The sequence below is a fragment of the Christensenella minuta genome, assembly GCF_003628755.1.
Lineage (GTDB): Bacteria > Bacillota > Clostridia > Christensenellales > Christensenellaceae > Christensenella > Christensenella minuta.
On the sequence record NZ_CP029256.1, the window covers coordinates 575,929 to 633,599 of the forward strand.

The following is a 57,671-nucleotide window of genomic DNA, read 5'->3' on the forward strand; positions in this document are numbered from 1 at the left end:
GGAGTGGGGGGAAACGCTCCGCTTTATATTGAAGAAGGAGCCTGAGCATATTTCGGCCTATGCGCTGAAAATTGAACCGGAAACGCCGCTTTTTCATGCCGTGAGCGCGGGGGCGGCCGTGCCGGCGGACGAGGATATGGATCTCGCGATGTATCATATGGCCCAGGAGATTCTGGCGGAGCGGGGCTTTGTCAATTATGAGATATCAAACTTTGCAAAAGAGGGATTTGAATGTATGCACAACCTGAAATATTGGAATGTGCACGATTATCTCGGACTTGGGGCGGCGGCACACTCCTGCATGGACCAGATGCGTTTTTCCAATACGGAGGACGTAGAAGAATATATTTCCGATATGCAAGAGGGAAGGCTGCGGTATGCCTCGTCCGTGCTCGTGCCGGAAAAGGAACGTAAGATGGAGTATATTATGCTAAAGTTGCGGCTCAAAAAAGGCTTTTCTTTTTTCGATTACAAGAACAGGTTTGATGAAGATTTCCGAGAGGCATTTTCCAGAGAGATGGAAAAGGTGGTTTCACTGGGCCTTGCAAAAACAGACGGACGAGGCCTATATCCTACAAGGCGCGGATTCGATCTTCAAAATCAACTGGTTTCCCTGCTGGTCTGCAACCTGTAATCGCAGGGAGACGAGCTTGGCAAAGATCGCAAATTACGGCGTTTGTTCATAAAATATTCATCTGGAACATTTATTATTTTAACAAACCGTATTGACAACCACCCGGCGCGGTGGTATCTTTATATCAAGGAATTAGCACTCGACAATGAAGAGTGCTAACAAATCGGTTTTAAACCGGTTTTTTGTGTATATAAAGATACTGCAGGTGGAAAGGAGGGCGCGCGGCATGGAATTGTCAGACAGAAAATTGAGAATATTAAAAGCGATCATCGACGATTACATTGATACCGGAATTCCGGTTGGGTCGCGTACGCTTTCCAAAAAACCGGATCTTGATTACAGTCCGGCGACAATCCGAAACGAGATGGCAGACCTTGAAGAAATGGGGCTGCTTGAGCAACCGCACACCTCAGCGGGGAGAACGCCGAGTGACAAGGCCTACCGCTTATATGTGGACCGGCTGATGCACATCGACCGCATTACCAAAGACGAGGCGATGTTCATCCGCAATTATTTCGATACGCGCGTCGACGAGATCGGCGAGGTGTTGACCTCAGCGGCTAAAGCGCTGTCGGATGCCACCAAGCATATTTCGATGGTGACGGCGCCGAACCTTGAAAGCGTAAAGCTGAAACGCATCCAGATTGTAAAGATTACCGAAGCAAAAGCACTTTTGATTTTTGTAACGGACAATGGGCTGGTGCAGGACAAAATGATTAACGTACCGCTTGCGATGGATGTGCACCAACTTGAGGCACTTTCCAACATGCTGACGGAGCAGGTCCAGAATACGTCGCTGAAAGAAGCTGAAGAGATCATCAAAAGTTCGTGTATGGACAGCCTGAAAGAGCAAAAGATGATTATGAGCGAGGTACTTGACGCCATCAACCTTAATCGTGAGAAAAAAGAGCTTGTGTTTGGCGGGGCGCAAAATATATTCAATTATCCGGAATATAAAGATGTGAGCAAAGCGCAGCATTTCCTGCAGCTTCTGGAGACCAAAGACGTGCTCTATAAGGTGATGTCCGCAGCGACCGACCTTGAATTTTCAATCAGGATTGGAAAAGAGAATCCTTATGATGATTTTAAGGATATGAGTATCGTGACGGCAACCTATAAGATAGGCGGCGAGAAAATCGGATCGTTTGGTGTGATTGGGCCGACACGCATGGATTACGCGCGCGTACTTTCCGTGCTGAATTACGTAGGCATGAGTTTGAGCGACATTCTTTCATGTTTGCTGCAAACAGAGAATAAAAAATAAGGCAGGTAAGAAAATTGGCGGAAAAACAGGAGAAGCAGCAGGTGGAGCAAGAACGGGCTGCGGAAGAAGTAAAAGAACAGGTTGTGGAAGAGCGGGCGGAGGAGACGAAGCCTGAGGAAAAAGAGGAAAAAAAGACGGCGAAGCATAAAGCTGCCGCCAAAAAGGACAAGGCGCAGGAAAAGCTGAAGATTCTGGAAGCGGAAAAAGAGGAATATTTAAACGCGCTGCAAAGGGAACGGGCGGATTTTGAGAATTATAAGAAGCGCAATGCGACCCTCGCCGCATCGTCATTTCAAAACGGCGTAGCGGATACCGTCATGGTGATATTGCCGATCCTCGACAACTTTGAACGCGCGCTGGCCGCAGAATGCGGAGACAAAGCGTTCTTTGAAGGAATGACGATGATTATGCGGCAAATGCAGGACGCGCTCCGGAACTTGGGTGTGGAAGAAATCGGCGCAGACGGACAGTTCGACCCGGAAGTGCATAATGCGGTGATGCAGGTGGAAGAAGAAGGGTTTGAGACCAATCAGATTGTCGAAGTGCTGCAAAAAGGATATAGCCTGAACGGAAAGGTGCTGCGGCACTCGATGGTAAAGGTTGCAAAGTAAAAATAAGGCGGAACGCCTTATCTATAATCAAAAATAAAGAATTGAAAAACAATTTTACAGGAGGTTTTCATAAATGGGTAAAGTAATCGGAATTGACCTTGGAACAACAAATTCATGCGTAGCAGTCATGGAAGGCGGCGAGGCCGTCGTAATCCCAAACGCGGAGGGCGCGCGGACGACACCGTCCGTCGTGGCTTTTTCAAATAATGGCGAAAGATTGATCGGCCAAGTTGCAAAGCGCCAGGCGGTCACTAATCCGGACCATACCGTTATGTCGATCAAGCGCGACATGGGAACGGACAGGAAGATAGACATTGACGGCAAGACCTATTCGCCGCAGGAAATTTCTGCGATGATCCTTCAGAAGCTGAAGTCTGATGCGGAAGCTTATCTTGGAGAAACGGTTACGCAGGCGGTTATTACGGTGCCGGCGTACTTCTCCGATTCACAGCGGCAGGCGACGAAAGACGCGGGTAAAATCGCAGGCCTCGAAGTGTTGCGTATCGTGAACGAGCCTACGGCAGCGGCGCTGGCCTACGGGCTTGAAAAAGACAATAACCAGAAGGTTCTTGTGTATGACTTGGGCGGCGGAACATTCGACGTATCACTGCTCGAGATCGGCGACGGAGTAATTGAAGTGCTCGCTACGAGCGGAAACAACCGCCTCGGCGGCGATGATTTTGACGATAAGATTGTCGGGTGGATGGTTGACGAATTCAAAAAGAGCAATGGGATCGACCTCTCCGGCGATAAGATTGCAATGCAGCGGTTAAAGGAAGCGGCGGAAAAAGCGAAGATCGAGCTTTCCGGCGTGATGCAGACAAATATCAACCTGCCGTTCATCACGGCTGATGCTACCGGACCGAAGCATCTCGATCTCAACCTTACGCGGGCGAAATTTGACGAACTCACGGCCGACCTTGTTGCCGCAACAGAAGGGCCGACCACAAATGCAATCAAGGATGCGGGTATCAGCAGTTCGGATATCGACAAAATCCTGCTTGTAGGCGGCTCTTCCCGTATTCCGGCCGTACAGGACATGGTAAAACGGATTACGGGCAAGGAACCCTTCAAGGGCATCAATCCGGATGAATGTGTGGCAATGGGCGCGGCGATTCAGGCGGGCGTTCTTGGCGGCGAAGTCAAGGATGTACTGCTTCTTGACGTAACGCCTCTTTCCCTTGGTATTGAAACGATGGGCGGCATCTGCACAAAACTTATCGATAGGAACACGACGATCCCGGCGAAAAAAAGTCAGATTTTCTCTACCGCCGCAGATGGCCAGACCAGTGTTGAGATCCATGTACTGCAGGGCGAACGTGAAATGGCAGCCGCCAATAAAACGCTCGGCCGGTTCACGCTTACCGGCATCGCTCCGGCCCCGAGGGGCGTTCCGCAGATCGAAGTCACCTTCGATATCGACGCGAACGGTATCGTGAATGTTTCCGCAAAGGATATGGGGACTGGCAAGGAACAAAAGATTACGATTACGGCATCCACAAACCTGTCGGATGACGAGATCGACAAGGCAGTAAAAGACGCGGAGAAATTCGCGGCGGAAGATGAAAAGCGCAAGGAAGAGGTCGAAGCGCGCAATAACGCGGATTCCCTGATCTATCAGACGGAAAAAACCTTGAAAGACCTTGGCGACAAGGTGCCGAAGGACGACCAGAAAAAGATTGAGGATGAGCTGGCCGCAACCAAGGAAGCGCTGAAGACAAACAATCCGGATACGATCAAATCTGCAACTGAAAAGCTGCAAAAGGTATCCTTTGATACGTTCGGCAAAATCTATCAGCAGGCGGGCGGAGATCCAAACGCCGCGGCAGGAGGCGCACAGGGCGGCGCGGGCTTCGACCCCAATTATGATCCGAACGGCGGTACAAAGAAGGACGACAACGTGGTAGACGCGGATTATGAAGTCGTTGACGATGATAAAAAGGATGACAAGAAGGACAAATAGGGCGCAAAGCCACAGAGAACGGATCAATTTCCTCCAAAAGCCAGAGTGTCGCACTTTGGCTTTTGGAGATTTTCAAGATTCTGATGGAAGAGGTAGCGTAAATTTTGGCTAAGGACTATTACGAAACGCTTGGCGTTGGAAGAGACGCAAGCGCGGACGAAATTAAAAGTGCATACAGGAAGCTTGCCAAGAAATATCATCCCGATATGAACAAGGGAGATGAGGGTGCGGCGCAGAAGTTCAAAGAAGTAAACGAGGCGTATCAGGTGCTGAGCGACGACCAGAAACGTCAGCAATACGATACGTTCGGGACTGCGGACGGCGCGGGTGGCTTCGGCGGACAAGGCGGCTTCGGCGGCTTTGAGGGCTTTGGCGGATTTGGCGATATTTTCGATAATATTTTTGGCGGCGGGATGCGAAGCCGCCCGGCAAACGGACCTCAGCGCGGCAGCGATATCCGTGTGAATATGCGGCTTTCTTTTGAAGACGCGGCGCAGGGAATAAAGCACGATATCAGTATTACACGCCTTGAAGCATGTGACGAATGCGGCGGCACCGGGGCGGCACCGGGGACGGAGCGCAGAACATGCCCGACATGTAACGGTACAGGGCAGGAGCGCGTACAGCAGCAGACGATGTTCGGCAGTTTTGTCAATGTGCAGCCCTGCCGCACCTGTGGGGGAGAAGGAACTATTGTAGATACGCCGTGCGAAAAATGCAAGGGAAAAGGAACGGTACAGCGCCAGCGTACGATTTCCGTAAATATTCCGGCGGGCATCGACAACGGACAGGTACTGACGATGCGCGGCGAGGGCAATGTGGGCAAACGGGGCGGTCCGGCAGGCGATCTGCAGATTGTGATTTCCGTAAAACCGCATAAATTATTTGAACGGCTGGGAAATGATCTTTACCTCGATATGGATATCACGATGATGCAGGCGGCGCTTGGAGACGAGGTCGAAGTCCCCACGCTCGACGGAAAGGTGCGCTATAAAATAGAGGCTGGCACTCAACCGGGAACTGTTTTCCGCCTTAAGAACAAAGGGATCAAGTACCTGAATTCCAGCCGCATGGGAGATTTGTATGTGCGTGCCAATGTACAGATTCCAAAGAAGCTGAATGAGCGCCAGAAGAAGATACTGCGTGATTTTGAAGATAAAATCCGTTCAAAGGATAAAGAAACGACTTTTTCCAAGCCGAATGACGCTTTTTGAGCTATTTCAGGGAAGAGCAGGAAACTGCTCTTTTTTGTTGCAATGGGAAATGGTTTGTGGGTATAATAGAGTGAAGTTTGTTGCGAGGTACGGTAAATGGATTGGCTGAAAATCGGAATACGGACACAAAAAGAAGCGGAAGAAATTTTTTCCGCCTTACTTATGGAAGCGGGTGCAAAGGGGGTCTCCGTTGAGGGGGATAACGAAGCATGCGCCAAGGGCGGGCTTCCTTGGGATTATCTGGATGAAGAAGTTCTGGAAAAGGTCCCGTTTTGCGTTGCGGCCTTTTTCCCGTGCGATGGAAGCGAACGAGAGATTCTTGCGGATATAAAGGAACGTGTGCGGCGTGTAAAAGGAATGAACCTCGGCGTTCCGCTGGGCCGCCTTGAGATCAGTGCCCGGACGGTAAGGGAGGAAGATTGGGAGAATGCGTGGAAAGCATATTTCAAGCCGGTTAAAATCTCGGATTTTGTTGTTATCAAACCAACATGGGAGGATTATTCAGCTGCGCCTGAGGATGTTGTGATAGAAATTGATCCGGGGATGGCGTTCGGGACGGGAAATCACGAGACGACGCGGATGTGCGTACGGTTTTTGGAGGAATATATCGAGCCGGGTATGACAGTGGTCGATGCGGGCTGCGGAAGCGGTATTCTTTCCATCGCCGCGGCAAAGTTCGGTGCGGAAAAGGTCTATGCGCTCGATCTCGATCCTGTCGCGGTGGCGGTGACGGGGGAGAATGCACAGCGAAACGGCTGCGCGGATACGGTTGAGGTCAGGAAATCAGATTTGCTTGCGGAGGTCCCCGAGGGTACGCAGGCGGATATCGTGGTCGCCAATATTATTGCGGATGTGGTGATTGCGCTCAACGGCGTAGCGCAGGAATATATGAAGCGAAATGGCATGTACATTTGTTCGGGTATTATTGATTCCCGGTTGGATGACGTGCGAAAATCGCTTGAGGAGAAACGGTTTAAGGTGATCCAGATTCTGGAAGATGGAGAATGGCGGGCAATCGCGTGTAAGTACAGAGGATGAGACGTTTTTATTGGCCGGATATTACCGGAAAACATATTACGGTCACAGGACAGGAAGCAAAGCATATTTCCCGCGTACTGCGGATGCAGGAGGGAGATATGCTTATTCTGTTTGACGGAAGCGGCATAGATTACTATTGCACGCTTACTGGAAACGACGCGGACAGCATTTCTGTGGCGGTTGTTGAGAAAAAGGAATCCGGCAAAGAGTTGCCGGTCCAAATTACGCTTTGCCAGGCGGTCATTAAAAGCGACCATCTCGACTATGCCATACAAAAATGCACCGAGGCCGGAGTGCGGGCATTTGTTCCGTTCCTGAGCGAACGGTGCGTAAAGCGGCCGGATGCGAAATCGGCGGGGAAGCTTGTTGAGCGCGAAAGCCGTATTGCTATGGAGGCGGCGAAGCAGTGCGGACGGTCCTATGTTCCCAAGGTAGGAGACATTGTTACCCTTGAAAAAGCAGCGGAAGAGCTGCAAAATAAAAACGGTTTAAAATTGGTTGCGTATGAGAGTGAAGAGCATAGGACGATCAAAGAGGCGCTTCGGGAACAGCGGTGCCGGGAGATATTCCTGTTTGTCGGACCGGAGGGAGGTTTTACCCGGGAAGAGGTACGGTTGCTCGAGGAGGCGGGAGCGGTTTCCTGCTCTCTCGGGGAGCTGATTTTCCGGTCGGAAACGGCAGGCCTTGCCGCTGCCGCAATGATCGCTTATGAATATATGGGGAACTGACATGAGAGTTGCGGCCTATACGCTTGGATGCAAAGTAAACCAATATGATACGAACGCAATGGTGGAGCTTCTGGAACGAGCCGGCTTCGAGAGGGTGGAATTTCATGAAGAAGCTGATGTCTACTTGGTCAATACATGCACGGTAACGAATACCGCAGATAAAAAGTCGCGGAATATGATCCGCCGCCTGCATAAAAATTATCCGGAGGCGGTTATTTGCGTATGCGGCTGTCTTGCTCAACGCGACAGTGAAGGAATTCTGGAAATTGAGGGGGCCAGCGCGGTTATCGGGACAGAAGAACGAAGCAAAATCGTGCAGATCGTCAGGGAGTGCCTCACAGGGAAAAAGATCGACGGAGTATGTGAAATCGGGAACGTATTCGAGGAGATGCCGGTTTCATCGGCAGGAGAGCTTACGCGCGGGCATATCAAAATACAGGAAGGGTGCAATAATTTTTGCAGCTATTGCATCATTCCGTACGTACGCGGGCGCGTGCGCTCACGCGGCGCCGACAGCATTTTGTCGGAAGCCCGGGCGCTTGCGGCGCGCAGCGTCCGGGAGATCGTGCTCACGGGGATTCATATTTCATCCTATGGGCAAGATAACGGAGAAAGCCTTCTGAATGTACTAAGCGACCTTAATGAGATCAAAGGCATCAGTCGCATCCGCTTGGGCTCACTCGAACCGCATATTCTGACCCGGGAATTTTTGCGGGAGCTAAAGAATATGGAAAAGGTGTGCCCGCATTTCCATGTATCGCTTCAAAGCGGCAGCGACGGCATTCTGATGAGAATGAACCGGAAATATACTTCCGCGCAATTTTTGGAATACATTGCCAATATACGCGAAGCTTATGATAAGCCGGCGGTCACAACGGATATTATCGCCGGATTTCCAGGAGAAACTGAGGGAGAATTTGCGGAAACGTGCACATTTGTGAAGGAATGTAGATTCTTCAGGATTCATGTGTTCCCTTATTCGGAACGTGAAGGTACGCCTGCGGCCTCAATGGAGTGCCGGGTGCCAATGAAGGTGCGCCGCGGGCGGGCGAATCAGCTGATTGAAATTGGAGAAAGACTGGAACGCGAATATGCGGAACAGTTTCTTGGAACCGTGCAGACAGTATTGTTTGAGCAGGAAACGGACGACGGCCTTGCGGAAGGATATACCGAAAGGTATCTTCGTGTCCGTGCGGCAGGCATGCCAGGTACGCTGCAAAATGTTTTGTTAAAAAAGTATAAAAATGGTATACTGTATGGAGAAATCTTGAAGTAAGGAGTGCAAATATGGAAGATTGCTTGTTTTGTAAAATAGTAACGGGCGAAATCCCGTCCAACAAGGTATATGAAGATGCGTTTGTATATGCGTTTACGGATATCGATCCAAAGGCGCCCGTACATATTTTGCTCATACCGAAAAAGCACCTAAAAAGCATTCTTGAGGTAAAGGGTGAAGATTTTGAATATATTAACGCGATGGTGAAAGCGGCACAGAAAATTGCCGAAGAAAAAGGGATCGCGGCGGATGGGTTCCGGCTTGTGTTTAACACCGGTGAGAACGGAGGGCAGACCGTGCACCATTTGCATATGCATCTTTTGGGCGGGCGGTATATGGAATGGCCGCCCGGCTGACACAGCGGCAGGCGGCGAATGAGCTTTATTTGCGGCGGAAAACCGCTTGACAGGAAATTTTTCGGCTCCGGCGCATCGTGCGGCGGGCATGGAGATGGTCAGCAGGAATTAGCTGTTGACAGAACGCTGCGCTTTTACTATAATACAGAAGTATGAAATAGCTCCCAGTTCCTATCTTGGATGGGAACAGAGTACGGGAGGAGGGGAGATTAATGTCTGAGATACGCGTAGGCGAAAACGAAACACTGGAAAGTGCTCTGAGAAGATTCAAGCGTAAATGTGCAAGAGCAGGAGTTCTGGCTGAAATCCGGAAACGTGAGCATTATGAAAAACCCAGCGTAAAGAGAAAGAAAAAAGCAGAAGCGGCAAGAAAAAGAAAGCACTGAGCTTCCAATGTGAAAACAAAAAGCAGCAGGCCACTCGCACAATGCGGGAGGCCTGCTTTTTTGAATAGAAATAAGGTGTGGGCTTTTTGGAAAAAATATGATACTATTCATATGTGGGTATGAAAGCAGGAGGAATTTTCAAACTTGACAGAAACACAGATCGATATTTCATTCGACAGCATGGAGCAAATGGCCGGCGTGTTCGGCAATTTTGATGAGAATATCAATATTATATCAGCGGAGACGGATACGGCGATCCGCGCGACGGAAAACGGGATATGCATTACCGGTGAAGCGAAAAAGGTCCAGGCTGCGGCCGATGTGATCGAAGTCCTGAAAAAGATGTATGGAAAGAACGAGACCATTAATCAGGATTCCGTCAATTATGCAATGAACCTTGTATACGACGGACATCAGGAGCTGGTGAGCGAGATGATGTCTGACGTAGTGGCGATTACGGCAAAGGGCAAGCAGATCAAATGCAAATCCTATGGGCAAAAGGAATATATCCAGGCGATCAAGGATAATACGGTAGTCGTCTGTATCGGGCCGGCGGGAACGGGAAAAACATATCTTGCAATGGCGATGGCCGTTGTTGCGCTAAAAAATAAGCAGGTTTCACGCATCATATTGACCAGGCCAGCGGTGGAAGCGGGAGAAAACCTCGGATTTTTACCGGGAGACCTGCAAAACAAGGTCGACCCATACCTGCGTCCGCTCTATGACGCGCTTTACGACTTTATGGGCGTGGACGCATATACCCGCCTTTCGGAAAAAGGTGTGATAGAAGTGGCGCCGCTCGCCTATATGCGCGGCCGTACGCTGAATGATGCATTCATTATTCTGGACGAAGCGCAAAACTGTACGATGGAGCAGATGAAAATGTTCCTCACGCGGTTTGGAGAAAACGCCAAAGTCGTCGTTACGGGCGACATTACCCAAATAGATCTTCCGAAGGAAAGGGCATCCGGGCTTAAAAAGGTAGTTGAAATACTGAAAAACATCAAAAATATTGCAATCGTTCATCTCGATCAGAAGGATGTTGTACGGCATCCCCTGGTCAGGAATATTATAAAGGCCTTTGAGAGATATGAAAACAGGCGAAAAAATACGATCGTTTGACCGTATGTGAGGATTGAACATGGTTTTTAAAGAAACATTCCGCAAAAAAGCAATGATGAACCTCCTGATGGCGTTTGGTTCACTTGCGATTTGCGTTGCAATTGCGCTTTTCTCCCTAATGCCGCAGACATATGACATTACAAGCGGAGAGATATCGGATATTACGATCACCGCCCCGACCGACGTGATCGACGAAGCGGTGACACAGCGTGTTATTGAAGAAGAACAAGCGAAAATTGGCCCGGTTTATAACACGGATGCGAATACGACACAGCAAATTGTCAAAAAGATTTCCGAAGATTTTACCGCATTTGAAAATGCCCGCGGCGCTGCCGAGGAAATTTATAGCGCCGACCAGAAAAAGAAACAGCAGGAAGTGGAGCAGGAAATTACGGCTGTGCAGCAGGCGAATGCCGCAAACCCAGCCCAGCCCACTGCCGTTCCTACGGCCTATGCGGTCGTGCCCTTCGATCCGAAGAAAACGGAGTGGGAGACGCTTCTCACAGAAGACAACGTCAACACCCTGAAGGACCTTTTGCCCGAATATGTTACGACGGCGCAGCTTTACCAGATTGTTAGTATGACTTCAACTCAGCTTACGGACATGAAGGATTCCATCACCAACCATGTGCAGGACGTTCTTTATACGGGCGTACGGGCGGACGATATCGATTCGGCTAAAACGGATGTAATCAGCGCAGTGACGGAGCAGGGCGACATGACCGATGAAGAAAAGGAGCTAGTCTCGGCTGTCGTTACGAACGACCTGTATCCCAACATGGTGTTTGATGAAAAAGCGACCCAGCAAAAGCGGGACGAGGTCGCGGCTATGGTCACGCCCATTGAATATAAAAAAGGGCAGAATATTGTCCGCAAAGGCGAACTTGTTACGGACGACCAATATGAAGTTTTAAAAAGCCTTGGGATGTTATCGGCCGAATCCACTTCGATCAAGCCGTACGCGGCGGTGACGATCTACATTGTATTGATGTTTATAATGTACGCCGTATTCCTCGCGGTATTTAACCGTAAGCTTTTATTGGATACCAAAAAGATCGCAATTCTTGCGATCCTTACCGCGGCGGCCTATGGAATTACCTCGATCGCGCAGATTGTGGCAATTCACTTACTGCCCGTGTTCCTGTTCGTCATCTTGGGCGCCGTTTTGCTGTCGCCTAAAAATGCGATTGTATACAGCGTGTTCCTGTCGTTGCTCTTGATGAGTGTTACGACAGGCGGGCAAAACCTGTTCAGCACTACGTCGCTGATGCTTCTTTTGATTATGCTGACGGGAGGCTTTTTTGCGGTTTACATCCTGAAGGATATGCGCTACCGTTCGCGGCTTGTGCTCGCGGGGCTTGTAGCGGCAATCCCGGGAGTTGTCATTTCGCTGTTGGTGTGGATGCTGCAGGTGCCCCTGCTTTCCGATCAGGTCCACAATGTACAGCAAATGCTTTCGGCTATAGCAATGGTTGTGGGCAGCGGCGTGCTGTGCGGCATCGTGAGCATTGGCGTGCTGCCGTTGATTGAGAATGCGTTCAATCTGACGACGCCGACCAAACTGCTTGAGCTTTCCGATCCCACACATCCCCTGACGAAGCGGCTGATGATTGAAGCGCCGGGCACCTATCACCACAGTATCCTCGTTGCCAATCTTGCAGAGGCGGGATGCAATGCGGTGGGCGGGTTCTCGCTGCTTGCGCGCGTGGGCGCCTATTTCCATGATATCGGTAAGATAGAGCATCCTTTGTATTTTAAGGAAAACCAAAGAAACAATATCAACATGCACGATTCGCTTCCGCCGGAGCGAAGCGCGGAAGTTATCCGCCATCACGTACCTGCGGGCGTAGAGCTGCTGCGCAAATACAAAATGCCGCGCGAGATCATTGATATCGTGCGCAATCACCATGGCAGCGGAACGGTAGGGTATTTTTACGCGGAAGCGCTGGAAAAGGATGCGCATGTGAACAAGGAAGACTTCCAGTATGAAGGCAATCCGCCGGAGACAAAGGAACAGGCTATCGTGATGCTCGCTGACGTTGTGGAAGCGGCGGTCAGGAGCCTGGACAGCCCGTCGCGCGAGGAAATATCGGCGATGGTGCACAAATTGATTAAGGCACGCTATGATGAAGGCCAGCTTGATAATGCACCGCTCAACAGGCGGGATCTGAAACTGATCGCCGAGGCTTTTATCAATATCTTTGACGGCGTTTACCACCAGCGGATCAAATATCCGGAAATCAAGATACATGGAGCAGAAGATGACGATAACGTTCTCTGACGAACAGGATAAAATTGAAGTGACAGATAAGATTTCGGCGGCAATCTGTGCCGCGCTCGACGCTGCACAGGCGGAACTGGGCGTTCCTGCATGCCTGAATCTTCTGTTTACGGACAGCGAAGGGATACGGGAGTTAAACCGTGAATTCCGTGGGATAGACCAGGCGACGGACGTATTGTCCTTTCCGGCATATGAGCTTTCCACCCCCTTGGCGGAGTGCCTTGACGAGGTTGAAGCGGAATATGTGGAAGGAGAGCTTTTTCTCGGAGATATCGCTATTTCAATGGAGCGCGCACAGGAACAGGCGGAGGAGTACGGCCACGGGCTTGTGCGGGAGACGGCGTTTCTGGCGCTTCACGGAACGCTTCATCTGGTGGGATACGACCACATGACGCCCGAGGAAGAGAAGATCATGACACAAAAACAGGAAGCGCTCCTGCAATCTGTGAATATTGGCAGGGAAATGGATGGAATCTAACGAAAGCGGGAAAAAATACAGGCCGAAAAAATCGTTGATGAACAGCTTCAATCATGCCATCAACGGTTTTTTGCAGTCTTTTAAAATGGAACGCAATATGAAAATCCATGTTGCGCTTGCGGTTGTTGTCACGATTACTGCGCTTCTTACCCAGGTTACCCGGTTTGAGATGATTGCGCTGGTGCTTGTGATTGCATTCGTATTTTTTGCCGAGCTGTTTAATACGGCAATCGAAGCGGTAGTGGATATCGCATCCAAAGGTGAATATAACGAGCTCGCCCGTATTGCGAAGGACGTCGCGGCGGGAGGTGTCTTTGTTGCGGCAATGAGTGCGCTTGTTGTGGGCTACCTCGTTTTTTTCCGGAAGCTGTATACAATTTCTTATGCGTCGGTAAGCTACATCAACAACCTGCCCGCTTATATTACGTTTGCGGCCCTGATGCTGGTGTTTGTGGCCGTAATTGTGATGAAATCCCGTTTTATGAAAAAGGGCGGGAATTATATCCAAGGGGGGATGCCAAGCGGGCATACCGCCTTTGCTTTTGCATTATTTACCGCCATTGCCTTTGTATCCGCCGATCCGGTCGCTTCGACTTTCGCGGCGGTGCTTGCCCTGATCGTTGCGGAAAGCCGCATGGAAACAAAAGTACATACCTTTGCAGAAGTGCTGGTTGGGGCGCTTATGGGCGTTGTGATTACAGTGCTTGTGTTTGAGGTGGGAGAACTGATTATTCGCTGAGGGAGAATGGAATGGAATTTAAATCTGGCTTTATTGCACTGACGGGCAGCCCGAATGTGGGAAAGTCCACGCTGCTTAACGCACTTGTAGGAACGAAGATTGCCATTGTATCTAAAAAGCCGCAGACTACGCGTAACCGCATCACAGGAGTGCTTACACGGGAAGACTGCCAGATGATCTTTATGGATACGCCCGGCCTGCAGACCCCGAAAAACAAATTGGGGGAATTTATGCTGAAAACGGCGGAGCAGACCGCGCGGGATGTGGACGCCGTTTTATTTGTAGCGGACGCCAAGGTGGGCGTGCGGGAAAAGGACGAAGAGATTCTGACGCGTCTTGCAAACAGCGAAACACCGCTGGTAATTGCGCTGAACAAAATTGATGCGGTGGACGGCGAACGCGCGGCGGAACAGGAAACGATACTGAGGAAATACGGCAAGCCGGTTTTTCGTATTTCAGCCGCCGAGAAGCTTGGACTTGCGGAGCTGGCCGAATATTTGAAGCGGTATCTGGTGGAAGGCCCGATGTATTATCCTGCCGATATGGTTACGGATCAGCCGGAGCAGGTGATTGCGGCGGAATTTATCCGGGAAAAGGCGCTGAAAAGCATCGGAAAGGAGATACCGCACGGGATCGGTGTTGTTGTGGAGAAACTCGAGCGGGAAGAAGACAGAGACCTTACAAATATTGATGCGGTAATCTACTGCGAAAAGGATTCACATAAAGGAATTATTATTGGCGCGGGGGGCAGGATGCTGAAAAAAATTGCTTCAGCCGCGCGGGAGGATATGCAGATGCTGTTCGGTGGAAAAGTATTTTTGCAGGTATGGGTAAAGGTAAAACCGGATTGGCGGAATAAGGCCGGGGTTTTGCGGACGCTTGGCTACGACGAACGGCAATAGCTTCGCTTATGCCAAAGAAATGAAGGGAATGCTGTGGAAAAGCATTATTGTATTGTACTGCGTACGGCAGACTATAAAGATTACGATAAGATACTGACGCTTTTTTCGCGCTCGGATGGGCGCCTAGATGCTCAGGCGCGCGGCGCACGGCGGCTGAAAAGCGATATCGCTACAGCGGCGCAGCCGCTTTCATGCGGTGAGTACGAGTTTTACAAAAAAGGAGATAAGCTGTTTTTGACCGCCGCGCTTGTGAAGCAGGAATTCTATCGTGTCCAGAATGATTTTGACAAGTTTACCGCTGCCTGCGTGATGCTCGAGCTTTCCGATAAGCTGCTGCAAAACACGGATGATTACGAGGATTTGTTCCTTGCCCTTATTTATGCTCTTTTTTCGATGGAGCAGGGGACGCTTTCCCACACGCGGGCGCTCGCCTATTTCTTTGCCCGTATTGTGGAACGGATGGGTATTTTCCCGGCAATCGGCACATGTGCGGTATGCGGAAACGAAGCAGCCGGCGATCCGGCGGCTTTTTCCATGGAAGAAGGAGGGGAAATCTGTAGGGAATGCGTTTCACATGTGGCTACCGTTTCTGTGCCCCGGTCCGCACTTTTGAGCCTTGAAAAAATGGGAGAGGCCCGGCCGCAGGATATTGTGCAGTACGCAGCCGGAGAGACGGACGCAAAAAGCGTGATCGATCTTATGAGCAGATATCTGGAAAATATGATGGAATTGCGCCTGAAAACAATGAAATGTTTCCGCGAAAAATCTTTGTAAAAGTGTAATCTTTTGTTGTTTTCTTACATTTGTTCATGTATAATAGACGTGGCTCTTCATTATACGCACAATACGCAAATAAGTGAAAAAAATTTTTAATAAATATAAATTCAGGAGGAGTTTTAGATGGCGAAAAAGTATGTATACCTTTTTAAAGAAGGTGATGCTTCCATGAGAAACCTTCTTGGGGGCAAAGGCGCAAACCTGGCAGAAATGACCAACCTTGGTTTGCCGGTCCCCCAGGGTTTCACGGTTTCCACGGAGGCTTGTACAAAGTACTATGAAGACGGCAAAAAAATAGCCGACGAAGTAGTGGAACAGATTTATGACGCAATGGCAAAGACGGAAGAGATCGCGGGCAAAAAGTTCGGAGATCCGGAAAATCCGTTCCTCGTATCCGTACGCAGTGGTGCGCGCGCTTCTATGCCGGGCATGATGGACACGATTCTGAACCTTGGCCTCAATGACGTTGCTGTAGAGGGCATGGCTAAGAAATCCGGCAATCCTCGCTGGGCGTATGACAGCTACAGGAGATTTATCCAGATGTTCTCCGACGTTGTTATGTGCATCGATAAAGAAAAGTTTGAAGAACAGCTCCAGGCCGCAAAAGACGCCAAGGGCGTTAAGATGGATACGGAACTGGATGCGGACGATCTGAAAGAAGTCGTCAAGAAATATAAAGAAATTTATAAGCAGGAAATGGGCAAAGAGTTCCCGCAGGATGCAAAGGAACAGCTGCTCGAATCCGTAACGGCTGTATTCCGTTCCTGGGATAACCCGAGAGCAATCGTTTATCGCCGCATGAACGATATCCCGGCCAGCTGGGGTACGGCGGTTAACGTACAGGCCATGGTATTCGGCAACATGGGCGACGATTGCGGCACGGGCGTTGCTTTCACAAGAAACCCCTCCACAGGCGAAAAGAAGCTGTATGGCGAATATCTGATGAACGCGCAGGGCGAAGATGTTGTTGCCGGTATCAGAACGCCGCAGCCGATCTCTCACCTCGCGGACCAGATGCCCGAGGTATATGAGCAGTTCGCAAACATTGCCCAGTCCCTCGAAGACCATTACAAAGATATGCAGGATATGGAGTTTACCATTGAAGGCGGGAAACTTTACATGCTGCAAACGAGAAACGGCAAGCGGACGGCTCCGGCTGCTCTTAAGATCGCTGTTGACCTCGTAAAAGAAGGAAAACTGACGGAAGAAGAAGCGATTTTAAAGGTAGAGCCCAAGCAGCTCGACTCGCTCCTCCATCCGATGTTCAACGCGGACGCGCTGAAGAAAGCAAAACCGATCGCAAAGGGGCTGCCGGCTTCTCCTGGCGCTGCCTGCGGTAAACTGTATTTTACGGCTGATGATGCGACGGCTGCTGCGGCAAAGGGTGACAAGGTCGTTCTCGCGAGGCAGGAAACTTCGCCTGAAGATATCGAAGGTATGTACGCTTCCGAAGGCATCCTTACGGCGCGCGGCGGCATGACGTCCCATGCGGCTGTTGTTGCCCGCGGCATGGGTACGTGCTGCGTAGCAGGCTGCGGTGAGCTGAGAATCGACGAATGCGCGAAGACGATGACCACGGAAGACGGTAAAGTCTATAAAGAAGGCGACTGGATTTCTCTCGATGGTTCCACGGGCAATGTGTACGGCGAAGCGATCGAGACGCAGGAAGCCCAGGTGACGGGGGACTTCGCTACGGTTATGGGCTGGGCAGACTCCATCCGCAGGCTGAAAGTCCGCACGAATGCCGATACGCCGCACGACGCGGAGCAGGCAATGGAATTTGGCGCGGAAGGTATTGGCCTGTGCCGTACGGAGCATATGTTCTTTGCGGAAGACAGAATTGCCGCGATGCGTGAAATGATCGTTTCCAAGACGGTTGAGCAGAGAGAAAAAGCTCTGGCGAAGCTCCTTCCGATGCAAAAGGAAGACTTTAAGGGCATCTATAAGGCAATGAAGGGTAATCCGGTTACGATCCGGTTCCTCGATCCGCCGCTGCATGAGTTCCTGCCTACGGATCCCGAGGATATCGCGAACCTGGCAAAAGAAATGTCCCTTGACGTAGACGAGCTGACGGGTATCATTGAAGGGCTGCATGAATTCAACCCGATGCTTGGCCATCGTGGGGTCCGTCTTGCGGTTACCTTCCCTGAGATTGCGGTGATGCAGACGAGAGCGGTTATGGAAGCTGCGATCGAAGTGACGGAAGAAACCGAATACGATATCGTCCCTGAAATCATGATCCCGCTCGTCGGCGACCTGAAGGAACTGAAATATGTAAAAGACTTCGTTGTTGAGACAGCGGAGAAAGTTATGGAAGAAAAAGGCAAAAAGATCGACTACAAAGTTGGTACGATGATCGAAGTGCCGAGAGCTGCTGTTATGGCTGATGAAATCGCGAAGGAAGCGGAATTCTTCTCCTTCGGTACGAACGACCTCACGCAGATGACGTTCGGTTTCAGCCGTGATGATGCCGGAAAGTTCCTTGACGACTATTACACGAAGAAAATCTACGAATCTGATCCGTTTGCGAAGCTGGATCAGGATGGCGTTGGCAAACTCGTGAAGATGGCTGTAGAACTTGGCCGCCAGACCCGCCCCGACATCAAACTCGGAATCTGCGGCGAACACGGCGGCGATCCGTCTACGGTTGAATTCTGCGACAGCCTTGGACTTAACTACGTATCCTGCTCGCCGTTCCGTGTGCCGATTGCACGCCTCGCGGCAGCGCATGCGGTTGTGAAATCAAAATAAGTCCGCTGACAGAATGAAGCTTCATTGAACAATAAAACAGGCATATTCCTTCTGAGGAATATGCCTGTTTTTTATTGTTTCTTAATGTTTTGCACGTGCGCATCCGGTTAGAAATAAGATACCAATCTCAGGAGATTGTTGATATGGAATAAACAATGGGCGGAAGCTGCCGGGAAGGAGGAAAAGATTTGAATAATAAGAAAACATTAGTCGAACATGCGTGGGATGAGACGGAAGGAACGGCATGCCCGATTTGCGGAAACAAAAAATGGGATGTTGGAGAAGAGACCTATATTCTAAGCGGGACGGGCACTGGCAGCGCCGAGGTTGCCTGTGCAAAATGCACCAACTGTGGTTTTGCCGCTCTTTTTACGGAGACGTGAGCAGCGGTGAGACGGTGTGGGAAGCTATTCGCGAATGAAACGGGAGTAGCTTTCCATTATTTTAAGGACTGGCATGAAGAGCCGCAGGAATCGTCTTGGGGCCTGCTTGATAGACAGGGAAGGCAAAAGCCTTCTTTTTATTTGTAAATGTAAATGATATCCGGTATGATAAAATAAAAAACTTTTCGGGAGACGCGGGGAGAATAACGGCTATGGAAAAGAAAATACATGTAAAAGGGAAAGTGCTTACTGTTGATCTGCTTTTGTTCCTGGCAGGCAGCCTGATTTTTGCGATTGCGATCAATACTTTTATTTCGCCGAATAATATTGCTCCGGGAGGGCTTACGGGTATCGCTACAATGTTGAATTACACGTTCGGACTTCCCATTGGTACGATGGTGGCCGTAATGAACATTCCGCTTTTCATCACGGCGTTTTTTTCCTTTGGATTTGAATTTATCATCAAAACCGTTGTTGCAACGGTCATCTCCTCAGCTATGATTGACCTGACGGAGGGGCTGCTTCCAGTCTATCATGGAGACCCTTTGATTACAATCGTTTTTGGGGGAGCGCTCTATGGCGCGGGGCTTGCGCTGATCCTGATGAGGGGCGGTACGACGGGAGGCACAGACCTCGTCGCGAATTTAATCAATAAACGGTTCCCGCATATCCCCATGGCAAAAATGATCCTGCTGACCAATATTGTTGTCGTCGTATGCTCCGGCCTTGTTTACGAAAACCTGGAAAGCCCGCTTTACGCCGTGATTGTGATTTTTATCGAATCGAAAGTGATCGATGTGATTCTCTATGGTACCAGTGTGGCTACAGGGAAGATGCTGTTCATTATTTCCAAGGAGAACGACCGGATCGCGAACGAAATATTGTGCAGGCTGCGGCGCGGTGTAACGGCGCTTAAATCGCGGGGCGTCTATACCGGACGGGAAGGTGAGATGCTGGTATGCGCGGTACACCGGCCGGAGGTGACAAAGCTGTATCATTTGATCTATAAGATCGATCCCGGCGCCTTCATTATTGTTGGAGACGCGGGGCAGATTCGCGGGGCAGGTTTTATGCCGAATACAGATCCGGCGGGGAAAAATATCTGTATGCCATTGAAGAATGAAAAAGTATAGCTGCTAAAATTACCATATTAGCTCGTGGATTCAATGGGAAAGCCCGATATGGAGCGCCGGTGAAAACGGCAGGGATGTTTGAAATGAAAAGCATTTTAAGGTATAATTTAAACTGCAATGGAAACTAAAGGAGCGAAACAGCAATTGGATAGAATAGTTATGCCCATGGTGGCACTTCGGGGGCTTGTGATTTTCCCCTATATGGTATTGCATTTTGACGTGGGACGGGAAATGTCCGTCGCCGCGGTAGAAGAATGCGTGATGCAGGGGCAGGAGATTTTCCTTGTAACGCAGAAGGACTTGAAGATCGAAATGCCGGAAATCAAGGACGTATATGAGATTGGTACGATCGCGAAAGTAAAACAGGTTTTGAAGCTTCCCGGGGATACGCTTCGCGTACTTGTGGAAGGGGAACGCCGTGCCCGCATTTTGTCTTATGCCGCGCGCGAGCCTTATTTACAGGCGGAGGTGGAAGTGGTTCCGGACGAAACGCACGACGATCCCTCCAAAGAAGTGGTGAAGGAAGCGTATATGCGCCGTGTAACAGATCTGTTTGAGCGGTTTGCAGCACTTGGCGCACGGATTCCGGGAGAAACGCTTTTTACGGTCAGCGAAGTTGAGGAACCGGGCAAATTTGCCGACATGATCGCTTCCAATGTAGCGATCAAGTTGGATGATAAGCAAAAGGTCCTAAGCTGTATTGACGAACTTGAACGGCTGCAGCTTGTGATGAATATCCTCAAAAAGGAGATCGACATTCTAGAAATCGACAAAGAAATCGCCTCTTCCGTGAAACAGCAGATCGATAAATCGCAGCGGGAATATTTCCTGCGTGAACAGATGAAGGTGATCCAAAAAGAACTGGGAGAGACTGAGAACGATGCGGACGAAATCGAAGAGCTGAGGAAAAAAATAAAGGGACTGCCGCTTTCCGAGGAAGCGCGTACCAAGGCGGAAAAGGAGCTTGCGCGCATGGCGCGCATGGCGCCGGGGTCGCCGGAGATCAGCGTACTGCGAAATTATATCGATTGGATCGTAAGCCTGCCGTGGGGCAAAGAAACGACGGATAATATGGACCTTGCGCATGCGCGTAGTATCCTCGACCAGGATCATTATGGACTTGCCAAGGTGAAGGACCGCATTATTGAATTTCTGGCGGTAAGAAAACTAAAAAATGATATGCATGGGCCAATTCTTTGCCTTGCCGGACCTCCCGGTGTGGGAAAGACGTCGATTGCGCATTCGATTGCGCGTGCCCTCGATAAAAAATTCGTGCGGATGTCCCTTGGCGGCGTACATGACGAAGCGGAAATCCGCGGGCACCGCCGCACCTATATTGGAGCGATCCCGGGACGCATTATTACTTCGATTAAACAGGCGGACAGTATGAATCCGCTGTTTCTGCTTGATGAGATAGACAAGATGTCCAGCGATTTTCGCGGCGATCCTGCGTCGGCTATGCTCGAAGTGCTCGACCCGGAGATCAACAATACGTTCCGCGATCACTATCTTGACATCGATTTTGATTTATCGAAGATCATGTTTATTACGACGGCAAATGATGTGAGTACGATCCCGGGACCGCTGTATGACCGGATGGAGATTATTCATATCGACAGCTATACGGATGTCGAGAAGCTGAATATAGCGAAAAAGCACCTGATTGCCAAACAGGCGAAAGAGCACGGTTTGAAGCCGTCTTCCGTCAAAATCAGCGATGCGGCGCTAATGGACATTATTCACCGCTATACGGCGGAAAGCGGCGTGCGCAGCCTTGAGCGGGAAATTGCGGCGATTATGCGGAAGTCTGCCGCTAAAATTGTTGCGGATGGAATAGAACGGATTTCTGTATCGCAAAAAAACCTGAAGGAATTTTTGGGACTGCCAAAATGCAGCGAGACAAATGTTCTGAAGCGTGATACGGTAGGGGTTGTGACGGGCCTTGCGTGGACGGCGGTCGGCGGGCAAACCATGCCTGTTGAGGTGTCAATCATTCCGGGGACGGGAAAAATGGAACTCACGGGGCAGCTCGGCGATGTTATGAAGGAGTCAGCGAAAACGGGAATATCTGTTGTACGGGCGATGTCTGGAAAATTGAAATTCCCTAAAGATATCAATGAAAAAACAGACCTCCATATCCATGTGCCTGAAGGGGCCATCCCCAAGGACGGACCTTCGGCAGGCGTCACGATGGTGACAGCCCTTGTTTCGGCACTGACCAAACGACCGGTGCGGCATGATATCGCAATGACAGGAGAAATTACCCTGACCGGGAGGGTGCTCAAGATCGGCGGAATCAAGGAAAAGGCGCTCGCCGCATTGCGCGCCGGCATCCATACGATCATCCTGCCCAAGGATAACGAAAGCGATCTTGAAGAGCTCCCCGAGTCTGTAAGAAGCGAGCTTCATTTCATCTTTGCTTCGGAGATTGACGAGGTTCTGAAGCATGCCCTTGTGACGGAGAAAAAATAGTGGAGATCAAAAAGGCGAGCTTTCACACCAGTATGAAGAATGCCTCCGGCTATCCAAATGATGGAAAGCCGGAGATTGCTTTTGCCGGGAAATCGAACGTGGGGAAATCTTCCCTGATTAATTTTTTGACCAATAACGGAAAACTTGCCTATGTCAGCAAGCAACCGGGGAAAACACGCCTCATCAATTATTTCCTTGCAAATGATTCTTTTTACCTTGTCGACCTTCCGGGCTATGGTTTTGCGCGGGTGTCAAAATCGGAACGTGATTCGTGGGCGGAGATGATGGAATGTTATTTCGCCGCCGCTGAATATCTGCGCGCTCTTGTAATCCTAATCGACATTCGTCATAAGCCGACGGAGGACGATTTGCAGATGATTGAGTGGGCGGCACATTTTGGTGTTCCGTTTATGGTCGCGGCAACAAAGGCGGACAAAATCGCAAAGTCGAAGCGCTACCACTATGCAGTCCGGATGGCCAAACATATTGAAGCGTCTCTTGACATGGATTTGGAATTTGAAATCATTCCTGTTTCATCGACGGGGCGGATAGGAAAAGAAAAAGTGCTGGGGTATATTGAAAAAATGATAGGCCTGCAGGAGGCGGCGGAATGAATATCTATGCAATCGGGGATTTGCATCTTTCCAATGCACAGCCCAAAGCCATGGATATTTTTGGGGAACATTGGAAAAATCATTTTGAAAAGATAAGCGCTGACTGGAGGGAACGCGTTGCGGGAGAAGACGTTGTGCTGATCCCCGGCGATATCAGCTGGGCGATGAAGCTGGAGGACGCGCGGCCGGACCTCGATGCCATCTGCAGCCTGCCCGGTAAGAAGATCATGATTAAGGGAAATCATGATTATTGGTGGGGATCGCTGGCAAAAGTGAATGCCATGCTGCATAACGACACCTATATTTTGCAGAACAATTGCCTTGCAGTGGGGAAATGGGTTTTTTGCGGTACGCGCGGGTGGACTCTTCCGCAAGACAGCAGCTTCGGAGGAAACGATTTAAAAATTTACGAACGCGAAAAGATACGTCTCCAGCTTTCTCTGGAGTCCGCGAAAAAGTATCCGGATTATGAAAAAATTGTGATGATGCATTTTCCGCCTATTTACCAAAACATGAAAAATACAGAGTTTGCACAGATTCTGGAGCGGGAAGGCGCGGCGGAAGTGGTGTTCGGACACCTGCATGGCGACATTTTAAAAAATATAAATTTAACGGATGTAAAAACGGGTGGAGTGAATTACAATCTTGTCTCGGCGGACTACCTCGATTTCAAGCTGAAACGGATTCGTTAGGATAACGCATAAGCAAAAAAAGCGACAAGACAGCGAAAAAATAAGTTCGCTGTCTTTTTGTATTTCTCGCGAAAACCCTTGCATAATGGTGGCGGAAATGGTAAAATTTGATTAAAAGTGGTGTAAAGTGGTTAAAAGTGGGGAAAGGAGTATCGCGCGGAGATGTTGATCGGTGAATACACGCACAACATAGATGCCAAAGGCAGAGTGTTCATGCCGGCGAAATTTCGTGACGATTTAGGCGAGACCTTTATCGTAACGAAGGGCGTAGGCAAGTGCCTTTTTGTGTTTTCATCGGAAGAATGGGCGAATTTCTCCGGCAAACTCAAGGACCTGCCGATATCCGACGTGGCCGCCCAGAGCTTCACACGCATGCTGTTTGCGAGCGCCTGCGAGTGCGAGGGGGACAAGCAGGGGAGGATTCTCCTGCCGCAGCGTCTGCGGGACCACATCGGCGTTGTGAAGGAGACCGTTATTATCGGCGTGATGACGCGTGCGGAGATATGGTCGAAAGAAGGCTGGGAAGAATATAACGACAGCGCTTACGAGGATTACGAAGAAACGCTTGCCAAACTGGCGGAGCTTGGGATATGAGACCGCACGGGCACGTTCCGGTGCTCTACCAAGAAATGCTCGAGATGCTGAACCTTGGGGACGGAAAGATTATTGTGGATGGAACGCTTGGCGGCGGCGGACATGCGGATGGAATTCTGCAGCAGATAGGACCGAATGGAAAGCTGGTCGGCATCGACCGGGATGCGGCAGCGATCGAGCGCTGCGCACGGCGGCTCTCCGTTTATGGAAGTAAAGCAACCCTGGTTCACGATAATTTTAAAAGGATCAAGCCGATCCTGAAGGGGTTGGGGATCGAAAAAATTGACGGAGCCGTGCTGGACCTGGGCGTGTCTTCCTTTCAGCTCGACGAGGGAGAACGCGGCTTTTCCTACAATGCGGAGGCTCCGCTCGATATGCGGATGGACCGGGGCAACCCGCTTTCCGCATATGAAGTGGTCAATGGATACAGCGAAGACGAACTAAAGAGGGTCATTAGGGAATATGGGGAAGAACGCTGGGCGGCGCGCATTGCGCAATTCATTACGAAAGAACGTGAAACAAAAAAAATAGAAACAACGAAGGAATTGACAGAAATTATAAAGCAGGCGATTCCCGCAGCTGCGAGAAGAGAGGGACCGCACCCCGCGAAGCGAACGTTTCAGGCGATCCGGATCGAAGTAAACGCGGAATTGACAGGACTCAGAGAAGCACTGGAGGATTATGTTTCTGTCCTGAGAAGTGGAGGGCGGTTAGCAGTAATCACCTTCCACTCGCTCGAGGATAGGATCGTAAAACAAACCTTCAAAAGACTGTTTGATCCATGCGAATGTCCAAAGGATTTTCCAGTCTGTGTATGTGGAAAGGTTAGCCAGATTAAGATAATCACAAGAAAGCCCATACTGCCGGAAGCAGAAGAACTGGAAAAAAATCCACGCGCGAGGAGCGCAAAATTACGGGTAGCGGAAAAGAGATAGCGAAAGGAACAAGCACATGAACGCGATACCTCAGAGAGCATATGACAATTATGAAAGAATACAGCTGCCTCGCAGGATAAATGATCCGCAGCGCGGCCGTATTTCCGATATGGAAGCTTACCGCATGCAGAAAATCGCGGCAGAACGCCGCCGCCTTCAGCAGCAGGATGAAATTCGCACGGCCCGGAGGGTAGGGGTGCAGGAAGGACGCCCGGCACAGGCCCGCCAGCAGCAGGCATCCCGGCGGCAAGCGCAAGGCCAGACGAGAAGAACGCCGGAACAGGCTCAGCGCCAGCGTTATGCGGCTGCACAGCGGAATGAAGCGCAAGGCGAACGATACAGCATTCGCCAGACTGGCGTGAAGAATATTGTAGGCGGCAGAAGGCTTGCTCCCGCTTATGAAAGCGGATATGCAGCGGGGAACGATTATGCCTATGGAACGCAGCAAACGGGAAGGTCCGAAAGAAGGTATTCCGAAAGGTACGACCGACGTGGCGAATATGCACGGCCGCGTCAGGCGGCGAGCTATGGCGGATATGCTGCTCCAGCCCCGAAACGATATGTGCGCGGATATGAACGGGAACGACTTTCCGAGATAGAAAACACCGCATATAGCGGCGTAAAGCCTATCGCGGTAGAATATGAAAGCCCCAAGAAGAAAGGGGTGATATCCACGATCCTGCTGATCGCTGTCGTGTTTGCAGTTTTGACCGGGATCGTGATCCGGTATGCCTCGATCAGCGATCTGAGCTATAAGAATACACAGATTCAGACGCAAAACGAAACGCTGAAAGACGAGCTGGATAAAATTAAAATGGAAAATGCACTCAGCCAGGACCTGAACAGCATTCAGGAGAAGGCATCTACAGAACTGGGGATGTACTATCCAACCGATGAGCAGATCGTCTACTTAGAACCCGAAGCAGAAGGGGAAACTGCCGCTGCGGAAAGCAGCGTGCAGCAGGCTGCGACGGAACAGGCAGCTGTTCAGGCTCGGGAAAGTACGGATGGAGAGGCCAGCTTCCTTGAAGGCATCCAGGGCTTTTTCGGAGACCTGATGGAGGCCTTGAAAGGATGGTTTCAGGCATGAGGATAAGGAGTTAACGGTTTGGCAACCTCGCATGTCCTGATTACAAGAAAAAGACTGCTTGTCTTATTGATTATATTGATTGTACTCATTATCCTGCTCATGACGCGAGTGGGATATTGGTCTTTATGGAAAGGCGCGGACCTGAAGGCGCAGGCCGAATCGCAATGGGTCAAAGATACGGAGGTCAGCGCAAAGCGCGGTTCTATTATGGACCGGAATCAGCAAATTCTTGCACAAAGCGCGGCGGCCGATACGGTAGTGCTCCTGCCAGAAAAGATTGAGAAGGCGCAAAACGCAGGGGAGGTCGCGGATCAGCTTTCGCAGATACTCGGACTGGACCGTGAGGAAGTTTATCAGAAGGCCGCCAATACGGAGAAAAAGGAAATTTGGCTGAAAAGACAAATTTCCATGGAGCAATCAGAACAGATCGAAGCGCTCGATCTGGATGGAGTTGCTTTCCGGGACGATGTAAAACGCTTTTATCCCAATAAAGATTTTGCGGCGCAGGTGATTGGCTATACGACGCTTGACGGCGAAGGCCAGACGGGGATCGAGAGGCGCTACAACACCACGCTTTCGGGCCGTGCGGGCAGGCAGGTTGCTGAAACGGCGAAGGATGGAAGCGGTGTACCCAATGGGCAGGAAATGATGATTCAACCGCAGGACGGCTTGAATGTAGTGCTTACTATTGACGAAATCACCCAGAGCTTTTTGGAAACCGCCTGCAAAAAGCTTTATGAAACACAATCGCCGGAGAGCGTCCAAGGGCTTGTAATGGACGTAACCAACGGAGAAGTGCTCGCTATGGCGAACATTCCCGAATTTGACCTGAATTCTCCGCCGCGTGATGATGCGGAGGCGCTGTCTGCGCTTTCCGCCAATGTAATCACAGCTACCGCATACGAGCCGGGAAACATCTTTGGAATATTTACAGCAGCGGCGGCACTTGACAGCGGGACCCTAGGCGGCGAATACGCATGTACGGGTTCTCATATTGTGGATGGAGAAGTCATTACGTGCAGTAACGCTCATGGTTCGCAGGATATGGCGAATACGGTGCTGAACCATTGCAGCATAGGAGCGGCAATGCAGGCTGGCGCTATGGGGCGTGATGTGTTCTATCAATATTTGAAGGGATTTGGCTTCGGAACGAAAACAGGGATTGATTTCTCTACCGATACGGCAGGGGATCTGACCGAAAAACGTTATGCGCGGGAAGAAGATGTGGCGGTGATGGGTACGGGGACGGATCTTAAAATATCCCAAATGCAGCTTGCGGGCGCTGCGGGCTCCATAATAAACGGAGGCACCCTGTATACGCCTAAGATGGTGCTTGGCCTTTCCGATGCCGATGGCAATATGGTGGAATCCTACGAGCCGGAGGCAAAGGGACAGAGCGTTACGGCAGAAACGGCTGCGCAAATCAAAGCGGTAATGGAAAGCAGGGCACAGACGGATGGAGTTGCCGTTGCGGGCTACTCTACCGGCGCGATGTGCGGATATGCACATCAATATAAGGACGGAGCCGTCGTGCAGGGCAGAGTTGTTTCAACATATATTGCATATGCGCCGGCCGACGATCCAAAATATATGGTGATGATTACAGCTACGGGGATGCCCGCGACCGAGACCGTGGAAACGGCGTGCGCTCCATACGTGCAGGAAACACTGGAAGGGGCGCTTAAAAATGGAAATATTATGCCCAGTGAAAATATGCAGGAACAGGAGAAAGTAACTGTACCGAACGTCGTCGGAATGGAATTGCAGGAAGCGCGTGATGCGCTTGCAAATGCAGGCCTGCAGTCTTCCTATGATGGAAACGGCGTCGTAACCAGCCAGGTGCCGGCTGCGGATGAAACGGCCTATAAGAACAGCACGGTTACCCTTTCTATGGAGACTAAGGCGATGCAGCAGGAGGGAGCCGAAATGGTGACCGTCCCGGACTTCACAGGTATGGATATGGCGGCGGCCAGGGATACGGCAGTTTCTTCAGGGCTTGTATTTATTGCGAGAGGAAATGGCGTAGCACAGGGGCAATCGCCTGCGGCGGGAACGCAGGTCAGTAAGGGAAGTAATATCGTTGTTGATTTTAGACTACAAATTGCGTCTGCGGAGTAGAAGGATACAACACTTTGTGGTATAATATAATCCGGATTTCGGGAGGATGCTGAAAATGACATTGAATGAATTGTTTCGCGATATACCTTGCAAAGTATATGGGGACGGAGAAACAGAAATAAAGGATCTGAAATATGATTCCCGAAAAGTGCGCAAAGGAGATCTTTTCTTTTGTATCTCCGGATTTGCTGAAGATGGGCATAAGTATGCGCCGGATGCTGCGAAAAAAGGTGCGGCGGCGATCGTCGTAACGGAATATCAGGAAAAGCTTGACATACCGCAGGTCGTTGTAAAAAACGACAGGGAGACAATGGCGCTTGCAGCCTGCCGTTTTTTCGATTTTCCCGCCCGGCGGATGAAAATGATCGGCGTCACAGGGACGAATGGAAAGACGACAACTACGTATATGATTAAGGCCATTGCGGAACAGGCAGGACTGAAGGCAGGCCTCATTGGGACGATCCGCAATATAATAGGGGACAAAGTGATCCACACGGAACGTACGACACCCGAATCGATAGACCTGCAACGGCTGCTGAAAGAAATGGCGGATGAGGGCTGTGAAGTACTGGCAATGGAGGTGTCTTCGCATTCGCTGGTTCTGAAGCGCGTTTATGGGATTGATTTTGATATAGGTATTTTTACCAACCTGACGCAGGATCATTTAGATTTTCACGAAACGTGGGATAACTATATTCAGGCAAAAAGTATGCTGTTTGAGCAATCTGAGATTTCCGTAATCAATATCGACGATGATAGCGCAGCTAATATGATGGGGGCGGCCAAACGTGAGGTTGTTAAATACAGCGTGCTCCAGCCTATTCAATATGCGGCGAAGGATTTGGAGCTTACGCACGAAAAAACAAAATTTTCAGTTGAAATAGACGGGCGGGATTTGCACATTGAAGTGCCGATCCCCGGCTATTTTACTGTTTATAATGCAATGGCGGCAGTTGTGACGGCCAATGCCGCAGGAATTGACAGCTATTGCATCGAGCAGGGGCTGAAAAACATGAAGCCTGTAGCAGGGCGGTTTGAACCGTTGGATACCCACGGTCATGATTTCAGCATTATACTGGATTATGCCCATACGCCGGACAGCCTTAAAAATGCGCTTGATACGGCCAAAAGTTTTGCGCCCGCGCGGGTGGTGACAATTTTTGGCTGCGGCGGGAACCGGGATTCCAGCAAACGGGCTATTATGGGGAAGATCGCGGGGGAACGCTCCGATTTCACGATCATTACGTCGGATAATCCCCGGTTTGAGGAACCGGCAGCCATTATGGCACAGATCGAGGAAGGCATGAGGCAGACGGATGGAAAATACATCTGTATTGAGAACCGCAAGGAAGCGATCGAACACGCGGTCCGCAATGCCAAAAAGGATGATGTGATCCTTCTGGCAGGCAAGGGACATGAAGATTATCAGGAAATCAAAGGCGTAAAACACGACTTCGACGAAAAGGTGATTGTTGAGGAAATAATGAACAGGCTCGGGCCTGCGAAAAAATAAAGGAAAATTGAGGGTCGACGCTCTATGAATTTTATAACAGGAATGCTGCTTACGGTTTTGATTGCGTTTGTGATTACCTTTGCGGCATCAAAAATATTGATTCCCATTCTGAAAAAAGCAAAGGCGGGGCAGCATGTGCGCGACGACGGTCCGCAGACCCACCTTGTGAAGGAAGGGACGCCTACCATGGGCGGAATTGCGATGCTGGCAGGCATTATTGTGTCCAGTTTCATTTTTTCTTCCGGGGATATCAAATATACGCTGTTTGCGGTCATTACTGTTCTGGCGTTCACGGTTATCGGTTTTCTGGATGACGGTCTAAAGCTTTTCAAGAAACGCTCTCTTGGCCTGCGGGCCTGGCAGAAGATCGTATTGCAGCTCATTGCCGCGGCAGCCGTGGCCTGCCTTGCGTATTACTGGCTGGGGATTGATTTCGTAATGGTGCCGTTTTCTTCCGCGGACTGGCAGATGGGAGCGGGATTCATTCCCTTTACGATGTTTGTCCTGCTTGCAATGGTAAACAGCGTTAACCTGACGGATGGGCTCGATGGGCTTGCAACAGGGATTACATTGATTAATTCGTCTACATTTCTGCTTATTTTTGTACTGAGCGTAATTGGAGCGGTTGCGGTGACGGATGCGGAAGTCGTTAATGACATGTCCAATATGACGATGTTTACAGCAGCGGTTGCGGGGTCCTGTATTGCTTTTTTGTGTTTCAATGTGCACCCGGCAAAGGTCTTTATGGGAGACACCGGGGCGTTTGCGCTTGGCGCAGCGCTTACGGCAATGGGAATTGCGACTGGAATGCAGCTTTTCCTGCCCATTATGGGTTTTATGTTTGTGCTGTCGGCAGTTTCGGTTATCATTCAGGTCGGGTCCTTCAAGCTGCGCGGGAAGCGCGTGTTTCGTATGGCTCCGTTGCATCATCATTTTGAACTGGGCGGGGCAAGCGAAACGCAGGTCGTAACGGGTTATATGATTGCGACGACACTTTTGTGTATTGGCGCGTTTCTGATGTTCTTCTTCTCGTTTTAAGCGTACTTCAGGAGGCATATTATGGACTACAAAAATAAAAAAGTACTGGTCATCGGAATGGCGAAAAGCGGCGTTTCCTCTGCCGCGCTTCTGTGCAGGCTTGGCGCCGATGTGACGATTTATGATGTGAAGAAACGGGAAGATTTGCCGAAAGACCTGCTCCATGAGCTGGATGGGTTTTCCTATCGTGATATGCTGGGGCAGGACCCGATGGATAAAATTCCGGAAATGGATATCCTTGTTTTGAGTCCGGGCGTTCCGCTGGGATTGCCTTTCATCCGCCGGGCCTATGAACTCGGCAAGCAAGTTATTGCCGAGATCGAGCTTGGATTCGCCGTATCGAAGGCGGATTTTATTGCGATTACCGGCACGAATGGGAAAACGACAACGACGGCCCTGACGGGAGAAATATTTAAAAATGCCGGTATTTCAACGCATGTGCTGGGCAATATTGGGGTGCCAATCACACAAGAGGCGATGCAGACGGCACCGGGAGACGTGGTAGTCGCGGAGACAGCTGCGCTGCAGCTCGATACTATAGAATCCTATCGCCCGCGTGAAAGTGCGATCCTCAATATTACGGAAGACCATCTGGACCGTTATGGGACGATGGAAAATTATATTGCCGCCAAAGCGAAGATTTTTAAGAACCAGACTCCAAAAGATTATTGCGTACTGAATTTTGATAATGATATTGTCAGAGAGCTGGAACCGCAAATCAAAGCAAAGGTCGTTTGGTTCAGCGTGTCCACAGTGCCGCCGAATGGGGCGTACGTAAAAGACGGAATCATTTGTTTTTCACTGGACGGAAAAGAGCTTGATATTATGCCGGCGGAGGAATTGCGTATCCCCGGGCGGCATAACCTCGAAAATGCACTCGCGGCAACGGCTCTCGCGTGTTTGTATGGAATATCGGCGGAAGTAATAGCCAATACGCTTCGAACTTTTCCGGGAGTAGAACACCGCATCGAGTTTGTGCGTACGGTAAACGGCGTTACCTTTATCAACGACTCGAAAGGGACGAATCCCGACGCGACGCTCAATGCGATTCGCGCTATGGTCCGGCCCACGGTGCTTATTCTTGGAGGGTACGACAAAAAAAGTGATTTTGTGCCGCTGTATCAGGCATTTACGCCGATGATTAAGGCGGTAATTGTGCTTGGCGATACGGCAGGCAAGCTGATCGAGGCGGCCGAAAACTGCGGCTATCAAAACTATATCCGGGCAAATGGATTTGAAGATGCGGTTCTCAAAGCCTACAGTATAGCGGACGAGGGTGATAACGTATTGCTTTCTCCGGCATGCGCAAGCTGGGATATGTTTCGGAATTTTGAGGAGCGGGGGCGTATCTTCAAGGAAATTGTGAACGGACTTTAACATGCAGAAAAAGAGCATTTTACAAAAGGGATCGATCGATTATTCGATCTTGATCGTAACGTTGATATTAATCGCCTACGGGGTCATCATGGTATTCAGCGCCAGCTATTATATGGCGCAGTCTTCCAAGGAATATGATTACGATGGCTTGGCGCTTTTCAAAAAACAGTTGTTCGGCGCGGCAATCGGTTTGGCGGCAATGGTTTTTTTTGCATTTTTCGATTACAAAAAGCTGTTCAAGCTTCGCTATATTATTTTAGCGCTGGCCGGAATTTTTCTGGTTGCGGTGCTCATACCCGGCGTAGGAGTGAACCTGAATGGATCGTCGCGGTGGATCAGGGTGCTTGGCATCAGTATCCAGCCGGCGGAAATTGCAAAGATTGCGCTGATTATCTTTATCGCATCTTCAGTTTATCTCAACCGCAAGCGTATGGATACCCTGCGCTATGGAATGCTCCCCCCCCTTATTGTGCTTTTGCCAATTTGCGTACTTTTGTATTTCCAGCCGAATTATTCGGCGATCATTGTGCTGGCGGCGCTCACATTTATCATGATGTTTGTGGGTGGGGTGAAGGGCTGGCACCTTGCCGCATTGGGCGGCATCGGGGTTGTCGGAGGAGTCGTACTCATGGTGCAGGAGCCCTATCGGGTTGCGCGTCTCGCATCCTTTATGGATCCGTGGCAGAATCCGACGGGGGACGGCTACCAGGTAATACAGTCCTTATACGGCATCGGGTCGGGCGGGCTTTTCGGGCAGGGGATCGGAAACGGGACCCAAAAGCTCTCCTGGCTTCCTTATGGGGAGTCGGACTTTATTTTTTCGATCATTGCGGAGGAACTTGGACTCATCGGCGCGGTTCTGCTTCTCGCTTTGTTCATTTTCCTGATTTACAGGGGAATCAAGGTAGCGGCGACTGCCCCGGACCTGTTCGGGACAATGCTTGCGACAGGCATTATTACGCTGATCGGTTTGCAGGTGGTGGTCAATGTAGGCGTCGTGACCGCCTCTCTGCCGCCAACGGGGGTATCCCTGCCGTTCATCAGCTATGGGAGCTCTTCGCTGATTATATTTATGAGCATGATTGGGATATTGCTCAATATATCTAAACAGGGCAGGCGGATTATGATGGCAAACACAGTGCGCCAGAAGACATAATGGAGGAATCATGAAGGAACGGCGGAAAGCGCATAGTGTAGGGAAGACAATTTTGACGGTCGTGCTGGTGATCTTGATTCTTGCAGGAGCCGGTTACTTTACTTATGTTTATTTTCAGGTGGAAGACATCGAGGTGCAGGGCGATCATCCGGATTTTTCCAATGGTGATATCGCAAAGCTGGCGGATATCCAGCCAAAAACACATATGTTTTTCGTAGATACGGATGCAATCAAAGAAAAGATAGAAACGGAACCGTACCTCGAGGTAGACAGCATTACAAAAAAATACCCAAAGACCTTGGTGGTTGCTGTCGTGGAGCGTAAACCGGCGGCAGTGGTCCTATATTCGGACCAATACCCTTACCTTCTTGTGGACGTGAATGCTAACGTTCTTGAGATGCTGGCGGAGCCTCCGGCAGGGACATATCCTACGGTGACGGGCTTCGCGATCGATGCGGTGAACCTGGGAAAACAAATTTCAACACAGGACAGCTTTAAGCTTACAGTCTATACGGAGCTGATAAATGCGCTTGAAGAAAAAGAAATTAAAGACCTGATAGAAACGGTGGACCTGACGGATATCAACAACATCAAAATGAAAACCCGTGACGGCCTTGAAATTAAATTTGGGCAGTCTGACAAGGTAACTGATAAGGTGAAAATGATAAAGCGCATGATTCCAAAGCTTGCCGCGAGCGGAGGGAATACAACGGGGATATTAGACGTAACGATGGGGATATCGGCAACCTATCAGCTTACCGAAGACAGTACGCCCACAACGCAGGAGGACGGAATGCAAACTCCAGAGGATGACAACGCGCAGGGGGATGGGGGAGATGCCGATCCCAATGAAGGAGCTTCGCCGCAGAGCGGCGAATAGGTCTTTCTGCTATTGTGCAATATGTCCGGCCAAACGGGGCGAATATGACAAAAAATATACAAAAGTGTTTTGTTTTCCAAATAAATGTGATATTATATGCATAATGGTTTCTTATGTATAATGGAAACAGGATGCTAAGGTTGGTTTTTGAATGAGAGATTTCAAAACGGTTATCGAATTCGGTACTTCAAAAATTTCCTGCACCGTCGCTGAAAAAAAACAGCGTATGGGGCTGGAGGTTTTAGGGTACTCGCAGATTCCCTATGCGGGAATTAAAAAATCAAATTGGGTGGATTCCAAAAATGTGATTTATGCCTTGGAACAGGCATTGGAATCGTGTGAACGGCAAACCGGATTTCGTATCAGAAGCGCTGATGTCGGGATACCGGGTTCTTTTATTAAGGTCATCACGCAGACGGCTCAGGTGCCGGTAAAAGGACGTGTTACCGAGCGTGATGTCGACCGTCTGGTTGACCGCGCGCGCCGGTTCGATATCCTTGACGATTTGACACTGGTGCACGAGTGGCCCGCGTGGTTCCTGCTTGACGATAAAAATGTCTATCTCGAGCCCTACGACATTCCGACAAAGACTCTGCGCGGGTGCGCTTCTTTTACGTTCGCGAATAAATTTTTCCTGAAGGATGTCATGGATCTTTTGAATCATTTGGGAGTCCGGATAGATTATTTTATTCCCGAGCCGCTTGCCGAGGCGCTTTATCTGCTCACGGCTGAAAAACGGGATTCTTTTGCAGCGTTAGTAGACATTGGTTATTACAGCACGAATGTTTCCCTGATCTATGGCGATTCCATCTTGTATTTTGCCACGATTCCGATGGGCGGCGGCCATATCACAAGTGATATTTCCTATGCCATGAAGGTTGAGGCGGAAACGGCGGAGCAGCTGAAACGCCGGTATACATTTGGCCTGAGCGATAACAACAGCATTTCCCAATTGTTTGCAAAGGACTCGGAAGGGAAGCTTAAAAAATATCCTTATGATTTATTAAAGGAAATTATCGATGCGCGTGTCGAACATCTGATTACCTATATCGACCAGCATGTGGCCAAGGCGGAGGCAAAAATCGGCAGAAAAATCAACGTCTACCTTACAGGCGGAGGCCTTGCTTTCATGAAAGGCTCGGATAGCTTTTTCCGGGCGGTGTCCGGCAGGATACCTTCCCTGATAAAGGTTCCGAATACAAAGCTGCAGCCGCCGGATATGCATTCGGCGTATGCACTTATGCAATATGCGTATGACGGTTACATTCAAAGCAAACCACCAGCCAAAAAGAAAGGACTTTTTGGGAAAGGAAAGGATGTACTGTTTGAATAATTTATCCATAACAAGGAGGAAAACAAATGTCACTCGAATTTGATAATAACAGTGAAAATTTCGCGAAGATTCGCGTTTTCGGTGTTGGCGGTGCGGGAAACAATGCTGTCAACAGAATGATAGAATTTGGCGTAAAAGGAGCGGAGCTTATTGCGGTAAATACTGATAAGCAGGCTTTATTCCTGTCAAAGGCGGATCAGAAAATCCAAATCGGCGAAAAGCTTACAAAGGGTCTTGGGTCCGGAGCGGACCCGGGTACAGGCCGTAAAGCGGCAGAGGAAAGCAGGGACGAGCTGGAGCAGGCGGTAAAGGGGGCTGATCTTGTATTTGTATCCTGCGGCCTTGGCGGTGGCACAGGCACAGGTGCGGCGCCGGTTATTGCCGAAATCGCGAAGGAAGACGGCTGCCTCACGATCGGTTTTGTCACTAAGCCTTTCTGGTTTGAGGGGCATCCGCGCGCGAAGGCTGCGGAAGTGGGGTTTGAGGATTTGAAATCGGTTGTGGACACGATCGTCACGATCCCCAACGATAAGCTGTTGAATACGGTCGGAAAGGATACTCCGCTTGTCGACGCGTTTCGCGTGGCGGACGATGTCCTGCGTCAGGGAATCCAGGGGATTATCGACCTGATCGGCAAGCCGGCACTCATCAATCTGGACTTTGCAGATGTTAAGAAGGTTATGACCCTGCGCGGTATTGCGCACATGGGCATTGGAATCGGCTATGGCGAAAATAAAACGGTGGAAGCCGCGAAGCAGGCGATCAATAGTCCCCTGCTGGATACCACAATCGAAGGTGCACGGGGAATCATCTTTAATGTGACAGGCGACCCTTCCCTTGGTATGTATGAGATTCAGGAAGCTGCGAAGATCATTCAGGAGGGGGCAGATCCGGAGGCGGATGTGTTCTTCGGTGTGTGCATTGATCCCTCGCTTGACGACGAAGTGCGCATTACTGTGATTGCAACCGGCTTTGACGCACCAGAGACGGCAGGTATGCCCAAAGTTCAAAAACAGAAGGTAGAAGAGAAGATCGAATTTACGGACGAGGTTTCCCTGAATCTGGAACCTCCGATTCCGCATCGTGAAAAGGCGACCTTGAATACGAACACTTCTCCCATGCCGGAATTAAAGGAATCTGGAGTAAAAGATCCTGAGCCTTTGGATGCATTCGGGGATGAAGACCTCGAAATTCCTTCCTTCCTGAAAAAGAAGCCAAGAAGGAACCGCACCGATTATTAATTCCAACAGATAGTATAAGGCCTTTTTCTTAAAGAAAAGGGCCTTTTTTTCATTAAATATAAATAAACATAAAATTTCATTAAATAATTTCATTAAAACCTACATAAATCGACATAATTCATTGAGTAAATAATGTTACCATACAGCCAAAAGCAGCAAGGGGACGGGAATGAAGAAACAGCTGTGTGGCAAGGAAAATGCAGGCGTACCGCTTTTCCCGGCAAAAGACCTGCCTGAAATAAGCGGACCGGGATTGTACGAAAAAAGGTCGCTGGTTGAAAAGAATCTTGCGATCGTTACATTTGTGGCAAACAAATATACTGGACGGGCAACTGAATTTGAAGATCTGGTATCGGTGGGGAACATTGGACTGATTAAAGCGGCGGACACCTTTGACCCCTTTAAAAATGTACAATTTTCCACCTATGCTTCCCGTTGTATTGAAAATGAAATTTTGATGTATCTTCGCAAGAATACAAGACGCGAAGTGCCGCTGGGAAACTGGAAGGCAGAGAGGATGGCGGAATCGGGCGAAGATCTGGTATGGGCGGAAATGGAACGCAGTATTGATCTTGCAAGAGTTAAGGAAACCGCGAAAAGGCTTCCGCCAAAGCAGAAAAAGATCATCTGTCTGCGTTTTGGCTTTGGAGGAGAACGGCAAAGGACCCAAAAGGAAGTTGCCAGGATCGCCGGAGTCTCTCAGTCGTGCGTCAGCAAAGTGGAACGAAAATTCAGCTTCCTTTTAAAGGCGGCTATGGGCGATGATGTCAAATAGTGAAAAACCATGTATTTCTTATGAAAATGTGATATACTGAACACAATAGATCTAATTTACTGCGGAGGAAAAGCGAGTGAAATGTATTTATTGTGATTTTCCGGAAAGCAAAGTGGTTGATTCCCGTCCGGTCGACGATGGGACCTCCATCCGCAGGCGGAGAGAATGCCTGAAATGCGGGAAGCGCTTCACAACCTATGAAAAGGTTGAGAGTCTTCCTGTTTTTGTAATTAAAAAGGACGGAAAGCGGGAAGTATTTGATATTGAGAAGGTCAAGAAGGGCATTGTGAAAGCGTGCGAGAAACGCGAAGTGTCTTTTCAGGATATCGAAGAGCTGATTAACGAGATTGAGCGTTCCGTGTATAATTCTCCAAGTCAGGAAATCACGTCCCACGAGGTCGGGGAGATTGTGATGGAAGGCCTGCGAAAGCTCGATGAAGTCGCCTATGTGCGGTTTGCATCTGTTTATCGCCAGTTCAAAGATATCAATACATTCCGGGAAGAACTCAACAAGCTTTTGACGGAGAAATAAATGAACGCGTTTGAAACAAGGGTAAAGCGCGGTTTTTTACTGCAGGAAAAAAGCGGGGTTTCTTTTCTAACGATTCCTTCTTTTCTGGAAGCGGGCTTTTGGAAGCATTGCTATACAACGCGCAAGGGCGGTGTCAGCCGGGGATGCTATGCGTCCCTTAATCTGAGTAAAACAAGGGAAAATTCCCCGGAGAACAAAGAAGAGAATTACAGGCGTGTCTGCCGGGTTCTTGACGTATCCTATGAATCGCTTGCCCTGGTGAATTATGCGCATGGGGACGGCATTTACAATGCTTCCGTTGCGGATGCAGGCAAGGGAATTACACGCGAAAGCGATCTGCCTCCATGTGACGCGATGATTATCTATGAGACGGGAATTACTGCGGTTACGCTGCACGCGGATTGTGTTCCTGTCTTTTTTGCGGATAAAAAACAGAAAATCGCCTGCGTAAGCCATGCGGGCTGGAGGGGCGTTTACGAAGGCCTTCCGGCCAAGATCGTACAAACGTTCCTGCATAAATACGGGTCGGCGCGGAAAGATATCCTGATTGGGATAGGTCCCCACATTATGGCTGAGTGTTTCGAGGTGCGCGAAGACGTAGCGCAGCCTTTTAGCGAACGTTTCGGGAGCGAGACGGTCATCCGTAAGAACGGTAAGCTGTATGTCGATTTGCAGCATGCAATCTTGGAGCAGCTTGACCGCGCAAATGCCTTGCCGGAGAATATCACCTGCGCAGATATCTGCACCTATACAAGGGAGGACTTGTTCTTTTCCCACCGCAGGGATCGGGGAAATACCGGCGCAATGGGATCGTTTATCAGTCTCGAAACAAAAACTGTTTAAAGGAAAAATGACCGGTTTATTAATTAACCGGATAAGAATCTCAGATCAAAGAAGGTAGATGCGATGGACAGGATTTATTTGGATTACGCAGCGACGACCTACGTAAAAGATGAAGTGCTCGAGGCGATGAAGCCTTATTATAAAGAACACTTTGGAAACCCTTCAAGTATGTATGAAAGCGGAAGATATGCGAAAAATGCGCTCGATAAGGCGCGGGAAGACGTTGCAAAGTGTATTGGCGCGAAATATGCCAATGAGGTATATTTTACGGCGTGCGGTACGGAAAGCGATAACTGGGCCCTCAAAGGCGTGATGGAGGCCAACAAGGCCAAGGGAAAGCATTTGGTTACGACCGCTGTTGAGCACCACGCGATTATGGATACGGCTGAATATCTAAAGAAAAATGGCTATGACGTTACCTTTTTACCGGTAGATGAATATGGAATGGTAACAGCGCAGCAGGTAAAGGATGCAATACGGGACGATACGGTTCTCGTGTCTGTGGTTTATGCCAACAATGAAGTGGGTACGATTAACCCCATTGCCGAGATCGGCAAGGTGACGCGTGAGGCGGGCGTGCTTTTCCACACGGATGCGGTACAGGCCGCCGCCCATCTGCCGCTTGACGTTCAGGCGGCTAATGTAGATTTATTGTCCGTTTCGGCGCATAAGTTTTATGGCCCGAAGGGAATTGGAATGCTCTACATTCGCAATGGAGTTAAGATTGAGCGCTTTATGCACGGCGGCGCGCAGGAGCGGAAACGCCGCGGGGGGACGGAAAACGTGCCGGAGATTATTGGGCTCGCCAAGGCACTCGTCATGGCGACGGAAGAATTGGAGGAAACAAACAGCAGGCTCACAGAGCTGAGGGACTACATGATCCATGAGATCATGGAAAAGATTCCTTACACCAAGCTCAATGGACATCCGGAAAAGAGATTGTGCAACAATGTAAATATTTCGCTGGAATTTATTGAAGCGGAGGCCTCGCTTCTGAGCCTTGACCTTGCGGGGATCGAGTGTTCGAGCGGTTCTGCGTGCGCCAGCGGTTCGCTGGAATCCTCGCATGTATTGCTTGCTATGGGAATCCCGCCGGAGATTGCAAAGGGCGCGCTTCGCTTTACCATGGGAGAAACGACCACCAGGGAACAGGTGGACTATACGGTAAATGAGCTCGTGAAGCTTGCGGAACGGCTGCGGAAAATATCGCCGTTGTTCAGGTAGGCGCACGCATAAAGAAAAAGGAGACAGAAGAAATGTATACGGAAAAACTAATCAAACATTTTCAGGAGCCTCATAATGTAGGCGTTATGGAGGATGCGGATATTGTAGGCGAGGCGGGAAGCCCTACCTGTGGAGATACCACGACGGTCTATCTGAAGATGGACGGTGATGTCATCAAGGATATTTCCTTTCAGACCTATGGCTGTGCCGCAGCGATTGCAAGTTCAAGTATCCTGACGGATATGGTCAAGGGAAAGACGATAGAAGAAGCGCTGAAAATCACCAAGAATGATATTGTAGATGAACTTGGCGGAATGCCGGCTGAAAAGGTGCATTGTTCGCTTCTTGCGGAGGATGCTCTTAAGGCTGCGCTTAGTAAGGTGCTCGCGGAGAACAAATAGCAATTTACTTCCTGGCCCGTTTGGGTTATAATAAAAGCAGGCAGTTACAGTAAAGGAGGCGGGGCAATGTCAGATTTCGATAAGACGATGCAATTCAATTTCGATAAGGAACTGGAGAATCCTGTGCGCGGTATCATCCGTATCGTAAGCGAGGCAATGCGTGAAAAAGGTTATGATCCGGTGAACCAGCTCATAGGCTACATCGTTTCCGGTGACCCGACCTACGTGACAGGGTATAAAAACGCGCGTTCCCTTATTGCAAGCGTCGACCGTGACGAACTGCTTGAGGAACTCGTAAGTTACTATATCAAGCAAATGTAAAACAATTGAATCACGCCTGAATCAGAAACTGGCAGGCGTGATTTTTTGTATATATAAGGAGAATTGAGTGGGCAGGGTTTTAGGATTAGACGTAGGAGATGTACGTATCGGCGTGGCGCTTTCCGATTTATTGATGATTACCGCGCAGGGGATTGAAACCTATACGCGCCGGGATGAAGAAGCGGATATTCGTTATTTTTGCGAACTTATGGACTGTCGGGATGTAGATACCCTTGTGGTGGGACTTCCTAAAAACATGAATGGAACGTTAGGCGAACAGGCGGAAAAGGTTCAGGATTTTGCCGAAAAATTGAAAGCCGCCTGCGGCAGAAAGCTTGTTTACTGGGATGAACGGCTGACAACTAAAAGCGCCCATCGGACATTGCTGGAAGCTGATATGAGCCGGAAAAAACGAAAGGCGGTCGTGGACAAAATTGCCGCCGTATATATTTTGCAAGGTTATATGGACAGCTTATAAGGAGGAGAACAATGAACGAAGAAGAAATGAACTTGATTGAAATGCAGGACGAAGACGGGAATGTAATGAAGTTCGAGCATCTGCTTACTTTTGAAGTGGATGAAGATTTTTATGTCGCCTTTACGCCCATTGAGAAAATGGAAGAGTTTGACGTGGGCGAAGTTTTGATTATGCGGATCAGGGAGGACGATGAAGGGGATGTATATTTGCCTATTGAAACGGAAAAGGAGCTGGACGAACTGTGGGCGATTTTTCAGCAGCTTTATTATGAAGACGATGGCGAAGAAGGGGAGGAATAATCGGAAGGATGGCCTGGACAAAACTTTAAAAAAAGTTTCATGAAGGCTTGACAGGGACGTGAGTTTATAATAAAATAATAAACGCGCTGTGAATTCGGTGCGTATGTGATGTGTGGGAGTATAGCTCAGCTGGGAGAGCATCTGCCTTACAAGCAGAGGGTCACAGGTTCGAGCCCTGTTACTCCCACCATTCAATTCTTGCTAATTTATTTCTATGGCCTGGTAGTTCAGTTGGTTAGAACGCTAGCCTGTCACGCTAGAGGTCGAGAGTTCGAGTCTCTTCCAGGTCGCCATAGAATCCCTTTCCGGGCTTCCGGGCCCGGAGGGAACATAAGCGGGAGTGGCTCAGTGGTAGAGCGTCGCCTTGCCAAGGCGAATGTCGCGAGTTCGAATCTCGTCTTCCGCTCCAAATGGCGCCATAGCCAAGTGGTAAGGCAGGGGCCTGCAAAGCCCTTACCCCCAGTTCAAATCTGGGTGGCGCCTCCAGCCGCTAAAGCGGTACCGGATATCGCAACTTACATTTGTGAGTTGCGATATTTTTTTGCTCGAAAGCCGTACGAAGCGGCTGATGCTGGCATTTTTATTCAGAAAATGAAAACATTTAAGGAATTGGCAAAATATGTTGTGATTATTCCTGAAATATTTCAAAATAATAGTTGACGAATGTGGCTTTTTGTTGTACTATAGCATTAAACAAACAGAAAACAACTAAAATCAACAATTCCAAACAAGAATAGATGATCGTATCATGGAAGACAGGAGGTGCAAAATGCTGGCAGTAGAGCGCAAAAGTAAAATTATTGATCTTCTGGAAGCCAGGGGGCAGGCGGAAGTGAGCGAGCTTGCGCAGATGCTGAGCGTTGTGCCGGAAACGATACGCCGCGATTTGAAAGAACTGGAAATGCAGGGAGTCTTGCAGCGAACCCATGGAGGGGCTGTGCTTGCGGAGAAAAAGGAAGCCGACACGCTGCATTCGCTTAGAATAAAGCAACATTATAAAGAAAAGGTAAAGCTGTGCAAAAAGGCTGCACAGTTCATCGAAGAAGGAGATACGATTTTTGTCGACAACAGCACCACTCTTTTAAACCTGATTCGTTTTATTAATCCGGAATATAGCGTAACCCTGCTCACCAATTCCGTAGATGTGCTGCAGCTTGCGTCGACGCTTGAAAACCAGGTTACCGTTATCAGCAGCGGAGGAGTGCTGCACCGGGAGAAAATGTATCTTTCAGGATCGATTGCCGAATATATGCATACCGAATTTATTCCGTCAAAGGCATTTATTTCGTGTTATGGGATTTCACTGGAGTATGGGCTTTCGGATTGCAGTATGAATGAAGCGGCGTTCAAAAAAAATATGATGCAGGTAAGCCAAAAAACGTTTTGTATCGTGGATCATACTAAATTTGAAAAAAACGGCCCGGTGAAGCTTACCGGGATCGACGCATGCGACGTTCTGATTACAGATAAGCGCCTAGAGCCCCGTTATCAGGAGATGCTGCAATCGGACAATGTAATTATGGATATTTTTCATTGCGAAGAGCGTGAATGATAAATAATTTAAATAAAATAAAAAATGCGGAGGTAAGGAAATGAAGTTAGGATTCTTTGCGGCAAACTATGCGCATCTGAGCCTTGAAGAAGTGGCAAAGATCATGAGCGAGCATGGTTATGAGATGATGGAGATTCCGGCGTACATAGGGAATGGGCAGTTCGACTGCGACGAGATTCTGAAAGGGAACAATGCGGAAACCCTGAAAAAGATGCTGGAGAGTTATGGGATTACGATCTCGGCGCTGTCAAACCATGCGGACTCACTGCTGATCCTGGGGCCGTGGGGAGAGGATACGGACGGACTGTACAAAGGAACGAAGGAAGAAAAGATCAAGTACGGAACGGAGAGCCTTATCAAGACGGCGCAGGCGGCGAACGCGCTGGGGGTTCCGGTGGTAAACGGCTTTACGGGAGTGACGAACTGGGGGAGGTATTTTCCGTTTCCGTGCCCCCAGGGATGGGAAATGATGGAGAGGGATTTCGTGAAGTATTTCACGCCGATCCTGGACAAATTCAAGGAATATGGAGTGAAGTTTGCGGTAGAGCCGCATCCGAACAACTTCATCTATGATATTCACACGGCGAAGAAGGCGATCGAGCTTGTGGACGGGCATCCGTGCCTCGGGTTCAATATGGACCCGGCGAACCTGATCTACCTTGGGCTTCGGATCGAGAACTTTGTGGACGAGCTGGGAGACAGGATATTCCATGTACACGCAAAGGACGGGGAGATCGTAGAGCACAACATCCAGTACGGAGGGATTCTGATGCAGGGGGACTGGCAGAGGCTTGACCGTACGTTCCGGTTCCGGATACCTGGCTGGGGGAGCGTGCCGTGGAAGAAGGTGATTACGGAGCTGTCGATGGTGGGATATGATTACGTTCTGAGCTATGAGCATGAAGATGTGACGATGAGCGTAGGAGACGGAGTGGAGAAGGTATCGGCCTTCCTGAAGCCATTGATTATCAAGGCGCCGTATGAGGGAAGACGCGATAAGATATTCAACAATCCCTGCGAGAAATAAGTCTATTAAATAAGCTAAGTATATTAGAAAATTTTTAGGAGGATAGTGAAATGAGTTACAAGGAAACCCTGCTTGATCCGATTAAGATCGGGACAAGAGAGTGCAAAAACAGATTTTTTGTACAAGCGATGGAATGTACGGACGCGGATGCGGACGGCAATCCGACCGATCTCACCTATCAGAGATATGAGAACCTGTATAAAGGCGGATGGGGGCTAATCGATTTAGAGGCAATTTCCATTACGCAGGAAAGCCGTTCAAGACTGGCTCAACTGATGATTATGGAAAAAAATGTTCCGGCACTCACGAATTTTATGAAAAAGCTGAAGGAGGTAAACAAAGATCCGCTGATCGTATTCCAATTGACGCATTCGGGAGAACTGAGCAATCCGAAGTTCTCGCGCAGGGTTACTGTTATGCCTTCCTATAGCTATGGCGGAGACCTGCTTTCGGAAGAAGAAGTGGATAAAATCATTGACGATTTCGTTCTGGCGGCGAAGATTGCTCATGACGTTGGTGCGGATGGCATTGATATGAAGCTGTGCCATGGTTACCTTGGTTCGCAAATTCTGCGTCCGTTCAACAGCCGCAAGTGGAAATACGGCGGAAGCTGGGAGAACAGAAGACGCTTTGCTTTTGACCTGTACGAGAGGATTGCGAAGGAAGTCAATGATAAGAACTTCCTGATCGGTTCCAAAATCTCCGCATGGGAAGGCTTCCCGGGCGGATTCGGAACGGAAGGCCCGGATTCTCCGATTCTTGACCTGACAGAGCCGCTCGATCTGATTAAAGGCCTTGAAGAGCGTGGAGCGCAGTATATCGTTCAGTCCGCAGGCAGCCCGTCTATTACGGTTACACTTACGCAGGCAGAAAAGAACTATCCCTATATTGCCTACCTGCATCCGTATTTCCAGAAGGAATTCAAGAAGGTTCTTAAACCGGAGACTGTCCTGATTGGTTCCAACTATTCCGTATGGGGCAATGGCAACAAGAACTTGCAGATGATCGATCCGAAAGACAACACGATGTTCAAGGTTGGTTCGCATAATATCGAGAGAGGCATCGTCGATATGATCGGCCTTGGCCGGCAGTCCTTTGCTGATCCGCTGCTGCCTAAAAAGCTTGCGGACGGCAACGAGAAAGATATTCATTTCTGCACGCTGTGCGACAACTGCCTCGAGCTATTAATCAGGCAGGAGCACATTGGTTGCTGCACCTACAATAAGTATTACACGAACGTACTGGTTAACGTGCGAAAGGAAAAAGGGAAATTAACCCAAAATCATACCTGATTCAAAATAATTACAGCAGCTCCGGGGGGTCTGGACGACGGCCTCCCGGGGCATAATCTAAGTTGCAGCACGGAATGCAAAAATCATGACGGACCATATTGTATTACACCGGCATTTATGGTAAAATATATGGGTCAAATTGATATTTGTTTTTATGCCGAAGTGGCGGAATTGGCAGACGCACAGGACTTAAAATCCTGCGGGATTTAACCCCCGTACCGGTTCGATCCCGGTCTTCGGCACCAAAACCGTTCCTTGCGCTATTCCAGAGGAGCGGTTTTACCATATTAAACAGGTATTACATGCAAAAGCGCGTATCCGGCTGTGGATTTGGTATTGACAAATCTGCAAAAACTGATTATATTTAGAGAGCAAAAGATAATCATCAGGGTTTGGGGTATGTCGAATACAGGAGTGTTACGATTTTAATACAGAAAATCCTGATTTTTTTATGAGGTTTTACGAAAAGATAACAAAATGGTATCAAATAACAATATATGCTAGCGAAGGGTTTCGAAAAAGAAGAGAAAACAATAAACTTTTAATAACAAATAAAAAATAAATGTTGAAAAATGTATGCTCGTGAAGTATAATACATTTTAACAGGGTGAGAACCGCCCTAACACTTCTTGCTCAATATGGCATAAGCCGTTTGAGATATTCTAAGAACTAAGTAGGAGGAAACAAAACATGAAAAAGTCTTTGATTCTTGTGGTCTGCGTCGTTCTGGCAGTGGCCATGTTCGTAGGCTGTGCGGCTCCGGCTGCAACGCCTTCGGCGGAAGCGTCCACGGAAGCATCCACAGAAGCTTCTGCCGAAGCGTCCACGGAAGCATCTGAACCGGCGGCAGATGGCGAAGGTCCGCTCGTAGGTATTTCGGTACCGAACAACCCGACGGGTTGGGTTGCGGCAGTTCAGTGGTCTGCAAAGCAGAAAGCTGAAGAGCTCGGCCTCAACTACGTACTGGTTGCGTCCGACAGCGTAAACGATCAGGCAAACAAGATCGACGAGCTGATCCAGATGGGCTGCGAGTACATCGTTATGATGCCTGAGAACGACGAACTGGCAGTTGCTGCTCAGAAAGTTCTCGATGCTGGTATTACGCTGATCGACTTCGACCGTACTCTTGGCGACGTGCAGCCTGACTATTATGTAGCTGGTGACAACCCGGGCATGGGTGTTGCAGGCGGCGAATACATCGTTGACAAGCTTGGACCGGAAGGCGGCAAAGTTGTTATCATGAACATCCCGGCTTATGGCGAGATCTTCAAAGAACGTGTCGACGGCTTCAAATCCGTTGCGGCTGAGCATCCGGAACTTGAAATCCTTGGCGAATACGCTTCCGACAATGGCGCTCCCGAGACGGTTCTGACGGTTATGACGGACGTGCTGACCAAGCATCCGGAAATCGATGCGATCTATTCTTCCGACGATGAAATGTCCCAGGGTATCCTGCAGGCTATTAAAGAAAATGGCCGTACGGACATCAAAGTTATCACCGGTGGCGGCGGCGCGAAGACATACTTCGACCTGTTCGATGATTATCCGGACATCTGGGCTTCTTCTCAGACGTATGCTCCTTACATGATGGCGGATGCAGTACAGGTTGCTGCTGACCTGATCGCTGGTAAGGAAGTTGAGAAAGAACTCATCATCCCGACCACAAGCGTTGACCGCGAAAACGTTGAGCAGTATCTGAAAGACAACAACATCACGGAGGACGCTCCTTACTAAGCCTTGGCTTTGTAAAGAGGATTGTGACACTATGAGGAAATATCCAACGGGGCCATATGACCCCGTTGGATTATTTCAAGAGGATTTTTGTAACTGGCAGTGATGAGAGAGAATTGCCAGACCATGAACGAGGAGACATGCGTAAATGGAATATGCACTGAAAATGAATGATATCCATAAAGGTTTCGGCGGTGTTCCTGTGCTTAAGGGTGTTGATTTCAATGTTGAAACAGGAAAAATCCATGCGCTGCTTGGCGAGAATGGTGCCGGAAAAACAACACTGATGAATATCTTGGGCGGAGTCATTTCCATGGACAGCGGTAGCATCGAATTATTCGGAAACCAGGTAAAAATCAACAGCCCGGCAGAAGCCCAGAAGAACAGGGTTGCGTTCATTCACCAGGAATTAAATGTTGTAAACGACTTGTTCGTATACGAGAATATGTTCCTGGGCCATGAGCTGCGCAAAAAAAGCGGGGCGATGGATGCAAGCACGATGATCGACAAGACAAAAGAAGTTTTCGAGCGTATGCACGTTGATATAAACCCACGCGCAATGATGGGCGATCTGCAGGCGTCCTACAAGCAGATTGTAGAGATCGCAAAATCGATCCTGATGGACGCCAAGCTTATCATCATGGATGAGCCTACGACATCACTGACGCAGCCTGAGGTAGAAAACGTATTTGCGATCATGCGCAACCTGATCGAGGAGCATGGCGTTACCATTATCTTTATTTCGCACAAATTGGGGGAAGTTGTAGAGTTCTGCGATTATTATACCGTGCTGCGCAATGGCGAAATGGTAGGAACCCACCCAATCAGGGAAGAAAACGGAGAGCTTGCAAAACAGGCCGATATTGCCAGAATGATGGTTGGCAAAAGCGTTATGGATGTTGAGGTATATAAGCCCCATGAAATCGGAGAGGTTATCCTGAAGGCGGACGACTTATGCATCGACAGGCACGTTGAGCATGTAAGCTTCGACCTGCATGCGGGAGAAATCCTCGGTATCACCGGATTGCTTGGGGACGGCAAAGACGAATTGGTACGCGGTTTGTTTGGCGATATGCCTTTTAACAGCGGAACTATTGAGAAAAACGGGAAAGTTGTAAAGTATAATCATCCTGCGAAAGCGAAAAAAGCAGGCATTGGAATGCTTCCTTCCAACCGGAAAGAAAATGCAATCATAAAAGATCTGACGGTTATGCAGAATATGACGATCGTTACGCTGGATCAGTATAAAAACGGATTGTCCCTTTCGCACACCAAGGAAAGCAAAGTTGCTCTGGAATATAAAGAAAAACTAAATATAAAGGTGGACAATCTTGCCAATCTGATTACAAGCCTTTCCGGCGGAAATCAGCAGAAGGTAGTACTTGCAAAATGGTTGACCGCGAATCCTGATATTATGATCCTGTCAAACCCGACACAGGGTGTTGACGTCGGCGCTAAGAATGAGATTTATGGAATTATTATGGAACTTGCAAAAGCCGGGATGGGAATCATTGTCACTTCGGGTGAAGCACAGGAAATCCTAAAAATTTGCGACCGTGTATTGGTTATGTATCATGGCGTGCTTAAGGGAGAACTGCGTCGCAGCGAGCTCTCGGAAGAAGCCATTATGATACTCTCTACCGGCGGTGTATTAGATTGAGAGGGGGCAAAATAATGTCTGAAGAAGTAAAAGAGCTAAAAAAGAATACCGGGTGGCATAAATTTGTCAGAGAATATTCCATTATCCTGGTAGCCGTTGGACTGATTATCGTTGCTACGATTCTTGGCGGTTCGACGTTCATGAACGGGCAAAACTTTATCAATATATTCCGTAACAATACGGTACTTGGAATTATCGCCTTTGGTATGGCGTTTGTCATTATCACGGGAAACATCGACTTATCGGTCGGTACGCAGCTCGTTGTTGTTGGTATCGTCCTTTTGTCTGTGCTGAATGCGACGGGAAATATCGTTATTGCACTGATCGTGGCGGTATTGTTCAGCTGCGCATTGTCTGCGGGCGTAGGCGCGATCATAACAAAGGGACGTGTTCCTTCGTTCATCGTTACCTTAGGTATGCAGTACATTTACCGTTCTCTGGCGATATTTATTCTGGATGCCCGTGGGATTTCCGGCGAGGTAGATAATTTCCTGCAGATTTCAAACTATGAAATCGGTGGAGTCTTCCCGCTGCCGCTGATCTACTTTGCGGTTGTTTTCTTTGTCTGTTTCTACATTTCCAAGTATACGGTGCTCGGCCGGAGAATCTATGCGGTCGGCTCTAACGAGCAGGCAACCAGACTGTCCGGTATCGATACGGATAAGGTTAAGATTATGGCGTTTGTGCTGATGGGCCTCACTGTTGCAATCGCAACGATCATCGAAGCCTCGAGAATGAATTCCATCAACTCCGCATCTTCCGGTAATGGCTACGAGCTGAATGCAATCGCTATGGCGGTTGTCGGCGGTATCGCGATGGAGGGTGGCAAGGGCCATATGATTGGCGTTCTGTTCGGCGTTATCATTCTTGGTGTTATCAACAATATCCTGACGATCGTCGGCATGAACGTATATCTGGTCAATGCGGTAAAAGGCGCGATTATCATTGGCGCAGTATTGCTACAGCATAAGAAAAAAGATTAATAAAATTTCATGCTTTAAAAACAGAGTAAGACTCCTGTCCGCCAGTTTGGCGGGCGGGAGTCTTTTTTATGCCGAAAGGCCCTTACAATATCTAATATGGGAAAAACAGAGGAAATTTTCTTTTATATTGACACGCTTCTGCAGAAGCATTATAATGATAACAAACGAAAATAAACAATCGCAAATAAAAACATAAATCATGTGAAAATGAAACAGGGGGATTTATCATGCAGTATATTATTTCTTTGGATATCGGGACTCAGGGGACGAAATGTATTCTTTTTGATACGAATATGAATATGGTGGCGGACGCATTTGAAGTATCTAACCTGATTAGCCCTAAACCGGGGGTGGTATGGCAGGAGGCCGATGAAATCTATGGTTCCTGCGTACGAACTATAAAGGAAGTTATGGAAAAGTCTCAGATAGCGCCGTCGGATGTATGTTCCATTGGAATCGACAGCCAGTCTGCCGGAATTATGGGTGTGAGTGCTGACGGAGAGGCTTCCACATATTACGATTCATGGCTTGATATGCGCTGCGGAAAATATATGCATGAAATGCAGGAGCGGGCGGGCAAGCGGATCATTGAAATCTGCGGCGGACCGGCTTCTTATACGCATGGGCCTAAAATATTATGGTGGAAAAATGAACAGCCGGAAGCTTATGCAAAAACAGCAAAATTTGTGCTTCCAAGCGGATACGTCGTGGGGAAAATATGTGGTCTGAGGGGAGAAGAGGCAACCTTTACACATACTTGTATTCATTTCTCTAATTTTGGCGACAACCTGAAAAAGGAATGGTCGGAGGAACTGCTTGATCTCTTTGGGGTAGCAAAAGAGAAGATGGCACGGATCGCGTCCTCATTTGAGATCGCCGGGACGACGACAGCGGAATTTGCGAAGCAGAGCGGCCTGGTAGAAGGAATTCCAGTTGTAGTCGGTGCTGGAGATACTGCTGCGGGGGCCTTTGGCTCTGGAATCATAGAAGCGGGTATGTTGATGGATACGGCGGGGACGGCCTCGGTACTCTGCTGTGCGTCTGATGAATACCATCCTGATACGGAATTTGAAACGCTGGTACAGATGCCTTCTCCGGTCGAAGACCTGTGGCATCCGCTTGCGTATATCAACGGAGGCGGCCTGTGTATAAGATGGTTCCGGGATGAATTTACTGGAAAACCCGCCGCTTCCTATGATGAGCTGATGGCGGAGGCAAAAGACCTTCCTGCCGGAAGCGAAGGGATATTATTTGTTCCTCATTTCTGCGGGCGCGTTCTGCCTAACAATCCTTATGTAAAGGGAAGCTTTATCGGCCTCGACTGGAAGCATGGCAGGGGACATATGTATCGGGCTGTCATGGAGGGAATTGCCTATGAATATGCATATTATTTCAGTATTCTGAAAAAGGAGCATCAGAGCACAAAATTTGAAAAGCTGTATACAACGGGCGGCGGTTCCAAGAGCCCTCTTTTCAACCAGATTAAAGCAGATGTTTTAGGAATTCCTGTAGTAGCTTATGAACAGGGCGAAACGGCGCTTGCCGGAAGCGCGATTATTGCAGGTTGCGGAGCAGGCGTGTTCAGCGACTACAAGGAGCCGATGAAAAACCTTGGCAAGGAGGGAGCCGCTTTCCAGCCGAATATGGAAAATCATGAGAAATACCAAAAATATGCGGAGCAGTATCTGAATGTAATCAGCGCCCTGGAGCCGGTTTACAAGAGCGGCGTATATGAGATTGAAGGATAGGAAAGGAGGAGGGAGTATTGAACAAAAGTGGTGAAGACGGTATGTTTGCGGAAGAACGCAAGCATATGATTGTCGATTTGGTAAATAAGAATATCAAAACGACAGTAAATAATTTGTGCGAGGAGTTCTCCGTTTCCCCGGCGACGATCCGCAATGACCTGCGTGAGCTTGAAGAGGCCGGCCTCTTGAAGCGTACGCATGGCGGCGCGATCAGCAATATCAAGGCCAATTACGAGCCGAACGCCTATCAAAAGGAAATAGAGCATGTAAACGAAAAAAAGGCGATTGCAAAACGTGCGGCACAATATGTGCACGAGGGCGATACGATTGCCCTTGACACGGGGACTACAACCTTTGAGCTTGCCAAGCTGCTGGTGACGTACGAAAACCTGACGGTTGTGACAAACGATTTACAGATTGCGGCTTTTCTCGAGCGCAATGGCAAGGCGAACATTATTATGGCAGGAGGGGCGGTACGAAGGAATTTTCATTGCACCGCCGGACAGAAAGCGATCGATACGCTTTCCGACCTCAATGTGGATAAAACCTTTTTGGCGGCAAACGGCGTGAGTGCGAAACGGGGAATTTCGACTCCCAATATTGATACCGCGCATGTCAAGGAGAAACTGGTATCATTGGGTGATGAAGTCATTTTGCTTGTGGACAGCGCTAAATTCGATACGTCGACCTTTGTGAAGTTTGCCGACCTTAAGGGGATTGATTTAATTATTACCGACAGCGGAGTAGACCCTGAATATGTTGAACTTTTGGAACGCGAAGATGTGACGATTGAAATTGCTAAAATGTAAACAAAACGCTACTGTTTTCATGAAAAGCGAAAATAAATGATAATAAACTATTGCAAAACGATAATAAATTCAGTATAATAAAGGTAATGAAAAATTTGAAATTCCATATCAGATTTTGAGCGTTCCGGAGGAGGAAAACTATGAAAAACGGCAGAATTGGAATTTGTCTGATCGGCGCAGGACGTGCGGGAATGATCCATGCAAACAATTTTAAAAACAAGGTGAACGGCGCTTATATGGCGGCAGTTGTCGATGTTGTGGAAGATGCGGCAAAAGCTGCTGCGGAAGAACTGGAAATCACAAAATATTATACGGACTATAAAGAAGTACTGAAAGACGACGAGATTGACGCCGTGGTTGTGGTTTCACCCACCAATCTGCATAAAGATATCGTGATTGACTGCGCAAACGCGGGAAAACATATTTTTTGCGAAAAACCAATGGCTATGGATTCCCGGGAATGCGAGGAGATGGAAGCAGCCGCAAAGAGGAACAATGTGAAGTTGCAGATTGGCTTTATGAGGCGGCATGACGCAAGTTTTATCCAAGCGAAGGAAGTGATTGATTCGGGCGTAATCGGAGATGTCGTGCTGATTCGCTCCAATACGCGCGGACCCAGCAAACCGCGGCCGTGGATGTATGATATCAAGAAGAGCAACGGCGTCCTTGCCGAACTCAACAGCCATGATATTGACTGTGTAAGGTGGCTTGCCGGGAGCGAAATTAAGTCTGTCTATGCGATTGCGGGAAATTACCGGAACCGTGAAGTTGCAGAGGAGTATCCAGATTATTACGACAGCGTTGTAATGACGGGCGTATTCGAGAATGGAATCCAGTACTCCATCGACGGCGCCGCGTATGTGCAATATGGTTACGATGCGAAGGTGGAGGTCGTAGGCACGAAGGGCGTGATTCATATTGGGAAGGAAAACGGAAGCAACTATACGGTGGCAGCTCCGGAAAGCGGAATTTCCACGCCCTATATCAACAGTTGGATGACTCTCTTCAAGGATGCGTATCTGGCAGAGGACATTGGGTTTGCGGAGTGCATTCTGAACGATACGGAGCCGAAAGTAACGGGACACGACGGAAAAATGGCGGTAAAGATTGTAGAGATCGGGAACCAGTCGATTGCGGAAAAGCGCATTATTGAGCTTTGAGGAGGAAAACTATGTTAGCATTGAGATTATATGGACCGAATGATATCCGGCTGGATGATATTCCGGTGCCTGCGATTAATGAAGATGAGATTCTGTTGAAGGTAGACGCGGCGGCCGTATGCGGTACGGATGTCCGTATGTGGCAGAATGGCTATGCGGGAGTGGATGAAGCGCATCCGCGTGTGCTCGGTCATGAATTCGGCGGCACGATCGTTGAGGTCGGAAAAAATGTAAAATTCTATCAAAAAGGCATGAAAGTAGCGCTTGCGCCGAATATCGGCTGCGGAATCTGCGACAGATGTGTTGCAGGACAACCGCATTTGTGCGATAATTATAGAGCATTCGGAATTAATATGGACGGGGCGTTTGCCGAATATGTAAAAGTTCCGAAGGAAGCAATTATCTACGGGAACCTGATGGTGATGCCAGAGGGAGTGACCGCGGAAGAAGCGGCGGTGAACGAACCGCTCTCCTGCGCATATAACGGTTCGTTGAAATGCGATATCAAGCCAGGTGAATATGTTCTGGTTGTGGGCGCGGGGCCAATCGGTATCATGCATGCGATGCTTGCCAAGATGGCGGGCGCGGCGAAGGTTATGATGAATGACCTGTCGGCGGAACGCCTTGCGGAATGCGAAAAGATCATTCCGGGAATCGTGACGTATTGCGGTGAAGATCTTCCGGGATTTGTGAAAGAGCAGACACGTGGGAAAGGCCTTGACGTGGCGATCACAGCGTGCCCGGTGCCAGCTGTACAGGCGGCGATGCTTCCGCTTATGAACTATGGCGGCCGCGTAAATTTCTTCGGCGGCATACCGGCGTCAAAGCAGCCTGTTCCGATTGATACGAATCTCGTGCATTATAAGGAATTGTTCCTGACGGGTTCGACACGTGCAAGCATTTGCCAGTTCAGGCAGACCCTTGACTTTGTTTCGGAAGGCCTGATCGACATTAAGAGCATCATCACGGGACACTACGATATTAAGGATATCCTGGTAGCGTTTGATAATGCGAAAGCGGCAAAAGGACTCAAGAATGTAATAACATTCGGATAAAGGAATGGGTATAGATGAGTGATTTTGTAAGAACCGTAACAGGGGATGTTTCCCCAGAGACGCTGGGGCATTGCCAATGCCATGAGCATATTTTCCTCGAGATGGATAAGTCTTACGAGGTGACCCCGGTGCTGTATATGGACGACTACGAAAAATCTCTTGCTGAATTAAACGACTATCGCGCCGCAGGCGGCGGCGCGATAGTCGATGCACAGCCTGTTCTCGGCGGACGTATGGCGGAGCTGCTCGAAAAGGCTTCGGTGGAAAGCGGTATTAAGATTATTGCGTCCACCGGCTTTCATAAGACGGTATTTTATTACGAAAACAGCTATATCTTCGAGAAAGATGCAGACGAGATCACGAGGCTTTATATCGGGGAAATCGAAGACGGTATGCTTTCATCCAAACGGGATGGGGCAAAGCGCCTTGGCTGCCGTGCAGGGCAGATTAAAACGGCGATCGATAAAAATGGAATCCACGCAGATGCAACGTATGAAAAACTGTTTGAAGCTGCCGCAGGCGCGGCGCTCAGTACAGGAGCTCCCGTTATGGTCCACATCGAACAGGAAGCGGATGCGCTGCATGTTGTGGATTTTTTTGTGAAAAAGGGCCTTAGCACGGATCAGTTGATCCTGTGCCATCTGGACCGTGCGCGGTATGACTTCGGCTATAACAAAGAATGTGCGCAAACGGGCGCGTTTATGGAATATGACACCATCCATAGGCTGAAATACCACGACGATACGCAGGAAGCCGAGCTGATTGAGTTTATGCTCAAGGAAGGCTTTGATACACAGCTTTTGTTGGGACTGGATACTACAAATGCCCGCCTCCGCAGCTATGGCGCAGATATGGGGCTTGATTTTATCCTCAAAACGTTTATTCCGTTTATGGAAGGCCGCGGTGTAGAGGAACAAACCATGCATAAGATGCTCGTTGCAAATCCGCAGCAGGCATTGAAAATAAAGTAAGGAATAAGAAAAAAGGAGTGTGTAAGAAAATGTTTAACTTTGAACCCGCAACACAACCGACAATGTACTTCATTGGGGTAACGACAGGGAAATCTTCTATCATGAAGGTGTTCCCGGAATGGGCGAAAGCTCTTGGCCTGAAGGATACGGTCATGAAGGGAATCGATATCGAGATCCATGCCGAGCCTGAAAAATACAGAAAAGTCGTTGAATTCATCAAAAATGATCCGCTGTCCTATGGCGCGCTTGTAACGACGCACAAGATTGATCTCTACAACGCGACAAAAGATATGTTTGAATATCTTGATCCATATGCGCAGAAGTTTGGCGAGCTGTCGTCTATCTCCAAGCGGGGAGACAAGCTGTGCGGACACGCGAAAGACCCGATTTCGAGCGGTCTTGCACTGGAAGAGTTTGTTCCGAAAAATTATTGGAAAGACCATCCGGAAGCGGGTGTGTTTATCATGGGTGCGGGCGGAAGCGCGATCTCCATGTGCTCTTACTTTATGCGCCCTGAATTCGCAGGGAACTATCCGTCGGAAATCGTGATCGGCAACCGCTCCAAGCCGAGGCTAGATGAGATTGAAGCGATCAACAAAACGCTCAATCCGGGCAGCGTGAAGTGCTCTTATTATCTGACTCCCGAACCGGGCCAGAATGATAAGGTGATGGAAGAAATGGGCAAGGGGTCTTTGATTATCAATGCGACCGGCCTTGGGAAAGACCGCCCGGGCAGCCCGCTTACGGATGCGGCTCAGTTCCCGCAGGATGGTCTTGTATGGGAGATCAACTACCGCGGAGACCTTCTGTTTATGCATCAGGCGGAAGCGCAGGAGAAGGAAAAGAACCTCCATGTGGAAGATGGCTGGAAATATTTTATTTACGGCTGGACTCAGGTTATTTCGGAAGTGTTTGATATTCCGATCGAAGGCGAAGTTCTGGATGAGCTTGATAAGATCGCTGCGAAATTCAACCAGAGATAAACTAAAAATGGATCGGATTCCGCCGCCGGTCCGGCGGCGGAATCTTGTTTATCAATGATTACTCCCAGGCAGCGCTGTGAGCGCGCGGGGATTCTCCAGTGAACCGTGAATATGCGGCACTGACGTTCGGAGGTTACTAAAAATGGGTAATGCGGAAAAATTTGATTGGGTACGTGGTTTTACGTGTGACTTTGACCTTATAAACGGTCTTTCTAAAACAGCGGAAAGCACAAAGCGTTATCTTTCCCAAATGAAGGGAATGTATGCGGACGATGCAGCGTTTGATAAAATGCTGGAAGGCGGAAATGATCCGCTTGTATATGAGTTCTATGAAATGGGCGCTCCCGAGCTTCCCGGCGACCTTGCGTTTGGCACAAGCATCACATATCCGGGAAAAGTAGGCGACGAATATTTCATGACGAAGGGGCATTTCCATACCATCCTCGATACCGGGGAAGTGTATTATTGTCTGAGCGGACATGGTTATATGCTGCTCGAAAGTCCGGAGGGAGATTGGTCGCTGCAGGAAATGACGGCTGGCGAGGCTGTTTATGTCCCTAAGCGTTATGCTCACAGAAGCATCAATATCGGCGATACACCGCTGGTGACGTTCTTCGTATTCCGTGGGGATGCGGGCCACGACTATGGCACGATTGAAACGAAGGGATACAGGAATCTCGTTGTAGAAAAAGATGGCAAGGCGGTAGCTGTACCGAATCCTAAGTGGGGTGAATGAGC

55 protein-coding genes and 5 tRNA genes (1 of these 60 running past the window's edge) are annotated in these 57,671 nt (G+C 49.1%); all 60 read left to right on the top strand.

What is annotated here, in order from left to right; translation table 11 throughout:
* Positions 1–634, top strand: partial view of a radical SAM family heme chaperone HemW gene (gene hemW / locus B1H56_RS02770; protein WP_066521377.1) — the 3' portion only. It extends 497 nt beyond the left edge of the window; the window shows 634 of its 1,131 coding nt (coding positions 498–1,131); its start codon lies beyond the left edge, outside the window; it ends in the stop codon at positions 632–634.
* Between the two features lie 226 nt (positions 635–860).
* Positions 861–1,898: a heat-inducible transcriptional repressor HrcA gene (hrcA, locus tag B1H56_RS02775; protein ID WP_066521615.1), complete on the top strand. Its 1,038-nt coding sequence runs from the start codon at positions 861–863 to the stop codon at positions 1,896–1,898.
* A 41-nt stretch (positions 1,899–1,939) separates the two neighbouring features.
* Complete coding sequence (gene grpE / locus B1H56_RS02780) at positions 1,940–2,509, top strand: nucleotide exchange factor GrpE (protein WP_162938954.1); 570 nt, start codon at positions 1,940–1,942, stop codon at positions 2,507–2,509.
* Between the two features lie 73 nt (positions 2,510–2,582).
* Complete coding sequence (gene dnaK, locus B1H56_RS02785) at positions 2,583–4,472, top strand: molecular chaperone DnaK (RefSeq protein ID WP_066521374.1); 1,890 nt, start codon at positions 2,583–2,585, stop codon at positions 4,470–4,472.
* A 104-nt stretch (positions 4,473–4,576) separates the two neighbouring features.
* Positions 4,577–5,686: a molecular chaperone DnaJ gene (dnaJ, locus tag B1H56_RS02790; protein ID WP_278287613.1), complete on the top strand. Its 1,110-nt coding sequence runs from the start codon at positions 4,577–4,579 to the stop codon at positions 5,684–5,686.
* A 96-nt stretch (positions 5,687–5,782) separates the two neighbouring features.
* Complete coding sequence (gene prmA / locus B1H56_RS02795) at positions 5,783–6,724, top strand: 50S ribosomal protein L11 methyltransferase (RefSeq protein WP_066521365.1); 942 nt, start codon at positions 5,783–5,785, stop codon at positions 6,722–6,724.
* Positions 6,721–7,452: a 16S rRNA (uracil(1498)-N(3))-methyltransferase gene (locus B1H56_RS02800; RefSeq protein ID WP_066521364.1), complete on the top strand. Its 732-nt coding sequence runs from the start codon at positions 6,721–6,723 to the stop codon at positions 7,450–7,452. Before prmA ends, B1H56_RS02800 begins: the two co-directional genes overlap by 4 nt.
* Positions 7,433–8,728, top strand: coding sequence for a tRNA (N(6)-L-threonylcarbamoyladenosine(37)-C(2))-methylthiotransferase MtaB (mtaB, locus tag B1H56_RS02805; RefSeq protein WP_242862174.1), 1,296 nt, complete (start codon positions 7,433–7,435; stop codon positions 8,726–8,728). Before B1H56_RS02800 ends, mtaB begins: the two co-directional genes overlap by 20 nt.
* Before the next feature lie 11 nt (positions 8,729–8,739).
* Positions 8,740–9,084: a histidine triad nucleotide-binding protein gene (locus B1H56_RS02810; RefSeq protein WP_066521357.1), complete on the top strand. Its 345-nt coding sequence runs from the start codon at positions 8,740–8,742 to the stop codon at positions 9,082–9,084.
* 18 nt (positions 9,085–9,102) lie between these two features.
* On the top strand, positions 9,103–9,240 hold the full coding sequence (locus tag B1H56_RS14480) for a hypothetical protein (RefSeq protein ID WP_156468720.1): 138 nt from the start codon (positions 9,103–9,105) through the stop codon (positions 9,238–9,240).
* A 56-nt stretch (positions 9,241–9,296) separates the two neighbouring features.
* On the top strand, positions 9,297–9,470 hold the full coding sequence (gene rpsU, locus B1H56_RS02815) for a 30S ribosomal protein S21 (protein ID WP_046444557.1): 174 nt from the start codon (positions 9,297–9,299) through the stop codon (positions 9,468–9,470).
* Between the two features lie 180 nt (positions 9,471–9,650).
* Positions 9,651–10,592, top strand: a complete 942-nt coding sequence (locus tag B1H56_RS02820; protein WP_066521614.1) for a PhoH family protein — start codon at positions 9,651–9,653, stop codon at positions 10,590–10,592.
* Positions 10,593–10,611: 19 nt separating this feature from the next.
* Positions 10,612–12,873, top strand: coding sequence for an HD family phosphohydrolase (locus tag B1H56_RS02825; RefSeq protein WP_066521353.1), 2,262 nt, complete (start codon positions 10,612–10,614; stop codon positions 12,871–12,873).
* A complete protein-coding gene (gene ybeY / locus B1H56_RS02830; RefSeq protein WP_066740062.1) occupies positions 12,842–13,351 on the top strand; it encodes an rRNA maturation RNase YbeY in 510 nt (169 codons plus the stop codon). Before B1H56_RS02825 ends, ybeY begins: the two co-directional genes overlap by 32 nt.
* Positions 13,341–14,090 carry a diacylglycerol kinase gene (locus B1H56_RS02835; protein ID WP_066521351.1) on the top strand — a complete coding sequence of 250 codons (750 nt, stop codon included), beginning with the start codon at positions 13,341–13,343 and terminating at the stop codon, positions 14,088–14,090. The genes ybeY and B1H56_RS02835 overlap by 11 nt, the downstream gene beginning before the upstream one ends.
* A gap of 11 nt (positions 14,091–14,101) precedes the next feature.
* On the top strand, positions 14,102–14,992 hold the full coding sequence (gene era / locus B1H56_RS02840; protein ID WP_066521349.1) for a GTPase Era: 891 nt from the start codon (positions 14,102–14,104) through the stop codon (positions 14,990–14,992).
* Between the two features lie 33 nt (positions 14,993–15,025).
* On the top strand, positions 15,026–15,766 hold the full coding sequence (gene recO, locus B1H56_RS02845) for a DNA repair protein RecO (protein ID WP_066521347.1): 741 nt from the start codon (positions 15,026–15,028) through the stop codon (positions 15,764–15,766).
* Positions 15,767–15,892: 126 nt separating this feature from the next.
* Positions 15,893–18,520, top strand: coding sequence for a pyruvate, phosphate dikinase (gene ppdK / locus B1H56_RS02850; protein WP_066521343.1), 2,628 nt, complete (start codon positions 15,893–15,895; stop codon positions 18,518–18,520).
* 188 nt (positions 18,521–18,708) lie between these two features.
* Complete coding sequence (locus B1H56_RS02855) at positions 18,709–18,903, top strand: hypothetical protein (RefSeq protein WP_147554703.1); 195 nt, start codon at positions 18,709–18,711, stop codon at positions 18,901–18,903.
* Between the two features lie 212 nt (positions 18,904–19,115).
* Positions 19,116–20,036, top strand: coding sequence for a YitT family protein (locus B1H56_RS02860; RefSeq protein ID WP_066521337.1), 921 nt, complete (start codon positions 19,116–19,118; stop codon positions 20,034–20,036).
* Positions 20,037–20,153: 117 nt separating this feature from the next.
* A complete protein-coding gene (gene lon, locus B1H56_RS02865) occupies positions 20,154–22,508 on the top strand; it encodes an endopeptidase La (protein ID WP_066521334.1) in 2,355 nt (784 codons plus the stop codon).
* Entirely contained in the window at positions 22,508–23,122 is a 615-nt protein-coding gene (gene yihA / locus B1H56_RS02870) for a ribosome biogenesis GTP-binding protein YihA/YsxC (RefSeq protein WP_066521331.1), read from the top strand. The genes lon and yihA overlap by 1 nt, the downstream gene beginning before the upstream one ends.
* On the top strand, positions 23,119–23,814 hold the full coding sequence (locus B1H56_RS02875) for a metallophosphoesterase (RefSeq protein ID WP_066521329.1): 696 nt from the start codon (positions 23,119–23,121) through the stop codon (positions 23,812–23,814). Before yihA ends, B1H56_RS02875 begins: the two co-directional genes overlap by 4 nt.
* Positions 23,815–23,976: 162 nt before the next feature.
* Complete coding sequence (mraZ, locus tag B1H56_RS02880) at positions 23,977–24,408, top strand: division/cell wall cluster transcriptional repressor MraZ (RefSeq protein ID WP_066521326.1); 432 nt, start codon at positions 23,977–23,979, stop codon at positions 24,406–24,408.
* Positions 24,405–25,343 (top strand): 16S rRNA (cytosine(1402)-N(4))-methyltransferase RsmH, encoded by a 939-nt coding sequence (rsmH, locus tag B1H56_RS02885; RefSeq protein ID WP_066521318.1) that lies wholly within the window; start codon positions 24,405–24,407, stop codon positions 25,341–25,343. Before mraZ ends, rsmH begins: the two co-directional genes overlap by 4 nt.
* A gap of 109 nt (positions 25,344–25,452) precedes the next feature.
* Positions 25,453–26,433: an FtsB/FtsL family cell division protein gene (locus tag B1H56_RS02890; RefSeq protein WP_162938955.1), complete on the top strand. Its 981-nt coding sequence runs from the start codon at positions 25,453–25,455 to the stop codon at positions 26,431–26,433.
* Positions 26,434–26,451: 18 nt separating this feature from the next.
* On the top strand, positions 26,452–28,551 hold the full coding sequence (locus tag B1H56_RS02895) for a penicillin-binding transpeptidase domain-containing protein (protein ID WP_066521315.1): 2,100 nt from the start codon (positions 26,452–26,454) through the stop codon (positions 28,549–28,551).
* 55 nt (positions 28,552–28,606) lie between these two features.
* Positions 28,607–30,064, top strand: a complete 1,458-nt coding sequence (locus B1H56_RS02900) for a UDP-N-acetylmuramoyl-L-alanyl-D-glutamate--2,6-diaminopimelate ligase (RefSeq protein ID WP_066521312.1) — start codon at positions 28,607–28,609, stop codon at positions 30,062–30,064.
* A 24-nt stretch (positions 30,065–30,088) separates the two neighbouring features.
* Complete coding sequence (gene mraY, locus B1H56_RS02905; protein ID WP_066521310.1) at positions 30,089–31,102, top strand: phospho-N-acetylmuramoyl-pentapeptide-transferase; 1,014 nt, start codon at positions 30,089–30,091, stop codon at positions 31,100–31,102.
* A 21-nt stretch (positions 31,103–31,123) separates the two neighbouring features.
* Positions 31,124–32,479 (top strand): UDP-N-acetylmuramoyl-L-alanine--D-glutamate ligase, encoded by a 1,356-nt coding sequence (gene murD, locus B1H56_RS02910; RefSeq protein ID WP_066521309.1) that lies wholly within the window; start codon positions 31,124–31,126, stop codon positions 32,477–32,479.
* 1 nt (position 32,480) lies between these two features.
* Positions 32,481–33,635: a putative lipid II flippase FtsW gene (gene ftsW, locus B1H56_RS02915; RefSeq protein ID WP_066740060.1), complete on the top strand. Its 1,155-nt coding sequence runs from the start codon at positions 32,481–32,483 to the stop codon at positions 33,633–33,635.
* A 10-nt stretch (positions 33,636–33,645) separates the two neighbouring features.
* Positions 33,646–34,515: a cell division protein FtsQ/DivIB gene (locus tag B1H56_RS02920; RefSeq protein ID WP_066521308.1), complete on the top strand. Its 870-nt coding sequence runs from the start codon at positions 33,646–33,648 to the stop codon at positions 34,513–34,515.
* Positions 34,516–34,666: 151 nt separating this feature from the next.
* Positions 34,667–35,848, top strand: a complete 1,182-nt coding sequence (locus B1H56_RS02925) for a cell division protein FtsA (RefSeq protein WP_066521306.1) — start codon at positions 34,667–34,669, stop codon at positions 35,846–35,848.
* Positions 35,849–35,874: 26 nt separating this feature from the next.
* The gene (ftsZ, locus tag B1H56_RS02930) at positions 35,875–37,089 is read left to right on the top strand and encodes a cell division protein FtsZ (RefSeq protein ID WP_066521304.1); all 1,215 of its coding nucleotides are present in this window, start codon (positions 35,875–35,877) and stop codon (positions 37,087–37,089) included.
* A 169-nt stretch (positions 37,090–37,258) separates the two neighbouring features.
* Positions 37,259–37,864, top strand: coding sequence for a sigma-70 family RNA polymerase sigma factor (locus tag B1H56_RS02935; RefSeq protein WP_066521302.1), 606 nt, complete (start codon positions 37,259–37,261; stop codon positions 37,862–37,864).
* Between the two features lie 76 nt (positions 37,865–37,940).
* Positions 37,941–38,396 carry a transcriptional regulator NrdR gene (nrdR, locus tag B1H56_RS02940; protein WP_066521300.1) on the top strand — a complete coding sequence of 152 codons (456 nt, stop codon included), beginning with the start codon at positions 37,941–37,943 and terminating at the stop codon, positions 38,394–38,396.
* On the top strand, positions 38,397–39,239 hold the full coding sequence (gene pgeF / locus B1H56_RS02945) for a peptidoglycan editing factor PgeF (protein WP_066521298.1): 843 nt from the start codon (positions 38,397–38,399) through the stop codon (positions 39,237–39,239).
* A 63-nt stretch (positions 39,240–39,302) separates the two neighbouring features.
* On the top strand, positions 39,303–40,463 hold the full coding sequence (gene nifS / locus B1H56_RS02950) for a cysteine desulfurase NifS (RefSeq protein ID WP_121418963.1): 1,161 nt from the start codon (positions 39,303–39,305) through the stop codon (positions 40,461–40,463).
* Positions 40,464–40,495: 32 nt separating this feature from the next.
* On the top strand, positions 40,496–40,864 hold the full coding sequence (locus B1H56_RS02955; RefSeq protein WP_066521289.1) for an iron-sulfur cluster assembly scaffold protein: 369 nt from the start codon (positions 40,496–40,498) through the stop codon (positions 40,862–40,864).
* A 66-nt stretch (positions 40,865–40,930) separates the two neighbouring features.
* Positions 40,931–41,185: an IreB family regulatory phosphoprotein gene (locus tag B1H56_RS02960; RefSeq protein ID WP_066521288.1), complete on the top strand. Its 255-nt coding sequence runs from the start codon at positions 40,931–40,933 to the stop codon at positions 41,183–41,185.
* A gap of 67 nt (positions 41,186–41,252) precedes the next feature.
* Positions 41,253–41,663, top strand: coding sequence for a Holliday junction resolvase RuvX (gene ruvX / locus B1H56_RS02965; protein ID WP_066521287.1), 411 nt, complete (start codon positions 41,253–41,255; stop codon positions 41,661–41,663).
* Between the two features lie 11 nt (positions 41,664–41,674).
* Positions 41,675–41,962, top strand: coding sequence for a DUF1292 domain-containing protein (locus tag B1H56_RS02970; RefSeq protein ID WP_066521285.1), 288 nt, complete (start codon positions 41,675–41,677; stop codon positions 41,960–41,962).
* 114 nt (positions 41,963–42,076) lie between these two features.
* A tRNA-Val gene (locus tag B1H56_RS02975) sits at positions 42,077–42,152 on the top strand.
* 26 nt (positions 42,153–42,178) lie between these two features.
* A tRNA-Asp gene (locus B1H56_RS02980) sits at positions 42,179–42,255 on the top strand.
* A 41-nt stretch (positions 42,256–42,296) separates the two neighbouring features.
* Positions 42,297–42,371 (top strand) — tRNA-Gly (locus tag B1H56_RS02985).
* 3 nt (positions 42,372–42,374) lie between these two features.
* Positions 42,375–42,448, top strand: a tRNA-Cys gene (locus B1H56_RS02990).
* 283 nt (positions 42,449–42,731) lie between these two features.
* Positions 42,732–43,514 carry a DeoR/GlpR family DNA-binding transcription regulator gene (locus B1H56_RS02995; protein WP_066521278.1) on the top strand — a complete coding sequence of 261 codons (783 nt, stop codon included), beginning with the start codon at positions 42,732–42,734 and terminating at the stop codon, positions 43,512–43,514.
* Between the two features lie 40 nt (positions 43,515–43,554).
* On the top strand, positions 43,555–44,541 hold the full coding sequence (locus B1H56_RS03000; protein WP_066739982.1) for a sugar phosphate isomerase/epimerase family protein: 987 nt from the start codon (positions 43,555–43,557) through the stop codon (positions 44,539–44,541).
* A 50-nt stretch (positions 44,542–44,591) separates the two neighbouring features.
* Positions 44,592–45,833 (top strand): oxidoreductase, encoded by a 1,242-nt coding sequence (locus B1H56_RS03005; RefSeq protein WP_066523660.1) that lies wholly within the window; start codon positions 44,592–44,594, stop codon positions 45,831–45,833.
* Positions 45,834–45,989: 156 nt separating this feature from the next.
* A tRNA-Leu gene (locus tag B1H56_RS03010) sits at positions 45,990–46,078 on the top strand.
* A gap of 445 nt (positions 46,079–46,523) precedes the next feature.
* Positions 46,524–47,567: a substrate-binding domain-containing protein gene (locus B1H56_RS03015; protein ID WP_066523658.1), complete on the top strand. Its 1,044-nt coding sequence runs from the start codon at positions 46,524–46,526 to the stop codon at positions 47,565–47,567.
* Positions 47,568–47,712: 145 nt separating this feature from the next.
* Positions 47,713–49,224: a sugar ABC transporter ATP-binding protein gene (locus tag B1H56_RS03020; RefSeq protein WP_066523656.1), complete on the top strand. Its 1,512-nt coding sequence runs from the start codon at positions 47,713–47,715 to the stop codon at positions 49,222–49,224.
* A 14-nt stretch (positions 49,225–49,238) separates the two neighbouring features.
* Positions 49,239–50,207 carry an ABC transporter permease gene (locus B1H56_RS03025; protein WP_066523654.1) on the top strand — a complete coding sequence of 323 codons (969 nt, stop codon included), beginning with the start codon at positions 49,239–49,241 and terminating at the stop codon, positions 50,205–50,207.
* Positions 50,208–50,434: 227 nt separating this feature from the next.
* Positions 50,435–51,955: a xylulokinase gene (locus B1H56_RS03030; RefSeq protein WP_066739632.1), complete on the top strand. Its 1,521-nt coding sequence runs from the start codon at positions 50,435–50,437 to the stop codon at positions 51,953–51,955.
* A gap of 17 nt (positions 51,956–51,972) precedes the next feature.
* Positions 51,973–52,764, top strand: a complete 792-nt coding sequence (locus B1H56_RS03035; RefSeq protein WP_242861985.1) for a DeoR/GlpR family DNA-binding transcription regulator — start codon at positions 51,973–51,975, stop codon at positions 52,762–52,764.
* Between the two features lie 140 nt (positions 52,765–52,904).
* Positions 52,905–53,924, top strand: coding sequence for a Gfo/Idh/MocA family oxidoreductase (locus B1H56_RS03040; RefSeq protein ID WP_066523648.1), 1,020 nt, complete (start codon positions 52,905–52,907; stop codon positions 53,922–53,924).
* Positions 53,925–53,935: 11 nt separating this feature from the next.
* Positions 53,936–54,979, top strand: a complete 1,044-nt coding sequence (locus B1H56_RS03045; protein WP_066523646.1) for an alcohol dehydrogenase catalytic domain-containing protein — start codon at positions 53,936–53,938, stop codon at positions 54,977–54,979.
* Between the two features lie 14 nt (positions 54,980–54,993).
* Entirely contained in the window at positions 54,994–55,950 is a 957-nt protein-coding gene (locus tag B1H56_RS03050; protein ID WP_066523644.1) for a phosphotriesterase family protein, read from the top strand.
* 29 nt (positions 55,951–55,979) lie between these two features.
* Positions 55,980–56,933, top strand: a complete 954-nt coding sequence (locus B1H56_RS03055) for a shikimate dehydrogenase family protein (RefSeq protein ID WP_066523642.1) — start codon at positions 55,980–55,982, stop codon at positions 56,931–56,933.
* Between the two features lie 142 nt (positions 56,934–57,075).
* Positions 57,076–57,669 (top strand): glucose-6-phosphate isomerase, encoded by a 594-nt coding sequence (locus B1H56_RS03060; RefSeq protein WP_066523641.1) that lies wholly within the window; start codon positions 57,076–57,078, stop codon positions 57,667–57,669.
* Positions 57,670–57,671: the final 2 nt, after the last annotated feature.

Coding starts and splice junctions, on each gene's coding strand:
- B1H56_RS03025 (WP_066523654.1), top strand. CDS start 49,239: ATGTCTGAAGAAGTAAAAGAGCTAAAAAAGAATACCGGGTGGCATAAA.
- ftsW (WP_066740060.1), top strand. CDS start 32,481: ATGCAGAAAAAGAGCATTTTACAAAAGGGATCGATCGATTATTCGATC.
- B1H56_RS02925 (WP_066521306.1), top strand. CDS start 34,667: ATGAGAGATTTCAAAACGGTTATCGAATTCGGTACTTCAAAAATTTCC.
- B1H56_RS02835 (WP_066521351.1), top strand. CDS start 13,341: ATGGAATCTAACGAAAGCGGGAAAAAATACAGGCCGAAAAAATCGTTG.
- pgeF (WP_066521298.1), top strand. CDS start 38,397: ATGAACGCGTTTGAAACAAGGGTAAAGCGCGGTTTTTTACTGCAGGAA.
- B1H56_RS02995 (WP_066521278.1), top strand. CDS start 42,732: ATGCTGGCAGTAGAGCGCAAAAGTAAAATTATTGATCTTCTGGAAGCC.
- B1H56_RS03045 (WP_066523646.1), top strand. CDS start 53,936: ATGTTAGCATTGAGATTATATGGACCGAATGATATCCGGCTGGATGAT.
- ftsZ (WP_066521304.1), top strand. CDS start 35,875: ATGTCACTCGAATTTGATAATAACAGTGAAAATTTCGCGAAGATTCGC.
- B1H56_RS03000 (WP_066739982.1), top strand. CDS start 43,555: ATGAAGTTAGGATTCTTTGCGGCAAACTATGCGCATCTGAGCCTTGAA.
- ppdK (WP_066521343.1), top strand. CDS start 15,893: ATGGCGAAAAAGTATGTATACCTTTTTAAAGAAGGTGATGCTTCCATG.
- mraY (WP_066521310.1), top strand. CDS start 30,089: ATGAATTTTATAACAGGAATGCTGCTTACGGTTTTGATTGCGTTTGTG.
- murD (WP_066521309.1), top strand. CDS start 31,124: ATGGACTACAAAAATAAAAAAGTACTGGTCATCGGAATGGCGAAAAGC.
- ybeY (WP_066740062.1), top strand. CDS start 12,842: ATGGAGCAGAAGATGACGATAACGTTCTCTGACGAACAGGATAAAATT.
- B1H56_RS03050 (WP_066523644.1), top strand. CDS start 54,994: ATGAGTGATTTTGTAAGAACCGTAACAGGGGATGTTTCCCCAGAGACG.
- B1H56_RS02860 (WP_066521337.1), top strand. CDS start 19,116: ATGGAAAAGAAAATACATGTAAAAGGGAAAGTGCTTACTGTTGATCTG.
- B1H56_RS03020 (WP_066523656.1), top strand. CDS start 47,713: ATGGAATATGCACTGAAAATGAATGATATCCATAAAGGTTTCGGCGGT.
- B1H56_RS02960 (WP_066521288.1), top strand. CDS start 40,931: ATGTCAGATTTCGATAAGACGATGCAATTCAATTTCGATAAGGAACTG.
- B1H56_RS02970 (WP_066521285.1), top strand. CDS start 41,675: ATGAACGAAGAAGAAATGAACTTGATTGAAATGCAGGACGAAGACGGG.
- B1H56_RS02890 (WP_162938955.1), top strand. CDS start 25,453: ATGGAAGCTTACCGCATGCAGAAAATCGCGGCAGAACGCCGCCGCCTT.
- rpsU (WP_046444557.1), top strand. CDS start 9,297: ATGTCTGAGATACGCGTAGGCGAAAACGAAACACTGGAAAGTGCTCTG.
- B1H56_RS03060 (WP_066523641.1), top strand. CDS start 57,076: ATGGGTAATGCGGAAAAATTTGATTGGGTACGTGGTTTTACGTGTGAC.
- B1H56_RS02820 (WP_066521614.1), top strand. CDS start 9,651: ATGGAGCAAATGGCCGGCGTGTTCGGCAATTTTGATGAGAATATCAAT.
- B1H56_RS02810 (WP_066521357.1), top strand. CDS start 8,740: ATGGAAGATTGCTTGTTTTGTAAAATAGTAACGGGCGAAATCCCGTCC.
- B1H56_RS03055 (WP_066523642.1), top strand. CDS start 55,980: ATGTTTAACTTTGAACCCGCAACACAACCGACAATGTACTTCATTGGG.
- B1H56_RS14480 (WP_156468720.1), top strand. CDS start 9,103: ATGAGCTTTATTTGCGGCGGAAAACCGCTTGACAGGAAATTTTTCGGC.
- B1H56_RS02900 (WP_066521312.1), top strand. CDS start 28,607: ATGACATTGAATGAATTGTTTCGCGATATACCTTGCAAAGTATATGGG.
- B1H56_RS02955 (WP_066521289.1), top strand. CDS start 40,496: ATGTATACGGAAAAACTAATCAAACATTTTCAGGAGCCTCATAATGTA.
- mtaB (WP_242862174.1), top strand. CDS start 7,433: ATGAATATATGGGGAACTGACATGAGAGTTGCGGCCTATACGCTTGGA.
- B1H56_RS02825 (WP_066521353.1), top strand. CDS start 10,612: ATGGTTTTTAAAGAAACATTCCGCAAAAAAGCAATGATGAACCTCCTG.
- B1H56_RS03005 (WP_066523660.1), top strand. CDS start 44,592: ATGAGTTACAAGGAAACCCTGCTTGATCCGATTAAGATCGGGACAAGA.
- rsmH (WP_066521318.1), top strand. CDS start 24,405: ATGAGACCGCACGGGCACGTTCCGGTGCTCTACCAAGAAATGCTCGAG.
- B1H56_RS03040 (WP_066523648.1), top strand. CDS start 52,905: ATGAAAAACGGCAGAATTGGAATTTGTCTGATCGGCGCAGGACGTGCG.
- era (WP_066521349.1), top strand. CDS start 14,102: ATGGAATTTAAATCTGGCTTTATTGCACTGACGGGCAGCCCGAATGTG.
- B1H56_RS02935 (WP_066521302.1), top strand. CDS start 37,259: ATGAAGAAACAGCTGTGTGGCAAGGAAAATGCAGGCGTACCGCTTTTC.
- B1H56_RS03015 (WP_066523658.1), top strand. CDS start 46,524: ATGAAAAAGTCTTTGATTCTTGTGGTCTGCGTCGTTCTGGCAGTGGCC.
- nifS (WP_121418963.1), top strand. CDS start 39,303: ATGGACAGGATTTATTTGGATTACGCAGCGACGACCTACGTAAAAGAT.
- B1H56_RS02875 (WP_066521329.1), top strand. CDS start 23,119: ATGAATATCTATGCAATCGGGGATTTGCATCTTTCCAATGCACAGCCC.
- hrcA (WP_066521615.1), top strand. CDS start 861: ATGGAATTGTCAGACAGAAAATTGAGAATATTAAAAGCGATCATCGAC.
- lon (WP_066521334.1), top strand. CDS start 20,154: ATGGAAACTAAAGGAGCGAAACAGCAATTGGATAGAATAGTTATGCCC.
- B1H56_RS03030 (WP_066739632.1), top strand. CDS start 50,435: ATGCAGTATATTATTTCTTTGGATATCGGGACTCAGGGGACGAAATGT.
- B1H56_RS02920 (WP_066521308.1), top strand. CDS start 33,646: ATGAAGGAACGGCGGAAAGCGCATAGTGTAGGGAAGACAATTTTGACG.
- dnaK (WP_066521374.1), top strand. CDS start 2,583: ATGGGTAAAGTAATCGGAATTGACCTTGGAACAACAAATTCATGCGTA.
- B1H56_RS02800 (WP_066521364.1), top strand. CDS start 6,721: ATGAGACGTTTTTATTGGCCGGATATTACCGGAAAACATATTACGGTC.
- mraZ (WP_066521326.1), top strand. CDS start 23,977: ATGTTGATCGGTGAATACACGCACAACATAGATGCCAAAGGCAGAGTG.
- prmA (WP_066521365.1), top strand. CDS start 5,783: ATGGATTGGCTGAAAATCGGAATACGGACACAAAAAGAAGCGGAAGAA.